Source organism: Virgibacillus sp. FSP13 (assembly GCF_054048505.1).
The window spans coordinates 109,139-154,741 of record NZ_JBSVKG010000008.1 but is presented as its reverse complement, the minus strand read 5'-3'; the positions used below and the strand labels follow the sequence as shown (position 1 = coordinate 154,741).

Annotated in this window: 43 protein-coding genes, 3 pseudogenes and 1 riboswitch (1 of these 47 running past the window's edge); of the genes and pseudogenes, 5 read left to right on the top strand and 41 right to left on the bottom strand. The window is 38.1% G+C overall.

What is annotated here, in order from left to right:
* Nucleotides 1-370: 370 nt before the first annotated feature.
* The 7 genes from ACW2QC_RS09720 to ACW2QC_RS09690 form a co-directional block, all read right to left on the bottom strand.
* A complete protein-coding gene (locus ACW2QC_RS09720; protein WP_457543768.1) occupies nt 371-1,651 on the bottom strand; it encodes a dihydrolipoamide acetyltransferase family protein in 1,281 nt (426 codons plus the stop codon).
* 21 nt (nt 1,652-1,672) lie between these two features.
* Entirely contained in the window at nt 1,673-2,656 is a 984-nt protein-coding gene (locus tag ACW2QC_RS09715) for an alpha-ketoacid dehydrogenase subunit beta (RefSeq protein ID WP_457543767.1), read from the bottom strand.
* A gap of 14 nt (nt 2,657-2,670) precedes the next feature.
* Nucleotides 2,671-3,663 carry a thiamine pyrophosphate-dependent dehydrogenase E1 component subunit alpha gene (locus tag ACW2QC_RS09710; RefSeq protein WP_457543766.1) on the bottom strand — a complete coding sequence of 331 codons (993 nt, stop codon included), beginning with the start codon at nt 3,661-3,663 and terminating at the stop codon, nt 2,671-2,673.
* A gap of 21 nt (nt 3,664-3,684) precedes the next feature.
* Nucleotides 3,685-5,106: a dihydrolipoyl dehydrogenase gene (lpdA, locus tag ACW2QC_RS09705; protein ID WP_457543765.1), complete on the bottom strand. Its 1,422-nt coding sequence runs from the start codon at nt 5,104-5,106 to the stop codon at nt 3,685-3,687.
* Nucleotides 5,090-6,208: a butyrate kinase gene (gene buk / locus ACW2QC_RS09700; RefSeq protein ID WP_457543764.1), complete on the bottom strand. Its 1,119-nt coding sequence runs from the start codon at nt 6,206-6,208 to the stop codon at nt 5,090-5,092. The genes lpdA and buk overlap by 17 nt, the downstream gene beginning before the upstream one ends.
* 15 nt (nt 6,209-6,223) lie before the next feature.
* Nucleotides 6,224-7,318, bottom strand: a complete 1,095-nt coding sequence (gene bcd / locus ACW2QC_RS09695; RefSeq protein ID WP_457543763.1) for a branched-chain amino acid dehydrogenase — start codon at nt 7,316-7,318, stop codon at nt 6,224-6,226.
* A 237-nt stretch (nt 7,319-7,555) separates the two neighbouring features.
* A complete protein-coding gene (locus ACW2QC_RS09690) occupies nt 7,556-9,628 on the bottom strand; it encodes a sigma 54-interacting transcriptional regulator (RefSeq protein WP_457543762.1) in 2,073 nt (690 codons plus the stop codon).
* A gap of 135 nt (nt 9,629-9,763) precedes the next feature.
* Between ACW2QC_RS09690 and ACW2QC_RS09685 the strand changes: the two genes are divergently transcribed.
* Both ACW2QC_RS09685 and ACW2QC_RS09680 read left to right on the top strand, forming a co-directional pair.
* Nucleotides 9,764-10,003 carry a DUF2627 domain-containing protein gene (locus ACW2QC_RS09685; protein ID WP_457543761.1) on the top strand — a complete coding sequence of 80 codons (240 nt, stop codon included), beginning with the start codon at nt 9,764-9,766 and terminating at the stop codon, nt 10,001-10,003.
* 172 nt (nt 10,004-10,175) lie between these two features.
* Nucleotides 10,176-11,546 carry an aspartate kinase gene (locus ACW2QC_RS09680; RefSeq protein ID WP_457543760.1) on the top strand — a complete coding sequence of 457 codons (1,371 nt, stop codon included), beginning with the start codon at nt 10,176-10,178 and terminating at the stop codon, nt 11,544-11,546.
* Between the two features lie 47 nt (nt 11,547-11,593).
* On the opposite strand, the gene spo0A is transcribed toward ACW2QC_RS09680, so the two are convergent.
* The 25 genes from spo0A to ACW2QC_RS09555 form a co-directional block, all read right to left on the bottom strand.
* Nucleotides 11,594-12,373, bottom strand: a complete 780-nt coding sequence (gene spo0A, locus ACW2QC_RS09675) for a sporulation transcription factor Spo0A (protein WP_457543759.1) — start codon at nt 12,371-12,373, stop codon at nt 11,594-11,596.
* A gap of 241 nt (nt 12,374-12,614) precedes the next feature.
* Nucleotides 12,615-13,898 (bottom strand): SpoIVB peptidase, encoded by a 1,284-nt coding sequence (gene spoIVB, locus ACW2QC_RS09670; protein WP_457543758.1) that lies wholly within the window; start codon nt 13,896-13,898, stop codon nt 12,615-12,617.
* 420 nt (nt 13,899-14,318) lie between these two features.
* Nucleotides 14,319-16,070, bottom strand: coding sequence for a DNA repair protein RecN (gene recN, locus ACW2QC_RS09665; protein ID WP_457543757.1), 1,752 nt, complete (start codon nt 16,068-16,070; stop codon nt 14,319-14,321).
* 23 nt (nt 16,071-16,093) lie between these two features.
* Entirely contained in the window at nt 16,094-16,543 is a 450-nt protein-coding gene (gene ahrC, locus ACW2QC_RS09660) for a transcriptional regulator AhrC/ArgR (RefSeq protein ID WP_457543756.1), read from the bottom strand.
* 68 nt (nt 16,544-16,611) lie between these two features.
* Nucleotides 16,612-17,439, bottom strand: a complete 828-nt coding sequence (locus ACW2QC_RS09655; RefSeq protein ID WP_457543755.1) for a TlyA family RNA methyltransferase — start codon at nt 17,437-17,439, stop codon at nt 16,612-16,614.
* A gap of 13 nt (nt 17,440-17,452) precedes the next feature.
* Nucleotides 17,453-18,049, bottom strand: a complete 597-nt coding sequence (locus tag ACW2QC_RS09650; RefSeq protein ID WP_457543754.1) for a hypothetical protein — start codon at nt 18,047-18,049, stop codon at nt 17,453-17,455.
* 762 nt (nt 18,050-18,811) lie between these two features.
* Nucleotides 18,812-19,696 carry a polyprenyl synthetase family protein gene (locus tag ACW2QC_RS09645; RefSeq protein WP_457543753.1) on the bottom strand — a complete coding sequence of 295 codons (885 nt, stop codon included), beginning with the start codon at nt 19,694-19,696 and terminating at the stop codon, nt 18,812-18,814.
* Nucleotides 19,697-19,698: 2 nt separating this feature from the next.
* Nucleotides 19,699-19,932, bottom strand: coding sequence for an exodeoxyribonuclease VII small subunit (locus ACW2QC_RS09640; RefSeq protein WP_457543752.1), 234 nt, complete (start codon nt 19,930-19,932; stop codon nt 19,699-19,701).
* Nucleotides 19,919-21,274, bottom strand: coding sequence for an exodeoxyribonuclease VII large subunit (gene xseA, locus ACW2QC_RS09635; RefSeq protein WP_457543751.1), 1,356 nt, complete (start codon nt 21,272-21,274; stop codon nt 19,919-19,921). Before xseA ends, ACW2QC_RS09640 begins: the two co-directional genes overlap by 14 nt.
* Entirely contained in the window at nt 21,271-22,122 is an 852-nt protein-coding gene (folD, locus tag ACW2QC_RS09630) for a bifunctional methylenetetrahydrofolate dehydrogenase/methenyltetrahydrofolate cyclohydrolase FolD (protein WP_457543750.1), read from the bottom strand. The genes xseA and folD overlap by 4 nt, the downstream gene beginning before the upstream one ends.
* A 15-nt stretch (nt 22,123-22,137) precedes the next feature.
* The gene (gene nusB / locus ACW2QC_RS09625; RefSeq protein WP_457543749.1) at nt 22,138-22,518 is read right to left on the bottom strand and encodes a transcription antitermination factor NusB; all 381 of its coding nucleotides are present in this window, start codon (nt 22,516-22,518) and stop codon (nt 22,138-22,140) included.
* A 299-nt stretch (nt 22,519-22,817) separates the two neighbouring features.
* Nucleotides 22,818-23,216 carry an Asp23/Gls24 family envelope stress response protein gene (locus ACW2QC_RS09620; RefSeq protein ID WP_457543748.1) on the bottom strand — a complete coding sequence of 133 codons (399 nt, stop codon included), beginning with the start codon at nt 23,214-23,216 and terminating at the stop codon, nt 22,818-22,820.
* Between the two features lie 12 nt (nt 23,217-23,228).
* A complete protein-coding gene (accC, locus tag ACW2QC_RS09615; RefSeq protein ID WP_457543747.1) occupies nt 23,229-24,590 on the bottom strand; it encodes an acetyl-CoA carboxylase biotin carboxylase subunit in 1,362 nt (453 codons plus the stop codon).
* A gap of 14 nt (nt 24,591-24,604) precedes the next feature.
* A complete protein-coding gene (accB, locus tag ACW2QC_RS09610) occupies nt 24,605-25,114 on the bottom strand; it encodes an acetyl-CoA carboxylase biotin carboxyl carrier protein (protein WP_457543746.1) in 510 nt (169 codons plus the stop codon).
* Nucleotides 25,115-25,415: 301 nt separating this feature from the next.
* Nucleotides 25,416-25,976, bottom strand: coding sequence for a SpoIIIAH-like family protein (locus ACW2QC_RS09605; protein WP_457543745.1), 561 nt, complete (start codon nt 25,974-25,976; stop codon nt 25,416-25,418).
* A 12-nt stretch (nt 25,977-25,988) separates the two neighbouring features.
* Nucleotides 25,989-26,627 (bottom strand): stage III sporulation protein AG, encoded by a 639-nt coding sequence (gene spoIIIAG, locus ACW2QC_RS09600; RefSeq protein ID WP_457543744.1) that lies wholly within the window; start codon nt 26,625-26,627, stop codon nt 25,989-25,991.
* Nucleotides 26,624-27,250 carry a stage III sporulation protein AF gene (gene spoIIIAF / locus ACW2QC_RS09595; RefSeq protein WP_457543743.1) on the bottom strand — a complete coding sequence of 209 codons (627 nt, stop codon included), beginning with the start codon at nt 27,248-27,250 and terminating at the stop codon, nt 26,624-26,626. Before spoIIIAF ends, spoIIIAG begins: the two co-directional genes overlap by 4 nt.
* A 12-nt stretch (nt 27,251-27,262) precedes the next feature.
* Nucleotides 27,263-28,438, bottom strand: a complete 1,176-nt coding sequence (spoIIIAE, locus tag ACW2QC_RS09590; protein WP_457543742.1) for a stage III sporulation protein AE — start codon at nt 28,436-28,438, stop codon at nt 27,263-27,265.
* Nucleotides 28,439-28,628: 190 nt separating this feature from the next.
* Nucleotides 28,629-29,021 (bottom strand): stage III sporulation protein AD, encoded by a 393-nt coding sequence (gene spoIIIAD, locus ACW2QC_RS09585; protein WP_457543741.1) that lies wholly within the window; start codon nt 29,019-29,021, stop codon nt 28,629-28,631.
* 6 nt (nt 29,022-29,027) lie between these two features.
* Nucleotides 29,028-29,234 carry a stage III sporulation protein AC gene (gene spoIIIAC / locus ACW2QC_RS09580; RefSeq protein ID WP_106497174.1) on the bottom strand — a complete coding sequence of 69 codons (207 nt, stop codon included), beginning with the start codon at nt 29,232-29,234 and terminating at the stop codon, nt 29,028-29,030.
* A gap of 37 nt (nt 29,235-29,271) precedes the next feature.
* Nucleotides 29,272-29,784 (bottom strand): stage III sporulation protein SpoIIIAB, encoded by a 513-nt coding sequence (gene spoIIIAB / locus ACW2QC_RS09575; protein WP_457543740.1) that lies wholly within the window; start codon nt 29,782-29,784, stop codon nt 29,272-29,274.
* Nucleotides 29,729-30,712: a stage III sporulation protein AA gene (spoIIIAA, locus tag ACW2QC_RS09570; protein ID WP_457543739.1), complete on the bottom strand. Its 984-nt coding sequence runs from the start codon at nt 30,710-30,712 to the stop codon at nt 29,729-29,731. Before spoIIIAA ends, spoIIIAB begins: the two co-directional genes overlap by 56 nt.
* Before the next feature lie 160 nt (nt 30,713-30,872).
* Complete coding sequence (gene efp, locus ACW2QC_RS09565; RefSeq protein WP_457543738.1) at nt 30,873-31,430, bottom strand: elongation factor P; 558 nt, start codon at nt 31,428-31,430, stop codon at nt 30,873-30,875.
* A gap of 28 nt (nt 31,431-31,458) precedes the next feature.
* Complete coding sequence (locus tag ACW2QC_RS09560; protein ID WP_457543737.1) at nt 31,459-32,520, bottom strand: M24 family metallopeptidase; 1,062 nt, start codon at nt 32,518-32,520, stop codon at nt 31,459-31,461.
* A 223-nt stretch (nt 32,521-32,743) separates the two neighbouring features.
* Nucleotides 32,744-33,262: a YqhR family membrane protein gene (locus ACW2QC_RS09555; protein WP_457543736.1), complete on the bottom strand. Its 519-nt coding sequence runs from the start codon at nt 33,260-33,262 to the stop codon at nt 32,744-32,746.
* Between the two features lie 506 nt (nt 33,263-33,768).
* On the opposite strand from ACW2QC_RS09555, the gene ACW2QC_RS09550 reads away from it, so the two are divergent.
* Nucleotides 33,769-34,137, top strand: a complete 369-nt coding sequence (locus ACW2QC_RS09550) for an SA1362 family protein (protein ID WP_457543735.1) — start codon at nt 33,769-33,771, stop codon at nt 34,135-34,137.
* 33 nt (nt 34,138-34,170) lie between these two features.
* On the opposite strand, the gene ACW2QC_RS09545 is transcribed toward ACW2QC_RS09550, so the two are convergent.
* The 6 genes and pseudogenes from ACW2QC_RS09545 to ACW2QC_RS09520 form a co-directional block, all read right to left on the bottom strand.
* Complete coding sequence (locus ACW2QC_RS09545) at nt 34,171-35,058, bottom strand: patatin-like phospholipase family protein (protein ID WP_457543734.1); 888 nt, start codon at nt 35,056-35,058, stop codon at nt 34,171-34,173.
* Between the two features lie 110 nt (nt 35,059-35,168).
* Nucleotides 35,169-35,585: a transcriptional regulator MntR gene (mntR, locus tag ACW2QC_RS09540; protein WP_457543733.1), complete on the bottom strand. Its 417-nt coding sequence runs from the start codon at nt 35,583-35,585 to the stop codon at nt 35,169-35,171.
* A gap of 158 nt (nt 35,586-35,743) precedes the next feature.
* Nucleotides 35,744-36,352, bottom strand: a pseudogene (locus ACW2QC_RS09535) (vitamin B12-dependent ribonucleotide reductase); the annotation flags it as partial.
* 69 nt (nt 36,353-36,421) lie between these two features.
* Entirely contained in the window at nt 36,422-37,249 is an 828-nt protein-coding gene (locus ACW2QC_RS09530) for an HNH endonuclease (protein ID WP_457543732.1), read from the bottom strand.
* Nucleotides 37,250-37,476: 227 nt separating this feature from the next.
* Nucleotides 37,477-37,992 (bottom strand): annotated as a pseudogene (locus ACW2QC_RS09525) (vitamin B12-dependent ribonucleotide reductase); the annotation flags it as partial.
* A gap of 251 nt (nt 37,993-38,243) precedes the next feature.
* Nucleotides 38,244-39,680: pseudogene (locus ACW2QC_RS09520) on the bottom strand (vitamin B12-dependent ribonucleotide reductase); the annotation flags it as partial.
* Nucleotides 39,681-40,126: 446 nt separating this feature from the next.
* On the opposite strand from ACW2QC_RS09520, the gene ACW2QC_RS09515 reads away from it, so the two are divergent.
* Nucleotides 40,127-40,495, top strand: coding sequence for a rhodanese-like domain-containing protein (locus ACW2QC_RS09515; RefSeq protein WP_457543731.1), 369 nt, complete (start codon nt 40,127-40,129; stop codon nt 40,493-40,495).
* 66 nt (nt 40,496-40,561) lie between these two features.
* On the opposite strand, the gene gcvPB is transcribed toward ACW2QC_RS09515, so the two are convergent.
* The 3 genes from gcvPB to gcvT are packed head-to-tail and all read right to left on the bottom strand — an operon-like array spanning nt 40,562 to nt 44,481.
* The gene (gene gcvPB / locus ACW2QC_RS09510) at nt 40,562-42,019 is read right to left on the bottom strand and encodes an aminomethyl-transferring glycine dehydrogenase subunit GcvPB (RefSeq protein WP_457543730.1); all 1,458 of its coding nucleotides are present in this window, start codon (nt 42,017-42,019) and stop codon (nt 40,562-40,564) included.
* Entirely contained in the window at nt 42,012-43,361 is a 1,350-nt protein-coding gene (gene gcvPA, locus ACW2QC_RS09505; protein WP_457543729.1) for an aminomethyl-transferring glycine dehydrogenase subunit GcvPA, read from the bottom strand. The genes gcvPB and gcvPA overlap by 8 nt, the downstream gene beginning before the upstream one ends.
* A 13-nt stretch (nt 43,362-43,374) precedes the next feature.
* Nucleotides 43,375-44,481 carry a glycine cleavage system aminomethyltransferase GcvT gene (gene gcvT / locus ACW2QC_RS09500; RefSeq protein ID WP_457543728.1) on the bottom strand — a complete coding sequence of 369 codons (1,107 nt, stop codon included), beginning with the start codon at nt 44,479-44,481 and terminating at the stop codon, nt 43,375-43,377.
* Nucleotides 44,482-44,729: 248 nt separating this feature from the next.
* Nucleotides 44,730-44,824, bottom strand: a riboswitch (glycine riboswitch).
* Nucleotides 44,825-44,993: 169 nt separating this feature from the next.
* On the opposite strand from gcvT, the gene ACW2QC_RS09495 reads away from it, so the two are divergent.
* Nucleotides 44,994-45,603, top strand: partial view of a DEAD/DEAH box helicase gene (locus ACW2QC_RS09495; protein WP_457543727.1) — the 5' portion only. Its footprint extends 1,046 nt past the window's final position; 610 of the gene's 1,656 nt are visible here — the first part of the coding sequence; the start codon lies at nt 44,994-44,996; its stop codon lies beyond the right edge, outside the window.

Here is a 45,603-nt window from a genome sequence, read left to right as displayed (position 1 = left end):
CGTGTATTTCCTCCGCTGGTATTACATTTACTACCATTAGCCGTAGTGGTAAGTGTTCTATAGGTATCCTACCACTTCACTAGTCCGGGTGAGTGAAGGGTGGTGACTCCTGCGGGAACAGCACGTGTCCGAAGACCCCGCAGGAAGTGATTGGAAAAGGAAGGTCGACTAAAACCGTCCTTTGCGGACAACGTCGACATACCCCTCGCCGGGGCAAGGAGGCTGAGGCCGTGCCCGCGGAAAGCATCCACCCGGAGCGATCCCGGACGGCGGGAAATGCGTGTACTTATAGAAAAGAGCCCAGCAGTTACTTCGCATTTTATATCAACTATGAAATTTAAAAGGCTACAAACATTACGACAAAAAGCCTTTAGTAAACATTCGTCGTGTCTTTGTTCATATTCTCTAAAATCTCTTTCACCCTTGCTAGGAATTGACCGCAAACAAGGCCATCCAAGATACGATGATCCAATGATAGCGATAGATTGACCATATCTCTAGCAGCAAACATATCATTAACAATCATTGGCCGCTTTACAATTGATTCAATTTGCAAAATGGCTGCCTGTGGATGATTAATAACCCCCATCGAGTGAATCGAGCCAAACGATCCGGTGTTATTCACTGTAAATGTTCCGCCTTGCATATCATCTGACGTTAATTTACCAGATCTAGCTTTAGCCGCAAGCTCATAAATGCTTTTCGCGATTCCTTTGATACTTTTTTCATCCGCATGCTTAATAACTGGTACAAATAATTCTTGCTCTTTCGCCACTGCAATCGATAAGTTGATATCTTTCTTTTGAATAATCTTATCGCCTGCCCATGCACTGTTTAATTGTGGATATTCTTTTAGGGCCTGTGCAACAGCTTTGACAAAGAAGGCAAAGAATGTAAGACCAAATCCTTCTTTTTGTTTAAATTCATTTTTCACTTGATTACGGTATGTAACAAGATCTGTTACATCCACTTCAACAGTCATCCATGCATGTGGAATTTCCTGCTTCGAGCGCACCATGTTCTGCGCGATCACTTTACGAACTCCGGTAACTGGAATTTCAATATCACCAGCTTGTGGTTGTGGTGCTGGTTGAGTTCTAGGTGTTGAAACTGGTGCAGACTTCGGTTGAACAGGTGCTTGTTCCGCCTTATTTGTAGCAGGCTGTTCTGTTCCTGCTTTTGGTTTCTCACCAGAAGCAATTATTTTTTCCATATCTTTTCTTGTGATACGTCCACCTTTACCCGTCCCATTTACTTGTGTTAAATCAATATCGTTATCTTGAGCCAAACGTAGGACGGCCGGAGAATAACGCTTTTTCATTGGTTGCTCATCGGCTGGTGTGTCAGCCTTTGTTTCTTCCACAGTCTCTGTCTGCTCTGTTTTAGTGGCTGTATCGTCTGCTGCTCCACCTTCTGTCTCGATATAACACATTAGTTCGCCTACTTCAATAGTGTCTCCTTCTTGAGCAACGAGTTCCTTAATTACACCAGTAAACGATGATGGAACTTCCGCATTTACTTTATCCGTCATTACTTCCGCTATTGGGTCATACTTATTTACCTTATCACCCACACCAACTAGCCAGGAGCTAATCGTTCCTTCTGTCACACTTTCGCCTAGTTGTGGCATGTTGATTTTTTCTTTAGCCATAAAGAATCCCTCCTTCTGCTTTTAAAATTCAGCAAGCTCACGCATCGCTTGCTCAACTTTATCTGGATTTAACATAAAGTATTTTTCCATTGTCGGCGCATATGGCATGGCAGGTACATCAGGTCCAGCAAGACGTTTCACTGGTGCATCAAGGTCAAACAGGCAGTTTTCGGCGATAATCGCAGAAACTTCACCAATAATGCTACCCTCTTTATTGTCTTCCGTAATAAGTAATACTTTACCTGTTTTCTTTGCAGCTTCCATAATTGCTTCTTTGTCAAGCGGATAGATCGTACGTAAATCCAGAATATGTGCGTCAATTCCTTCTTCCGCTAATTTTTCAGCAGCTTGCAGGGCAAAATGAACACATAGACCGTACGTAATGATCGTGATATCAGATCCTTCTCGCTTCACATCTGCTTTTCCGATCGGTAATACGTAATCATCTTCAGGAACATCATTTTTCAATAAACGATACGCCCGTTTATGTTCAAAGAAAAGGACAGGATCATTAGAACGAATGGAAGCTTTTAATAAACCTTTTGCATCGTATGGTGTTGATGGCATCACAATTTTCAAACCTGGTTGATTCGCAAATACCGCTTCAACGGATTGTGAATGGTACAATGCACCATGAACACCACCACCGTATGGCGCACGTATTGTAATTGGACAATCCCAATCATTGTTAGAACGATAACGGATGCGAGAAGCTTCGGATATAATCTGGTTGACAGCAGGCATAATAAAATCAGCAAACTGCATCTCCGCAACTGGGCGCATTCCGTACATAGCAGCACCAATACCAACCCCGGCAATTGCTGATTCAGCTAATGGTGTATCAAGTACGCGTGCATCACCGAATTCATCATACAATCCCTTGGTCGCCCCAAACACGCCACCTTTTTTCCCAACGTCTTCCCCAAGTACAAATACTTTCTCATCACGTTGCATTTCTTCCCGTAAAGCTGTTGTCACAGCTTGAATATATGACATTACTGGCATATTTATCTCCCTCCTTACTCTTCATAAACAAATTTCAATGCATCTTCTGGTTCAGCGTACGGAGCATTTTCTGCATAATCTGTTGCTTCGTTTACAAGATCGGCAATTTCTCCATTTATTTTTTCTTCAACAGCTTCCGTTAAAATTCCGGCCTCTTTTAGGTAGGCCGCAAACGTCACAATTGAATCTTTTTTCCGTGCCTCTTCCACTTCTTCGCTTTCCCGATATTGACGATCATCATCATCACTTGAGTGTGCCGTCAATCGATACGAAACAGCTTCAATTAATGTTGGTCCTTCCCCGTTAACTGCACGGTTTCGGGCCTCTTTCACTGCTTCATAGACTGCTAGTGGATCATTCCCATCAACCGTTACACCAGGCATTCCATATGCTACTGCCCGATCAGAAACGTTTTCACTTGCCAATTGGCGCTCGATTGGAACGGAAATAGCATATTTATTATTCTCAACCATAGTGATAACCGGTAATTTGTGGACGCCTGCAAAGTTTAATCCTTCATGGAAGTCACCTTGATTTGATGAGCCCTCTCCTAATGTAACGAGAGAAACGACATCTTTTTTCTCCATTTTTGCCCCAAGCGCGACACCAACTGCATGTGGTAGCTGGGTTGTTACTGGTGATGACCCAGTTAGAATTCTATTTTTCTTTTGGCCAAAGTGTCCAGGCATTTGACGTCCACCTGAGTTTGGATCTTCGCTTTTGGCAAACCCTGACAGCATTAAATCTTTTGTTGTCATTCCAAACGCAAGTACAACACCAAGATCACGATAGTATGGTGCAACATAATCCTGTTCGCGGTTTAACGCAAATGATGCACCTACCTGCGCCGCTTCCTGACCTTGGCAGGAAATGACGAATGGAATTTTACCAGCGCGGTTTAAGAGCCACATTCTTTCATCAATTTTTCTAGCTAATAGCATCGTCTTAAACATGTCTAAAACTTGTTCATCCGTTAAGCCTAATGCTTCATGACGATTTGTTGTCATGTATGAGTCCCTCCTTTAACATTACCCATGAATTTGTTTACCATCTACGGCCAATGCCGCTTCACCCATAACTTCTGATAGTGTTGGATGTGGATGGATACTGTCGGCAATTTCCCATGGTGTTGCATCCAAAACTTTCGCAAGTCCTGCTTCCGAAATCATATCAGTTACATGCGGGCCAATCATATGCACGCCTAGTAAATCATCATTGTTCTTATTAGCAATTATTTTCACAAAACCATCTGATTCACCGTGTACAAGTGCTTTACCAATTGCTTTAAAAGGAAATTTACTCGTTTTTATTTCAAAACCTTGTTCATTTGCTTTTTTTTCCGTTAAACCGACACTGGCAATCTCTGGATTTGAGTAAATACACGTTGGAACATTATTATATTCAAGTGGTTGTGGGTTTTGATCTGCCATATGTTCAACAGCGAGAATCCCCTCGTGTGAAGCAACATGTGCTAGCTGCATCCCGCCAATGACATCCCCAATCGCATAGATGTGCGATTCTTTTGTCTGGAAAAATGAGTTCGTTTGGATAACACCTTTTTCAACCACAATATCTGTGTTTTCTAAGCCGATATTTGTCGTGTTTGCCTGACGTCCAACCGAAACAAGCATTTTTTCTGCTTGGAAACTTTCCTTTTTCCCGTTAATTTCTGCTTCAATGTGGACGCCATTATCAATCGATAACGTATCAGATAAAACTTTAGCGCCTTTTTCAAATGTAATACCTTTCTTCTTTAGGAGCTTTTCTGCCTCTTTTGCAATTGCCTCATCTTCCGTTGGTAAAATTTGTTCTAAGTATTCAATCACTGTCACATTCACACCAAAATCTGCAAGCATGGAAGCCCATTCGATACCAATTACACCACCACCAACAATAATGATTGAGTCTGGTAATTCAGTCATCTGCAACGCTTCATCAGAAGTCATTACATGCTCTCCATCGATCGCAAGTCCTGGTAATGATTTTGGTTGTGATCCTGTTGCGATCAACACATTTTTTGGGACAATCATTGTATTCTCATCACCGTTTTCGTATTCAATCGAGATCGTTCCTGGCATTGGTGAGAAAATACTAGGCCCTAAAATTCGGCCAAACCCTTCATAGACATCAATTTTTCCTTTTTTCATTAATCCTTGTACACCTTGATGCAGGGTACGTACGACATTGTTCTTCCTGTCTTGCACTTTCGCAAAATTCAAGGCAATATCGGCTGTTTCAATCCCATAAGTTGCCGCTTCTTTTGTTTGCCTAAAAACCTCTGCACTGCGGAGTAATGCTTTTGACGGGATACATCCACGGTGTAGGCAAGTTCCACCTAATTGTCCTTTTTCAACAACGGCAACGTTCATGCCAAGCTGGGAAGCGCGAATTGCCGCAACATACCCACCTGTTCCTCCACCAAGAATGACAAGATCATATTCTTTTGCCATAGGCTTCATCCTCCTTTATTTCTATTTTTGGATAACTTTTTGCTTGTTCTTCTTTTCGCAATACACGTAACGTTCCTTCTGCGAGTGCTTGCAATCCATTTTCGCCAGGATAAACAAAAATATCGGCGATCCAATTGACTCGTTCTGAAATTTTCTCAACGAAGGTTTTTCCATATGCAAGACTTCCCGTTAACACAATAGCATCAACCGCCCCTTCCATAACAACACCCATCGATCCAATTTCTTTTGCAACTTGATAGGCCATCGCTTCGTATACTACTAAAGCACGCAGATCCCCATTATCAATACGTTTTTCCACCTCAACTGCATCGTCTGTCTGTAAGTAAGCCATTAGACCGCCATCTCCAACGAGCATATTCATAATTTCATCTTGAGAATAGTTTCCGGAAAAGCACAAGGAAACCAAATCACCGGTAGGGATAGTGCCAGCACGTTCCGGTGAAAATGGTCCATCTCCATGCAATCCATTGTTTACATCAATTACTTTTCCGTATCGATGGGCCCCTACAGTAATCCCATCACCCAGATGTCCGACAATCAGATTCATTTGTTCATATGATTTCCCTAAATCAGTTGCACAACGTCTGGCCATTGCTTTCTGGTTTAATGCATGAAAAATACTCTTTCTCGGCACCTCTGGTAACCCAGAGAAACGAGCAATAGTCGCCAATTCATCAACTACAACAGGATCCACAATGTAGGACGGTATGTTTAAACCGATTGCGATTTCATATGCGATAATACCGCCCAAGTTTGAGGCGTGCTCCCCATAACGGCCATTTTTCAAATCGTGAAGCATTGCGGTATTTATCGCATATGTCCCACCTTCAATCGGTTGAAGTAATCCACCCCTGCCACAAACAGCACTTAATTTCGAAATATTAATCCCTTCATGGTCCAAGTTTTCGAGAATAATCTTTTTCCGAAATGCATATTGTTCCATTACCCGACTATATGATGACAATTCATCCGGACTGTGATGGATTGTACTATCAAAAATACATACTTCATTGTTAAATACGCCAATCGTAGTTGTTGTCGATCCTGGATTCAAAACTAATATGCGAAACGATTGCTGCATATTGGTTGACCTCCATTACCGTCTGCTTAATGTATGATGACCGTTTAACAAAAATTGACTGCGTGATTTACTTACCGATGCAATACGTTCTTCTGCCATGCGATCAGCAGCAACATACGTAGGAATGTTATCACGTTTAGAGATTTCGAATACCTTCATTAAACTATCGTAAATTGTTTCTACTTTTCTCATCGCCCGATCTTGGTTGTATCCATTAAGTTCGTCAGCCACATTAATGACTCCACCTGAATTAATTACATAATCTGGTGCATAGACAATTCCTTTTTCATGAATAATATCACCATGTTCAGATGTCTTTAATTGGTTGTTAGCTGAACCAGCGATAACTTTCGCTTTTAATTGTGGAATGGTTTCATCATTAACCGTTGCACCAAGCGCGCATGGAGCATAAATGTCACAATCGACTCCATAAATGTCCTCAGGATCTACTGCTTTGGCACCAAATGCTTCGACTGCCCGATTAACCGCATCCTTATTGATGTCAGTAACAATCAAGTTTGCTCCCTCTTTATGAAGGTAATCACAGACAGTAAACGCTACATTTCCTACCCCCTGTACGGCAACCGTTTTCCCTTCAAGCGAATCAGAACCAAACGCCTCCATGGCTGCTGCTTTCATGCCTTTATAAACACCGTAAGCCGTAACTGGAGATGGGTTTCCAGATGAACCGAACTCTGGTGAGATACCAGTAACAAAATCAGTTTCCATGTGAATCGTATCCATATCCTCAACAGAAGTCCCAACATCCTCTGCAGTAATATATCGGCCATTTAAACTTTGGATATAACGACCAAACGCACGGAACATTTCTGGATTTTTATCTTTTTTCGGGTCACCAATAATAACCGTTTTCCCACCACCAAGATTCAATCCAGCTGCAGCGTTTTTATATGTCATCCCTTTTGCCAAACGAAGAGCATCTTCAATCGCTTCCTCTTCTGAATTATATGTCCACATTCTTGTTCCGCCTAATGCAGGTCCAAGTGTCGTATCATGAATAGCAATAATTGCTTTTAAGCCTGAATTTTTATCTTGACAAAAAACTAATTGCTCATAATCGTATTGTTCCATGTTTGTAAATATTTCCATTTATACTTCCTCCTAAAATGTTTTAACCCTTCATCAATTCGAGTGGGTAGATTGTCGTCTTCTTGATGCAGGAGTCACGAAGGGTTTGCCCCTTCTACATGTTCTGTTTATGGTATAAATAACTAGACGTTCTCCCATTAAATTACACCCACCCTACTTAATGCAAAAATCGTGCCAAGTCTATAATTACTGAAAGCGCTTTACTTCAGCGGTTTATTGCTATGCAATTCTTTGCGCTTATGAAAGATCTTGCGTGCTATTTTTTTCAATCTGATATTTATCCATCTTGTAATAAAGATTGCGAATGGATACCTGGAGCTCTTTCGCTGTTTTTGTTTTGTTGTAGTTATTTCGTTTATAAGCATCAGCGATAACTTCTTTTTCATACTGCTCCAATGCTTGCTGCAATGTTAGCCCTGCTTGGTTACCTGTAGCATGATTATCTTGGTTTGCTTGGGTTGTTGTCAGCCTTGGTATATGCTCTATTTGGATGACTTCTTCATTCATATCCATATAAATCATTGCTCGTCCAATTACATTCTCCAATTCCCGAACATTTCCAGGCCAATGATAGGTTGCTAACTTTTTTAGTGCTGCCTCAGAAATCGTTCGGACATTTCTACCATAATCCTGATTTGTTTTATCAATAATACGATCTATTAAAGGTGGCAAATCCGTGATTCTTTCACGCAAAGACGGAATGTAAATCGGTAATCGATTCAACCGATAATAAAGGTCTTCCCGAAAGGATTTTTTCATGATTGCCTTTTCCAGGTTGCTATTTGTCGCGGTAATGATCCGCACGTTAATGGTGATCGGGTCTGTGCCACCAACACGCACAATTTCATTTTCCTGCAGTACCCGAAGCAATTTGGCTTGCATATTCAGAGAAAGTTCACCAATTTCATCGAGGAAAATACTACCCATATTAGCTTCTTCAAATATCCCTCTTTTTCCACCACGTTTAGCACCTGAAAACGCGCCTTCTTCATACCCAAACAGTTCACTTTCAAGAATGGATTCTGCTATAGCCGCACAATTAACACGGATAAATTTATTATGCTTCCTGTCACTCTCATTATGAATCGCGTGGGCAAATAATTCCTTGCCCGTCCCAGATTCGCCTCTTAATAGCACGGTTGCAGGCGTTCTCGCACCTACTTTCGCTTGTTCCAACGCTAATTTCATTTCCGAGGATGTACCAATGATATCATCAAACGTATATTTCGCTTCCAAATTACGAATAATCTGCCTAGCCCGCTTTAGTTCACTTGTTAGTGTTTTGATTTCGGAAACATCGTGCAGAACACCGACACTCCCCTTTATTTTGCCTTCTACGATAACCGGCGCGACATTAACTAAAACATCTCGTTTTGCAGGGCCAACTTTCATCCGTACGCCTCGGACAGGGCGACGTGTTTTCAATACTTTCATATGCATGCTTTCGCCCTCGGAAATATCCACTGTGGCTGGTTTACCAACTACTTCAGCTTCTTTTAGTCCAGTTATGCGTGAATAAGCTGGATTAATCATAATCCCTTTTCCATCCTCATCAACGACACTAATTGCCTCATCGGATGATTGAATGATTGCTTCAAGCATTGTTTTTATTTCCATTAGGTCCGTATTTTTCTCTGCCAAATCCAGCACTTCGGTAATGTCTTTAAAAACAGCAAAAGCCCCAATCAATTCATTTTCCGCATTTATCATTGGTATTCTCGTTGTAATTACACGCTTACCGTTTTCCAACATTAACCGCTGATTCACTTCTTTCCGGCGGTTGCTGAGCACCTGTGGCAATCTACTCTGTGCGATCACATCAGTAATTAACTGTCCTTCAAAACTACCTTTGGAAACATCCATAATGCGCTCGGTACTATTATTAACGAATCGAACAATGCCTTGGTTATCCACCACAATCATACCATCACGAATATTATCTAGAATTAATTCCTGGTTTCGCATTTGCAATTTTATTTGGTTTAGCAAGGTTTCTTTTTCTTCCATTAATTCTGCTATTATGTACGCGATTGTACCAGGAATAACAACTGTTTTTCCGCTACTTGCTGTCAATAATTCATCAAGCACCTGCTCATTTCCAGTTGCTTCTATGACAATATCGATATTCTGATGGATCCACTCTCTCCAATTTTGACCGGTAGGAATTTGGTACTGTTCAGCAAGAGTTAATCCGCTTGCTTCTTTGTTTTTATCAATGACAGCAACCATTTCCATCCGTTGTGTAGCAGATAAAAGTTTTAATAATGCACTAGCACCCTTACCCGCGCCAACTATGAGCACCCGTTTCATTATACCCCACCTTGCAATTTTTTGCATGTATTTATCATATTATATTCTGCACGTTTTAGCAAATCCTATTATTATTCCTATTTTACGATGCATTTGATATACTAAAGTTATGATTATTAATAAAGGGGAACAGGTATGATTCGTATTATTGCCGTCATGATTTTAGTCATTCCCGGACTAATCGCAGCATATGGCATAAAACTCATGCGGGATTCACTATTTAATGAACTTAATTTTATTTTTCTTCACACAGGCTTGCAATTTTTTATTGGCTTAGTCTTTTTTGTTGGTGGATTAGCTTTTATTGGTGGATTTATTGTTCACCGCGATCGAAAGCGCCAAGCATCAAAGAAAAATAAACGCAAAGGATGCTGAAATATAAATTCTGGCATCCTTTTTTATTTCGCCAAGCCAGATCCACCACTAACAGATGTTCTCACATTTCTTAGCTTTGCAAAAAATCTGCCTCCCTTTGTTCACAAATCAGCTGTAGTATGATACTATTTGTAACATTATTAGAAAACTTTAAAACAATGGGGAGATGTTTATGAAAGTAGCAAAGTTCGGTGGAAGTTCAGTCGCTAGTGCTGAACAGATTGAAAAAGTAGCAACGGTCATCCGTAATGATCCGGACCGAAAATTCATCGTGGTATCTGCTCCAGGAAAGCGCAATAAAGATGATTTTAAAATTACCGACATGTTAATTGAAATAATGAACCACTATGAAAAAGACCAACCCTATGATGAACCGATTTCAATTATCATAAAACGCTTTTCAGAAATGGTTAACAAACTGAGACTTTCAACAACAATTGTAAAAGAAATGGAACAAACGATCCACAAGACACTGGAAAGCAATGTGCCAACTACCCTTAAAATGGACACGATTAAATCATTAGGGGAAGTTTTTTCAGCAAAAGCGTTAAGTAATTATTTAGCATCATTGGGCCTTGAAGCTACTTATCTTGATCCAAAAGAAGCTGGAATTTTGGTAAGTGATGAACCTGGAAATGCACAAGTATTGCCAGAGAGTTTTTCGAAACTTTATACATTGCGAGAAAGTGATGGAATTTTTGTCATCCCGGGATTTTTCGGTTATACGGAAAATGACAAATTAGTAACCTTTTCAAGAGGTGGATCCGACATTACAGGTTCCATTGTAGCCGCTGGTGTGAAAGCATCCTTATATGAGAATTTCACAGATGTTGACTCTGTTTATGCAGTTAATCCAGCAATTGTCCACCAACCAAAACAAATTTCAACAATCACTTATAAAGAAATGCGGGAATTATCTTATGCCGGATTTTCTGTTTTTCATGATGAAGCATTGATTCCTGCTTTTAAAGAAAAAATACCCGTATGCATAAAAAACACAAACAATCCTGACGCACCCGGGACAATGGTCGTTGCAGAAAAAAAACCAAATGAACAATGTGTTGTTGGTATAGCAGGTGATGCTGGATTCTGCAGCTTATACGTCAGCAAATACCTTATGAACCGTGAATTAGGATTCGGGAGAAAATTATTGCAGCTATTTGAGGATGAACATATTTCGTTTGAGCATGCACCTTCTGGCATTGACGATATGTCAGTCGTTATCCGGCAAAGCGAATTAACAAAAGAAAAAGAAAAAATTATTATAAAACGTTTGCAAGACGAATTACATGTAGACACCATTAAAATACACCGTAATTTGGCTATGGTTATGGTTGTTGGTGAAGGAATGATAAGTACAATCGGGGTAGCCCAAAAAGCTACAAAGGCCATTACCGATGCGAGTGTTAATATGGTCATGATCAACCAAGGGTCATCAGAAGTTTCCATGATGTTTGGAATTCAAGAAGAGGACTTAACCCGTGCCGTTCAATCGTTGTATACAGCATTTTTTCAAGAAGAAAAATCAAAAGTGTTGATTTAAAAAAAGGTCAGACTCCTTAATGAGGGGCTGACCTTTTTTTATTCCTATTAACTAGCCTTATGTTCCAACCGTAGACGGTCAGCAACCATTGCAATAAACTCACTGTTCGTAGGCTTTGCTTTGGAAATACTCACCGTGTAGCCGAACAAGGCCGAAATGGAATCAATATTACCACGGCTCCAGGCCACTTCAATGGCATGACGAATTGCTCGCTCCACCCGAGAGGCTGTTGTATTATATTTTTTAGCAATATCTGGATACAATACTTTAGTAATCGATCCTAACAACTCAATATCATTATAAACCATTGTAATTGCCTCGCGTAAGTACATATATCCTTTAATATGTGCTGGAACACCTATCTCGTGAATTATGTTTGTAATGCTTGCCTCCAAATCTTTTTTCTTCCGCTCTTTTTTGTTTACCTTTTTTGTTTTCGTATGTGTAATCATATTTCCCTGTACTTGACGGATTTGTTCAGCTAAGTTATCTAAGTCGAATGGTTTTAAGATGAAATAAGAAGCACCTAAGTCCACAGCTTTCTTCATAACCTCTTCTTGACCGAAAGCTGTCAGCATAATCACATGTGGATCTTTACCTCTTTCCATACCTTTTAGTGAATTAAGTACCGCAAGCCCATCAACATGTGGCATTATGATGTCTAATATCAAAACATCTGGTTCGATGTCCTCCAATAACTCCAAACAATCCCGACCATCAAAAGCCGTACCAATTATTTCAATATCCGGCTGGTTATCGAAATACTCTTCCATTAATTGAATAAGTTCTCTGTTGTCGTCAACTAAACAAACTGATATTTTTTCCACTAAACCGTTCCTCCTTTAATCATTCGAGCTTCCACGTAATGTATTCGACATAAGTAGTAAATATCCTTTTTTTATAAAAAAAACTTTAATTTTTTTTGCAAAAACTCGTTTAAGCTTTATTTTACTTCGTTTTTTGATAAAAACCGACATTGATTTTGTTTGTTTGTCGAAAAATATTTTCTGAAACAAATAAACTGCCCAAAAGTGTATTTTCTACACTTTCGGGCAGATATTTTGACGACTAACTTGCCTTTTCTTCTTCTGATTCATAAATATTAATTCCGGCCTCTTGTAACATCCATTCAATATGGACTCCATAACCGGATGTTGGATCATTAACAAACACATGTGTTACTGCTCCAATTACTTTTCCATCTTGAATAATCGGACTGCCACTCATACCCTGGACAATTCCACCGGTCTTTTCTAACAATTCTTTATCGGTAATTTGGACAATCATCCCTTTTGTCGCTGGGTACTTTTGTGGAACACTACTCACGATTTCAACGTCAAATTCCTCCACTTCCTCACCATCAATTACTGTCAAAATTTTGGCTGGTCCTTCTTTCACCTGATGGGATAAAGCAATTGGCATTGGTTTATCATATTCATCATTTGTAATCGGTTCATTTAATTTCCCAAAAATACCGAACGGGCTATTCTTCGTGATTGTACCTAACTTGTCATCCTTAACAGAAAACTCAGCTTGTTTTTCACCCGGAGTACCATTATTACCTTTCTCAATCGAAGTTACATTAGAACCAACAATCGATCCATTATGAATTTCTACTGGTTTTTGCGTATCCATATCCGATATTACATGTCCTAATGCACCATATTTTTTTGATTTAGGTTCATAAAACGTCATTGTTCCTATCCCGGCTGCTGAATCCCTTATATATAAGCCAATTCTGTATTCATTCGATTTTTCATCTTTTACCGGGTTAAGCGTCGTTTCGATCGTTTCTTTCCCTCTTTTAATCGTGACATTCAATGGATCATGACTTTCACCGGCTTTTTCAACATATGGTTTTACATCAGCCATTTCTTTAATTGGCTTTCCATTAATTTTCAGGATCACATCGCCAACTTTTATATCTGCTTTCTCACCTGGAGACTTGGAACCATCTTCACCTTTAACAAGATGATGGCCAACAACGAGGACACCTAAAGTGTGAAGCTGTACCCCTATCGACTGTCCACCTGGTACTACTTTAATGTCATCCAGAACCGAGACATCGACTTTTTTAATGGGAAGACCCGCTACGTCATATACTAACTGGCTATTCCCAGGCTCTTTGGCATAAAATTCAGTAGAGTCTATCGCTTGCACAGTTTCATTAGTTGAATCAATTTCAACATTATCTCCTAAGGCTGGAACTTCTATAAGAGATTGATTATCAAAGGTTACAATATCATTGGGAATGGAAAGGTATTGCTTAACAGGTGTAAAAAACGGAACTGCAAGCACTGTTAAAAACAGCAGCACACCAACCAATATGCGAATTTTGTTTGTGTTTTTCAATCAATTCACTCTCCTCGTTCCAAACCCATACCATTTTTATATCTGTACTTCTAATTTGACCGAACGCGCTTCGTTTTAAACTAGTGAAAGATAAGAAAATATGTGTATCATTTCCTTTTAAAAATAAAAGCGTTTACGTATATACACGCTGCTTGTAAGGAAAAATATACATAAAGTGCAAGCGCCCCTTTAGAAACGTATGGACTGGACCCGACCCGTAGGAGATAAAGGAAACACGGTAAGCCGTAAGCGACACTTATCATACGAAGGGGGAGGGAAGTCCACTAGTCGCTGGGCGCTGGAGCTGGACATGGCCTACTCTGGGACTGCGATTACTCGTCCCATCGAAAACCCTTGCCATGAACTTAATTACGCCTAAATTTTTATACTTTCCTAGCTTTAAATAAAAAGCCAGATACTCTATTTTCTGGCTTTTTCAAAAAAATTATCCGTTTTATTTTCTTTGTAGATTGCAGCTAATGTGAGCATTTCTTTTGCATGTTCTTTTGCGGTATCAGTTAATTTCGTTCCAGTAATCATTCGACTTAATTCCTCAATGGTTTGCTTACTGTCCAATTCAGAAATGGTTGTTGACGTTCGGTTACTCTTTTCTTGTTTTTCGATTAATTTGTGTGTATCTGCCATAGCCGCAACTTGCGGTAAATGGGTAATACATAAAACCTGTGATTCTGTAGATATATGGTAAATCTTCTCTCCTATCGCTTGTGCAACCCTGCCACTTACACCTGTATCAACTTCATCAAAAATCACACTTGTCACACCTTGGTGCTTCGCAAAAATTTTCTTAAGGGCAAGCATGATTCTCGATAATTCTCCACCAGATGCTACTTTATTCAATTCTTTTAAAGGTTCTCCGGGATTTGTGGAAATAAGAAAATAAACATAATCAAACCCATTTTTATGTAATTTAATGACAGACTCTTTCGTGGTTTGATCGTTTTCTTTTTTTGTTTCAAACTTGATGAAAAATGTCGCTTTTTCTAAATATAGCCCCTTTAATTCATGATGAATGGCCTTTGTTAATGATTTAGCAGCTTTTTCACGAATATCATGTAATTGCTTGGCCTCTAAATAAGTGTCTTGTTCTGTTTCTTTTATCTGCTCAGCTAATTTTGATAAATGGGAATCTTTATTCATTAATTGTTCCAATTCTTCTCCAATTCTCCCCATATAATCAATGATATCGTTAACGGTTGTCCCATATTTTTTCTTTAATCGATTAATTTCATTTAGTCTCGCTTCAATTTCATTTAACCGCTGGGGATCATATTGTAATGTTTCACTATAATTCCGCAATTCAAATGTCAATTCTTCAATGATGTAATAATGATTAGACAGTTCTTCTGCTTTTTCAGCAATAAAGTTATCATATGAACGGTTGTCCTGTAATGCCTGACTTGCTATGCTTAACCATTCAATTCCTTTTTGTTCGCCATATAATGCATTGTATGCGTCCTGAACACCTTTATAAATGCGTTCAAAGTTCGCCAATTTATCCCGTTCTTTTTCCAGTTCCTCATCTTCGTTCGGTGTAAGTGCAGCTTGTTCGAGTTCATTCATTTGAAATTGTAATAAATCCTGGCGATGCGCAATTTCTTGTTCATTTTCACTTAATTTTTGATAACGTTTTTTTAGTGTCTGAAGTTTGTCAAACAGACGTGAGTATTCGTCCTTGGATTTTATAATTGCCTTCTGATCGTATAAATCAAGCAGGTCAATATGATTTATCGGGTCCATCAAAGCCTGTGTCTCGTGTTGACTATGAACATCAATAAGTGTTTTACCAAACTCTTTTAGAATCGCTAACGTGACCAATTTTCCATTTACTCGGCAAATACTTTTCCCATTTGCTGTAATGGTACGATGTAAGACTACCATTTCATCTTGAATATCAATTCCATATTCTTGACCAACTTTATAAATTGGATGATGTTTATAGTCAATACTAAAAAGCCCTTCAATTCCTGCTTTCTTTGTACCATGTCGAACAAATTCAACAGAACCACGTCCACCAGCCAGCAATTGAATTGCATCAATGATAATGGATTTTCCTGCACCTGTTTCTCCTGTCAATACCGTGAGACCGTCATTAAAGGTTATCGATAATTTATCTATAATAGCAAAATCATGAATGGATAATTCGGTAAGCACGTATTTCACCCCACTTTTTTATGTTATAACATACTTAAAAACCGATTTTTAATGGCCTCCGATTCTGATTCTGTCCGACATATAATTAGGCATGTATCATCACCACATATCGTGCCCATTATTTCTTCCCAGTCCAGATTATCAATCAAAACACCAACGGCATGTGCATTCCCTGGAAGTGTTTTTAGGATAATAAAATGACTTGCATGATCAATTTTAACAAAAGCATCCATAATTAAGCGCTTTAATTTGTCTAAGGGATTGAATCGTTGATCAGCTGGAAGGCTATATTTATACGCACCTGTACCTGTTGGAACCTTCACAAGATGAAGTTCCTTGATGTCACGAGAAACGGTTGCTTGCGTCACATTGAATCCCAAACTTTTTAACTCATCGACTAGTTCATCTTGCGTCTCCATCTCATTTTCCGTAATTAATTCACGTATTTTTATGTGACGTTGAATCTTACTCATACTATTCCCCCATAAAAAATAAAAGTTAAACTCTTTAAAAATAGAAAAGGACTACACATATTGCAGTCCTACGGTTTATTTACCTCAGTAAAATTGCGATGTGCTTCATCTACTACTTGACCTAATTCGACATCTGTTACAGTAATTCCTGCTTTTTCATGTTGCCAGCCAAAATGTGCTAGAAATTCTATATTCCCATCGCCACCCGTAATTGGGGAATAGGTCACATCAAATAATTGATACCCTTCAGATACGGCATACGAAATAATACGTGATAGCACAGCAAGATGTACTTTTTTATCACGGACAATTCCTTTTTTCCCAACTTGGTCACGGCCCGCCTCAAACTGTGGTTTAATCAATGCAATAACATCACTATTTTCCGCTAATAACTGGTTTAAAACTGGCAAAATTAGTTTTAAGGAAATAAATGATACATCAATTGTAGCAAAATTAGGTGTTCCATTATGCAACATGTCAGGTGTGACGTAACGGAAATTCGTCCTTTCCATCACAATGACTCGTTCATCACTTCTCAGTTTCCAAGCCAATTGATTATATCCAACATCAATGGCATAACTTAATGTTGCACCATTTTGTAATGCACAATCAGTAAAACCCCCTGTAGAAGATCCTACATCGACCATTATTTTATTCTTCACCGAAAGAGAAAAATGTTTCAGTGCTTTTTCCAATTTTAAACCACCCCGGCCAACATAGGGGATCAATTTTCCTTTTACAGTCAATGGAATTATCTCGTCCACCTTCATCCCAGGCTTATCAAGACGTTGTTGCTCAGAAAATACTAAACCAGCCATGATGACACGTTTAGCCTTTTCTCTTGTTTCGATTAATTTTCTTTCTACCAATAAAACATCTAACCTAACTTTAGCCATATAATATAGTCCTTTATTTTGACATTTTTGTTTTATTTGTTTTCGGTAAAACACGAATTTTCAACTTGTTTTCCACAATTGAAATTGCTTTTCCCGCAAAAAACACAATATTCGTTGAAGCGTTAATTGCAAAGTATTTACCAAGTGCTTTCCCCCCAACTGTCAAAGCAGCGACAAGACTTGTTAATAATACCTGCAACGTAATTTGTGTTGGTGATCCTTCACTATTACCGGTTAATTTGGCAATTTGGAGTACAACAATTGCTGATGCCGTACCACTAACAATTCCGGAAATATCACCAATCACATCATTACAGAAACTAGCAAATTTATCTGCATTGCGAATAATCGCAACTGATTCTTTTGCACCGTTTACCTTTTCCGCTGCCATCGCATGAAATGGTTTTTCATCTGCTGACGTTGAAGCTATGCCAAGCATATCGAAAACTACACCGATTAAGACGATGAGTAAGACAATAACTAAGCCAATGACCCACATCACGTCACTTAAGACGGATTGTGAGATAACTGCAAAAATAGCCGCTAACACAAACGTGATAACGGCGATGGTTAAACTAAATTTAATGGAGCTTTTTATATGTGATTTCATTCTCTACCTCAATTTTCTAATCTTTTATATAGTAACTTATATCGCTTAAAATAGTTCTCTTAGTAGCCCCATTTCATAGGGTGCAGTCCACAAACGCCTTTGAAGTATGTAAGCACGGAATGGTCGTATAAAAGGTAAAAACTGTGGCTTAGGTCCAGTAGGTTTTCCCAGATAGCTACCCTGTGTTGCCATAGAGGCGGTTCCCCATTAAAGCCATCTTAGCCTTGTCACCAAAAGCTAGACTGGATTACCACTTAGTCCACACTATAATCCCTTTTATACGTCCATTAGAACAGTCTAGGAGATTTCCTCAGCAGCCTTTAACCGTTCCCTAGCCTCTTTTGCAGTCCTGATTTCATGGAGAAAATAATAGTCAAACAAGTGGCCACCTCGTTTGCTATTTTAAGGTCCAATCCTCTCAGTACCACTCAAGGCAGGCTACGCTGCTTGTAAGTTGTCCCTTACCTTACAATTGCAGGTTCATACCCCATTCCATAGTGATTACTAGGCTTAGCAATCACTACAGATATGGGCCTCCGCGGTAATAGGGTCAACGCCCACATGCCTTTGTGGATCGCCCTAAAACCTTAACTCCCAGCACTGACCCAAGGCTGGGCGCCTCAAGCCAACACAAGGAACTTCATCGATGTGCCCTTTGGCGGATTTTTAGGCCCGCCTTCAGGAGCGGAGGGCTGACTAGAATACTGCACCATTCCGTTCATAATCTAAGTATAACATAATATGCGAAAAAATTCTAATTGATTAGTTATCCCGTTTACTAAAATAATCTGTTAACCCCATCAGATAGGACTTATCAGCCATTGCCTGTTGTAAAGCCGTTTTTGCTTTTTCTACATATTGTTCTTTTTGCTTGATGGCACCATCTACCCCTAATAATTTCGGATAAGTGCTTTTATGATTACCTTCATCACTTCCAACTGGTTTCCCTAACTTTTCCGGGTCTCCAGTCACGTCTAATATGTCATCTTGAACTTGGAAAATTAATCCTAAATAATCGGCAAACACACGCAGATGTTCTAATTGTTTTGTTGAGGCACCACCGATATAAGCGCCAGCAGTAATCGCAAATTTAATTAATTCTCCTGTCTTACGTGCATGAATTTCTTCTAATTGTTCTAATGAAACGGCATGGTTCTCTGCTTCCATGTCTAAAATCTGTCCGGCAACCATCCCTTTTGGTCCACTAGCTTGGGCCAGCATTTTAAGAAGAACTACCTTTTGTTGATCCGTTAACAACGGATCATCCGAAATGATTTCAAAACTATACGTTAATAAAGCATCTCCAGCTAGAATAGCAGTTGCTTCATCAAAAATACGATGGTTTGTCGGTTTACCCCTACGGTAATCGTCATTGTCCATCGCAGGTAAATCATCATGAATGAGCGAATACGTATGAATCATTTCCAGGGCCGCTGCCGTAGATAGTACAAACTTTTTATCATTACTATAGGTTTCAAAACTCGCGATTAAAAGAATTGGTCTAAGCCTTTTTCCACCTGCTTCCGTGGAATATAACATCGATTCTTTTAGTTGGTTGGGGATTGACATTTTATTAAGATGATAAACTAGCTCATCATAAATTAGTTGTTTATTTACATCGATATAATTCTCAAGCTGTTGTTGCACGTTTATTCTTCCCCCTGGATTTCAAAGGGCTCTGTTTCACCCTGTTCGTTCATTATTTGTGTCATTTTTGCTTGTACTTGTTTCAATTTATCATTGCATAATTTGGATAATTTCATACCTTCTTGATAGTACGAAATGGCTTTTTCTAAAGGTACATCGCCCTCTTCAAGCCGCTCGACGATTTTTTCCAGCTCTAGCATTGCCTCCTCGAAGGAAGTCTCTTCATGTGTTTCCATTGGTCTCCTCCTTTACTTCTAACACATCACACGCTAATGTCCCGTCTGATAATCGAACAGTGATCGTGTCATGCTTCTCTACTTTTTCGGTAGAATTTATAATTTCGCCATTATGAGAATAGGGGATCGCATAACCTCGTTTCATCGTTTCCAATGGGTTCAATAGAGCTAATTTATCAATTGTTGTTGTGAACTGAACCGATTTTTTCTCGATAATTTGTTTCATAAAATACGTATTTTGCTTTTCGAAATGGTTTAATTCCTTTTCCAATTGATTAACCCGGCTCTGTGGATGTTGATTGATGAACCGCTTTTCAATATTTTTCAGGGAGTCATTTTTTGATTGGATAAATTGGTTAAACGCTTTTTCTAGTCGTTCTACTTGCTTGTCCAGTTCCTGTTCCTTTTGAATAACAAGTTGTTCCGGATAACGGAAAGCGTAGGATTCTTTCATCCGCTTTAACTGAAGCTGCGAATTATTCATCGTTATTGTTAAGGCTTTTGTTAAGGAACGAGTCAGACCAGAAACTTTTTCTTTCAATTCAATTTGTGAAGGCACCGCCAATTCTGCTGCTCCCGTTGGTGTAGGTGCTCGCAAATCCGCAATAAAATCACTAATGGTTATATCTGTTTCATGACCAACGGCAGAAATAATTGGGATCTTTGACTGGAAAATAGCGTGTGCAACCATTTCTTCATTGAAACTCCACAATTCCTCAATTGACCCTCCGCCACGACCAACAATTAACACATCAAAATCTGCTTTTTCATTTGCAAATTCAATTGCTCGTTTAATGGAAGCTGCAGCATTTTGACCTTGAACCAGTACTGGAATAATAGTAGTAGTAACAATTGGGTAGCGTCGCTTTATTGTTGTAATAATATCGCGAACAGCAGCCCCTGTTGGCGAAGTAATAACACCAATATGTTTTGGATATGTTGGAATTTTCTTTTTGATGGTCTCATCAAAAAAGCCTTGTTTATGTAATTTCTCTTTTAATTGTTCAAAAGCTAAATATAATGAGCCGATTCCGTCGGGCTCCATTTGTTGAATATACAGTTGGTATTGGCCATATGGTTCAAAAACGCCAATTTCGCCCCTTATTAATACATTCATGCCATTTTCCGGTTTGAATTTTATCCGTCTGTTGTTACCTGCAAACATGACTGCTTGTATCCGGGTATTCTCGTCTTTAATTGTCAGATACATATGGCCACGGCTATGGTGTTTAAAGTTTGATATTTCACCTTTTAGCCAAATATTTTTCAGATGTGGATCCGTGTCAAATTTACGCTTAATGTACTTTGTCAGTGCAGTAACCGTTAAATATTTATCGTTCAATTTTCTAGTCCTTTTGCCGCTTTAATCGTATTTTTTAAAAGCATGGTAATTGTCATTGGCCCTACCCCTTTAGGAACCGGCGTTATATAAGAGGCTTTTTCCTTAGCCTGTTCAAAATCAACATCACCTGTCAATGTTCCATCTTCCACACGGTTCACACCAACGTCAATAACGACTGCGCCTTCTTTAATGTCATCAGCATGAATTGCATTTGCTTTTCCAACAGCAACAATCAAAATATCAGCACTTCTAGTATAGCTTTGCAAATCATGTGTTCTGGAATGACAATAGGTAACTGTTGCATTTTCATTCAACAACAATTGGCCGACTGGTTTGCCAACGATATTGCTTCGTCCGATGATCACTGCATGACGACCCTCGATTTGAATGTCCCTTGATTTTAACATTGTTATTATACCAAATGGTGTACATGGCAAAAATGTATCCTTACCTGCCATCATTCTGCCAACATTTATTGGATGAAAACCATCGACATCTTTTTTGGGATCGATTGCTTCAATTACGGACTGTTCCTTGATATGTTCTGGTAATGGCAGCTGCACCAAAATACCATGTACGGCATGATCATGATTTAATTTATCAATTAATTGCAGAAGTTCCCCTTCAGTTGTGGAAGTAGGCAATTCAATGATTTCTGATGATATACCTGTTTCTTTTGAAGCTTTTTTCTTCCCGTTTACATATGATTTTGATGCTGGATCATCGCCTACCAAAACCACGGTTAAATGTGGGGTGAGTCCCTTTTCTTGTAACTGTGAAACCTCTTCTTTCATAGCTAGTTTAAGTTCAGCTGCTAATTCTTTACCGTTAATTACTTCTGCAGACATAGCTTTCATCCCCTCTTAGGCTACGATTTTTGATAAAACCCCATTAACAAATTTACCGGACTTTTCATCTCCGTATCTATTTGCTAATTCTACAGCTTCATTGATGGAAACATTAGTCGGAATATCTTCCAAATAACGTATTTCATAGGTAGCAATTCGTAAAATTGTCTTTTCTACTGTAGCAATACGTTCCATCGACCACTTTTCTAAATGATCTGAAATCGTGTTGTCGATCGTTGTTTGGTTTTTGGCAACTCCTTGTACAAGGCTATCTAAAAATGCATCGACATGGTCGGTTTCTAGATGTTCTGTCGTTGCTGTTACTGGATCAAACTCGTTCAAATCCAGTTGAAATAGAATTTGGAAGGCATTTTCTCTCGCTGTATGACGTTTCATCAATCATTACTCCTTTTAATATATCTCTACAAATAATAACATGATTGCTTTTGCATTGCTAGAAGAACAATAGCTTTTAGAGGTTGTTCAAAAAGTCCGGTAAAAATGACACATCGAATTTCTTCGTTGGCTTGTTTCTCCGCTGCTCATGTATCTAAATGCATACATTCCGCTGCTCGAAACTACGCCGCCTCGAACTTCTCGGTCCTTTTTATCCTCCTTTTGAACACTCTCTTTTAGCAAACAGTCCAAAAATAAATCAAGGCTGATAGGTTCAACTCCTATCAGCCTTGGTTTATTTATTCGTCTTTATTTTCTATATTTTCCTGTTCTTCCATTTGAATACCAACGACATGAACATTTATTTCCGCAATTTCTAATGCTGTCATATTTTTTAACGTTTGCCTAATATTTGTTTGTAGTTTTTGAGCGATTTCTGGAATTGAAACACCAAAGTTTAACACAACGTAGAGGTCAATTAAGATTCCCGTGTCTGTTAATTCTACTTTGACACCTTTACTGTGTGATTTCTTGCCAAAACGCTCTACGACACCTGTTGCAAAACTACCACGCATGGATGAAATTCCCTCTACTTCAGATGCGGCAATCCCCGTTATGACCTCGATTACTTCTGGTGCAATTTCTACTGTACCTAGACTTGCATCATCACTTACATCCAACAATGGTTGTTCACTCATGTGTGATCACTCCTATTTGTTTTCAATTTCTTCGATCGGATTCTCTTCAAGAAATTTCGTGTTAAAGTCGCCTTTAACAAAAACATCATGATCCATAATGATCCGGTGAAACGGAATGGTTGAGTGAATTCCTTCAATTACGTATTCATCCAATGATCGTTTCATACGATTGATTGCTTCCTCGCGCGTTGGCCCGTAAGCAATCAATTTAGCAATCATGGAATCGTAGTATGGTGGGATGGAATAGCCTGGATATGCGGCAGAATCAACTCGAACACCAAATCCACCCGGTGGTAAATACAAATTGATTTTTCCCGGTGACGGCATAAAGTTTTTAAACGGATTCTCCGCATTGATCCTACATTCAATCGCCCAACCATTAAATTCAATATCGTCCTGTTTAAATGATAATTTTTCATTGTTTGCGATTTTGATTTGTTCTTTTATTAAGTCGATCTCTGTTACCATTTCCGTAACTGGATGTTCCACTTGGATTCGTGTATTCATTTCCATGAAATAGAATGCATTTGTTGTTCGATCAAAAATAAATTCAATTGTTCCAGCCCCAACATAGTCAACTGCTTTTGCTGCCTTAACTGCGGCCTCGCCCATTTTCGCGCGAATTTCCGGTGTTAGTGCTGGTGAAGGCGACTCTTCAATTAATTTTTGCATTCTTCGTTGGATCGTACAGTCTCTCTCCCCTAAGTGTATAACATTTCCATGCTGATCTGCTAAAATTTGAATTTCTACATGGCGAAAATCTTCAATAAATTTCTCGATGTAAACACCAGGGTTGCCAAATGCAGTTTCAGCTTCTTTTTGAGTAATCCGAATTCCTTTTATTAAATCTTCCTGATCCTTGGCAACACGGATTCCTTTTCCGCCACCACCTGCAGTTGCTTTAATAATAACGGGATAGCCGATTCCTTTGGCAACTTCCATTGCTTCTTCTTCTGTTTCAATGACACCTTCAGATCCCGGGACAATCGGAACATTTGCTTCTTTCATCTTTTCTCTTGCAACATCTTTTATGCCCATTTTTTGAATTGCTTCAGGGGTAGGACCAACAAACGTCACATGACATGCTTTACAGATCTCTGCAAAATCAGCATTTTCCGCTAAAAACCCATATCCAGGGTGAATTGCATCAACCTTTGTTAGGGTGGCAACACTCATGATGTTAGTGAAATTAAGGTAGCTGTCTTTACTTAATGTCGGGCCGATACAATATGCCTCATCTGCCAGTTGGACGTGTAATGAATCTTTATCAGCTTCAGAATATACAGCAACTGTTTCAATATCCAGTTCTTTACATGCGCGTATGATCCGAACAGCAATTTCCCCTCTGTTAGCAATTAACAGTTTTTTAATCATATGTTTTCGTCCCCTTATTTAGTCTTCACTCTAAATAGTGGTTGACCATACTCTACTAGTTGGCCATCTTCCACTAAAATTTCCACGATTTCTCCGTTCGCTTCTGCTTCAATTTCATTAAATAATTTCATTGCTTCCACAATACAAACAACGGTATCTTTTTGCACCTTGCTCCCTTTCTGTACATACGGATCTGCTTCAGGAGAAGGGGACATATAAAGTGTCCCTACCATTGGTGACTCAATCTCATAGTCGTAATCAACGGTTGCTTGCGTTGGAGCTTCCTCAGTTGTTGGTACGTTTGTCTCTTTTACCGGTTCTGCCTCAACCTGTTTTTCTGCTTGTTTACTAACTTCAATTGGTTTTTCGACTGTATTTACTACTTGTTCAACTGGTTGAACGGCTACATTTCCAGTCGCTTTTTTCATTGAAACAGTTGCGCCATCTGCTTCATAACTGAATTCATCAATTGATGATTGGTCAATTAGTTTAATTATTTCGCGAATTTCCTGTACTTTTAACATTTCTGGCACCCCTTCATGTTTTACAAAAATTAATAACAGGTACTAATAACTCCCCTTAACATTTTATATAAAAATTTGTATTACATCAACCGAAAACTGGAAAAGTTGTAACTATGTAAAACGTTTTCAATATAATTATATCAATAATAGCATTAATTTGCGAACAGTAGAATTGAAAAAAATAAAACTCCTATCAAATAAGATAAGAGTTTAAATCTTTTTTGCTAATTCAGGCAAGTATTAACTTTGCCTTCTCATTTGTCCTTGAGCTGGACGGTTCGCATCCAGCTCTAGCACCCATTTACCCCTCAGCTGGCTGATAATTGACATCAACTTGAATTTCACCAAATTCATCACGAACCATTTGCATAATGTTAACTGCTTCTTGTTTTGGTAGCTCGTCAACCTTAACATTAACATGAACGATATGCTCATCATTTTTATCAAATCGGACTAACACATCTTGATAGTCTGCAGTTGCTAGGATGGATTCCTCTAAAATTGTTTCCTTTTTCGCACGTTGCTCTAATACTTCGATATCCTCATAAGCTTGATTTTTTTCCTCTGTACTAGCTGTACTGGACGCTACAACATCTTCTAGTCGAGAAATTTGTTTACTGCGGTCATCCTGTACTTCCAATCTGATATTTGTAAACAACTCGTCCTCGCCAATATTCGTGATCTCATCAACTTTTGCATCTTCCCCTTCAGCCTGCTCAGCTGTTGCTGTTTCGTCAGCTTCTTCCTTTCCATTCTCCAAAAAGGCAACTTCTTCAGAATCAGGTGACGTCATGTAATAAACACTTAGAACAATCATCAAACTTAACATAGTTAAAAGCCAAACGGTCTGTTTTTTTAGCATGTTACATCCTCCTTAATTTTTTGGCATTACAGAAACTTTATGTGTTGGAACATCAAGTACTCTTGCGACAGCTTCGATCACCCATTTTTTTACCGTTGCATGGTCTACACCTTTTGCAACTACAAAGACTCCTCGTACTTCCGGTTTTTTTGTTTGAATTAGTAGTGGAACCTCTTTATCTCCTTGTCTCACTAAAACAACTTGTGTTTCTTTGGTGTCATCCTCTATTTCCCTTGTCCCACCACTTTTATCTGATTCATCTGTCGTTTGCTGACCGGTGATTAAATTTTTTTCGTATACTTTCACTTTTGTAGAGTCAAGGTTGACCATTACTTCCACATCGGATACACCCTGAATTTTAGCTAACATTGCTTGCAGATCTTTTTCATAACTCGTTTCTATTTCTCCAACATCTGTGGTAGTGGTGTCGTCTTTCTTGGATAGTGTATGTTCTGCTTCCTGGTCAGTTGGATTGATAGGGACTATTTCCTCTTGCGCTTCATTAGATGGGGAAGAAAGCGCATTACTTAAAATGACTAAGAGTAACCCAAGTAAACCAAGAACGATTAAATATTTGATTTTTCTTGACGGATTTCTAATTTTACTGTCAAGCTTTTTCTCGCTAAAAAAGTTTTTTATTTTTTCTTTCAAGGTGACCCTCCTTCCCATACAAGCGTTAATTTCTCCGCATTAATCTCCCATTCATCCTCTAATAACTTTTTAACCTCCTGCACATCTTGTTCATCTTCATTCATTACTGGGTCTTTGGTATCAATCTCAATATTTTCAACTATACTCACTGCTCCCTCCTCGTTTTCTATTTGACCAAGATATACAATGACTTCCTCTAGATCCTCATAATCGTATGGTGGGTCTGCTTCTTGAAAAAATTGAAATTTGATGTCCTGAATTTCTGCTTGATAGTTTTCTGCTAGTGATGGTTTTGCTAGATCTTTTAATTGGACAGCCATTTCTTCTAAAATATATGCACGTTGTGTGGCTTGTATTTCACTTTTTTGCATTTCAATAGAATTTTCCATTGATTCTGTATCGCTTTTTCCTTCTGTAAGTTGCGAAAATGACGTTTCTAATGCCTGTTCAACATTCATATCAAATAGAAAAAAAACTGGTTTTAAAAAAATTAAAATTAAGATAAGACCGACAACCAACTTAATATATTTTTTCATCGCAGTAGCCGGAATAATCAGATCAATGATCATTGCTACAATTAAAAAAACGACTATTTGCGTTACCCATTGTATGAGTACATCCACGGTAAACCACCCCTAGCGCAGCAGTAAGGTAATATTGCTGGCTGCTACTAATATGACAATTGCCAAGAAAAACATAAGCGTAACGGCTAACAACGATGCTAAAATGTAAAAAATATGTTTACTGATTACGTTTAAACTGGTAATAACTGGTCCATCACCAATAGGCTGTAGAACGGCAGCAGCGATTTTATAAATAAGTGCAATCGCAAAAATTTTCATAGCTGGAAATAACGCCAGAAAAACGATAATAATCAATCCGACGATTCCAACAGCATTTTTTAATAGTAAGGAAGCACTCAAAATGGTGTCAGCTGCATCCGTAAACGTTCTCCCAACGATCGGAATAAAATTTCCAGTAATAAACTTCGCTGTTTTCATTGCTACCCCGTCCTGGATGGCACTCGCAGCTCCTTGGACAGACATAACACTAATAAAAATCGTTAAAAACACACCAAGAACGCCCAGTGCCACTGATTTAAATAGATTTGCCAAATGGGTCACTTTATAATTATCGTTTAAACTACTAATAACCATTAATAATGCTGATAGAAATAAAAGTGGCAAAATAAACTTTGACACGAGTACACCGCTTACATAGATGAGAAATACAATAATCGGATGAAAAAATGAAACGGATATAACATTACCGAACGTGGCCATCAGCCCTAAAACAAGAGGTAATAACGCAATCAGAAAATTACTCATCGATTCAATCGCATCTTTTGTGTAAGAAAATGCTAAATAAAAGCTGTTTAGCGCTAAATAAAGTAAAACGAGATACACGACAAAATAAGCGATTTTACTCACAGCATTCTGTTCAAAAGCAGTATGCATCGTCTGCAGCATGACAGAAAATAACGTAAGCATTAATAGCAAGCCCAACAGTTTCCCATTTAAAATAATTTCATAAAATAAATATTTCAATATACCTGAAAGGATATCTTTTATTGAAAAAGATCCATTATCTTTAATAAACTCATACAAACTTGTTTTTTCTAATTCTGGTATATAACCACTATAATTACTGACAAGTCCGTCCCAATATTGTTGAATGCCTTCTAATGAAATTTCATCAAGTACAGCGGATTCCAACTTACTAGGATCAGGAGAAGCAAAAACGGTTGAATGACCCTCGGTAAATAGCAAAAGAAAAAATAAGACAACAAGAATTCGTTTAGCTCGCTTCATTCATCAACATATGCTCCTTTTTTAGAGGTTGTTCAAAAAATCACCAAATGATAAGCGGCGAATCTCTTCGTTGGCTCGTCTTTACGGTCCTCATGTAGATTTTGCCTACATTCCGGTCCTCAAGACTACGCCGCCTCGACCTTCTTGCTTCTAATTTGGCAACTTTTTGAACACCGCTTTTAATAATTAATTAGTTGGTTGGTAAGAAATTCACGATTGCCTCAATGACAGCGGTTATGATCGGAATTGCTAGCAGGATAATAAAAATTTTTCCGGCAAGTTCGATCTTTGCTGCAACAGATCCCAATCCTGCGTCTTTTGTAAGATTTGCCCCAAGTTCCGCAATGTAGGCAATACCAATGATTTTTAAGATCGTTTCCATGTACATTCCATCTATATTTGCTTTTTCACCCAACGTTTCAAGCAATTGAAAAACGGCACCAATTTGTTGGATGATCGCTAAGAAAATAATAATTCCCGTAATCAAAATAAGGAAAAAGGCGAATGATGTGTTTACATCCTTTAACACGATATATAAAATACTCGCAACAATTCCGAGTACAACAATTTGTATGATATCCATGTACGATTACCCCTGGAACAGGAATACAGACTTAATTTGCTGAAATAAATCTGCAAGGCCATTGACCACGATAATTAGGACAAGAATAAAACCGACTACTGTTGCCAAATGGGCGATATCCTCTTTCCCCATTTGTTTCATAATCGTATGTATGATTGCGACAATTATCCCTATCCCTGCAATTTGAAATAATATGGTTGCATCAGTCAGCATGGAAGTACCCCTTTCCTTACCTTTAGGAAATCTCCGTTTAAATTAGTAATAGTACAATGAACAATCCACATAAAATTCCCAAGCTTTTCGCCATTTTACTATATTTATATTTGTTATCTCTGGCTTCAGCTAACTCACGATCAAGATGGCTGATGGTTAACTGAATTTGTTTTTGTTGTTGTGTAAAGTCGTGCTGCCCTAGTGTTTGACCAAATTGATAAATAATCTCTTTCTCGATATCTCCTAAACTTGATTCCTGCATTAATCGATTTACATTTTGCTCCCATAGGCTTGTCAGCTCGACACCATTTTTTTGCATCCCGTTACTTAATGATTGGAAAAATGATTTCATTGGATTCGGTACTTGTTTGGCAATGGTTGTAAAAGCATCCTGCAATGGTAATTGACTATACAATATTTCCGCTTCTAATATTTGCAGTGCGTTTTTTAACTGTCTAATATGTTTCGGACGATTGTCTAATCGTTTACTAACCTCAAACCCGATCCATGTTGTTGTGCCGATTAAAAGCAGTGCCCCAATCCACTTCATGAGGAGTCACCCCCGAGTATTTTTTAGAAAATATATTATGCTCGTGCTGATCATAAATAGCACTTATCTGACCAGGGGTTTTCTGTTTATTCAAAACAACAATCCGGTCGAATACTTGATTGTGAAATAAAACGTTCAATGATGGTCTTTTTTTCAATTCGGATAATGTTTGTCCATGAATCGTACAAATCACAACAACACCAGCGTGAATAGCTTCCATCAATGCTTGTACATCTTGTTTACTGCCAATTTCATCTACCACAAGAACATCAGGTGACATCGATCGAATCATCATCATCATGCCTTCTGCTTTAGGACAAGCATCCATAACATCTGCCCGAAACCCCAAATTGTGCTGTGGTACACCTTTCAACGAGGCACCGATTTCCGAACGCTCATCGATTACGGCTACTTTTTTTGCCGGAGTATTTCGCCAGCCTGACGCGATAAACCGTGTTAAATCACGAATAATTGTCGTCTTTCCAGTTTGTGGCGCACCAACGATCAACGTGTTCGCATAATTTTGCCAATGTAAATAAGGTAAAATCGCAGTAGCAGCACCAATTTTTTCCTTGGCAATTCGTATATTCATAAATGCAATATGTTGAATTGCTTTTACAGCGCCATTAATTGTATTGACTTTACCGGCAAGTCCAATCCGGTGACCACCCTCTATCGTGACATACCCTTCCCGTAATTCATCTTCCAGTCGATATAAAGAGAACTGACTGATTTGATTAAGAACATGCATTCCATCTTTTTGACTTGGTTTAATTCCAGTTATCCATTCTGTTTGATGATCAAATACAAGCTCGATTGGTTTATTTAATCGAAAACGTATTTCTTGTAGTACTTCCCATCGATTTCCTACCTTTGCTTGTACATGTTTTTTAATTAATTCGGGAAATAAGCGCAAAATTTCTTCCATAGCATGTCCTCACCTTGCAATAGCTTTATTATCAATAGTATGTTGGACGGGAAAAATTATGACTAGCTTTACTTTGAAAGAGGAAATTGTGAAGTAGGTACTAAATATAAAAAGGAGAGCCCAATAATGGACCCTCCTTTAACTAATATTTCTTATTACGTTACGCGCGTGAAACGTATTTTCCATCTGAAGTATTAACCACTAATACATCACCAGTGTTTACGAAAAATGGAACTTGTACAATGTGACCAGTTTCAAGTGTAGCTGGTTTAGAACCACCACTAGCCGTATCGCCTTTAATTCCCGGTTCTGTTTCGGTAACCTCTAATTCCACATTATTTGGCAACTCTACACCAAGAATTTCACCTTCATACGTAATGACCGAGACTTCCATATTCTCTTTCATAAATTTTAATTGCTCTTCAATTTGACTCGACTGCAATTCAATTTGTTCATATGTGTTTGTGTCCATAAATGCATGTGTATCGCCGGAAGCATATAAATATTGCATTTTTCTATTTTCAATATGTGCTTTATTTACTTTTTCACCGCCACGGAATGTTTTCTCTTGAATGTTGCCGCTTCGCAGATTACGTAATTTGGATCGAACAAATGCAGCACCTTTACCTGGCTTAACGTGTTGAAATTCCAACACCTGCCAAATGCCATTATCTACTTCTATTGTTAATCCTGTCTTAAAATCGTTAACTGAAATCATGTTGAAAATCCTCCCTAAAAAAACACGCTTATAATTGAATCAATTTTTTCTCAGCAAGAGTCAAACGCTCATTGCCTGTTTCTGTTACAACAAGATCATCCTCAATCCTGCAACCACCAACGTTTGGTACATAAATACCGGGCTCAACAGTAACAACCATACCCGCTTGTAGCTTTGTGCTGGAGCGATGGGATAGTCCAGGTCCTTCATGAACTTCCATTCCAACACCATGTCCTGTTGAATGGCCGAAATAATCCCCATACCCTTTTTCTGTAATGTAATCCCGTACGATGGCATCTGCTTCTTTCCCGGTAATACCAGGTTTGACACCTTCAACACCCTTTAATTGTGCTGTTAATACAGTCTCATAGATTGTTTTTAGCTCATCACTAATTTCTCCAACTGCAACGGTTCTCGTTGTATCTGAACAATACCCTTGATATAAAGCACCATAATCCAATGTAACAAGTTCTCCGCTTTGAATTTCTTTATCCGATGCGACACCATGTGGCAATGCCCCACGATAACCAGACGCAACAATCGTATCAAAACTAGATGACGTTGCACCTTGTCGACGCATAAAGAATTCCAATTCGTTGGAGATGTCCATTTCTTTTACACCTGGTTTGATGTAGTTTTGAATATGGACAAATGCATCATCCACGATTTTAGCGGCCTGTTTTAATGTAGTCAGTTCACTTTCCGACTTAATGAGACGTAATTTTTCAACGATATCACTAACTGGAATCAATTCCTGGTCAATCGTCTTTTTATATAACTCATACGTTGCAAATGTTACATGATCTTTTTCAAAACCAACCCGTTTAACGTTAAGCTGTTTTAATTGATCACTTATTTCCTTGATAATAAGTTGCTTGTGTTCAACTATTTTAAAATCTTTTGCCTGTTCCGTTGCCTGTTCTATGTAGCGAAAATCTGTGATAAAAAGCGCATCATTCTGTGTTACAATTGTTACTCCAGCAGTACCAGTAAATCCTGTAATGTAACGCCGGTTAATTGGACTAGTAACCAATAATGCATCCAACTTGTTTGCTTCAAGTTCTTCTCTTAGTCTCGTTAGTTTCTCCATTTTCTCCATCCCTTTCTATTTGTTATAAAACATCGAGATAGCCAATCAATCAATTGTCTAACCCAATACCAAACGGGTCCAAGTTGTTACATCGGATACAACACTTCTTTTCATCTAAGTGCTTATTACTTAGGTTCATTCCTTCATTTTTAGAAGAAATAACCTTTTTAGTTTATCATAAACAGAACTATTTGGATAACTTTTTCAATTTTTTTGCTTGTTCCTAACTTTCAAGTTGTTCTTTAACAATCGTATCATGATAATCGTAAGAAATCGAATAACCGATAAACGTACCATACAAGACAAACAAGCATAATGTAGACACAATTGTATTCATATCGAGATCACTTACCGGTGGAACATTATCGAAAATGGGATGGAAAACATAGAATATAATGACCCAGAGAACAACACCAAATCCTGCAGCTAGCCAAATAGAATTTATTTTCTTTAACAATCCATAATAGACAAGTGCCGCAAAAACGGACAATACCCCAGTCAATAAAATTGAGATAACATCCCCAAGCCATCCATCTGTCCATCCTTTAACGAGCCAAGACCTGAGTACGAATGATTTTGCTGCCACCTCGGAAAAATTAAAATAATACATAACTACCCCAAGAATACTCCAGATTACCCCACCAACGAATCCGGTAATTAATGATCTTGATAGCAACAACATTGATTTATCACGGTTATTCTGGCCTGATTTGTCTTCATCTTGATGCTTTGTTTCTGCCACATCTACCACCTCCACCCTTATTATCACCAATTGTTAAAAAAGCAATCATACAAATTAGTGGTATAGCACAAAATATTGGCTAGAAGTAACTTTATTTAGTAAAATGAATGCGATTTGACTTTGCATCGGTAAGTTTTTAAAATCACTGTTTATTAAAGATATTCTGTTTTTTTACACAATAAAAATAAATATAAACTGCGACATAGAAAGTGAAATCCAAGTTCTCATCACCATTAGAGCTAGGGAAAACGTTATGAAATTTAATTTTCACTATGTCACATTTTATATCAACTAAGAAATTTAAGAAGCAACAAACATTACGAGAACAGCCTTTAAAAAAAGAAAATAGTATTGCATATTTTAAGTAAAACAGGACAGAATTTAATAGTAACAAAGTTGTAAAAAAAGATTTGCAAAACAATGCTATAAAACGTACTATTCGTGGTATACAATATAGTAAAGAGCATTTATTATGTGCCCATTGATGGGAAAGGAGGACAATTCTTGTGAATCGTAATAAATTTTCTATTCTGATCTATATCATCATAGGTCTGGCAGTGATTGGTTTAGTTTCTCAGCTTTTCACAAATACGACAAGTTTTATAACTAGTATTTTCACGATGATTGGTTTCGGTTTGGCAGTATTTGCGGTAATCTATTTTGTTTTTCTCAGAAACAGGGCTCCTTCCAGTGATATGAAAAAATACAAACAAGCAGTAAAACAATCGAAATCAAAATATAAAGATACCAAAAAGCAACCACAGACCAAACATACGCAACCATTGCAAATGAAGAAGAAAACACATAAACGCGCCTCCCATCTACGTGTTATAGATGGCAATAAGCACAAACGGAAAAACCGAGCAACTTTCTAATTGTCGCTCGGTTTTTTATATCATGTGCATCTTTTATCTGGGCCAATTCTGTAAAAATTGTTCAGCTTGTTTCTTTCCACTCTCTATTAAATTCGTTTTTGTCTGATCCGTGATTGAAAAATTCGTTGACTCGATATTTTCAACTGGGATGAAAATAATATTGTTTTTTTGTGATTTGGAAATATATCTGGAATCATGTGCCTGTTTCATCGTAGAGAAAAGAGCATGGAACATATCGAAGGCATTTTTAATTTTACGTGGTTGATAATCTTTAATACTAGCGCTTAGTTTCACTCCCAATACCGGACGTTTAGCAGCATCTCCATTATCGAAAATCCATAAAGGAAAATTACTTAATAACCCTCCATCAACGATGATGCTTTTATCTTTCGTTTTCCCAGGCAATTTTTTTGGCATGAAAAAGTAAGGGAATCCTGCACTCATTCGGATTGCCTTTGCCACAGGAAAATACTTCGGATCAATTCCATAAACACGTTCTAAATCATCCGGTATCACAACAAGTTTACCAAGCGACAAATCACTAACTACTACTTTTAAATACCCTTCCTTTAAATCGCTAAATGTATAGACGTTTTTTGCGGCAAGGTGTTCATAAAGCCAGTTTTCCAATTTATCTCCTTTATAAAGCCCCATTTGAAAATATAAAAATAACCATTTGCTAAATGGAATATAGTTACTAATTTTTGGTTGGTCGAGAAACTTTTTCAAATCTAATTCATCCATTAATTGTTCAATTTCTGCTAAACGATATCTTGCGGCCAAGAATCCCGCAACAATTGCACCAGCCGATGTCCCTGCAACACGCTCTAAATCATGTTTATATTCCTCAATAGACGTAAGTGCACCTAAAAATGCATATGCCTTCACCCCACCACCAGAAAAAACAACATCAATTTTCATCAGTTCGCTCCTTATGTGGTCTTTATACATTTTTAAGCGAATCCTTTGAAATTAGAACACTTTTTCACAAAACAAAATCCATCCTATTAAACAGGATGGATTTCATATAACTATTCCACTTCACTATGTGTTTCTCGCAATTTATCTACTCGGGCTTTGTCTGCTTTAAAGTATTGGACCAAATCACCTATCCGATCAATCGAGTTCCAGCTTAAATGATGTTCAATTCCTTCTACATCTTCATAAATATTTTCATGTTCTACACCGATGATCTCAAGAAATTGTTCCAACAATTCATGACGGAAAACTAATCGCTCTCCAATTTTTTTGCCCTTTGATGTTAATACAAAACCGCGATATTTCTCATAGTTTAAGTACTCATCTTTATCCAATTTTTGAACCATTTTTGTAACGGAAGACGGATGTACCTGCAATGCTTCAGCAATATCAGATACACGAGCATAGCCCTTTGATTCGATTAAATTATAAATTTGTTCTATGTAATCCTCCATACTTGGAGTTGGCATAAAAATCTCCTCATTTCAAAGAATAATTTTTTAGTTGATGCAACATTGTTTCTATATAAAAGCATACAGGAAAACAGGATGTGAAACAAGTCATTACGTTTTACCCACAACAAAAAGAAGAACCAATCAATTATGATTAGTCCTTCTTTTTTTCTTCCTTACAATCCACATTTCAACTGGGCACCACAGCTTGTACACGTATTACAGCCGCCGATATCTTCTACACTACCTTCCCGGCAAACTGGACATGTATCACCGACTTCTGATCCAATCGTTACATTTGTTTTATCTAATTCCTGAATCGTGTCCATTAGCACTACGCGTGGTTTGTTTGTTGGCTCTTCCACTGCTTCTGCTTCATTGTCAAATGAATTTTCTTCAGCTTTTAATGTTAATACTTGTGTGTCACGGCTACCATCTACATAAACCGTCCCACCTTTTGCACCACCATTGTATAACCTGCGATAAACACTTTCAACTTGGTCAACGGAATATCCTTTTGGTGCATTTACAGTTTTCGAAATTGAACTATCAACCCAACGTTGAATAACACATTGTGTATCCGCATGTGCTTCTGGTGCTAATTCCATTGCAGTAACAAACCAATTAGGTAAATTATCTGGATCTTGATCCGGATTTCTATCTAAAAATTCTTGTACGATATCTGCTTTTACTTCAATAAATTTACCAAGTCTTCCACTTCTAAAATAAGAAAAGGAAAAATATGGTTCTAATCCAGTGCTAACGCCGACCATCGTGCCTGTGCTCATTTTTGTTACTCTCTAATTGATAGAGGGCGGGATTATTAGTACCCGCTCCCCATGTCGCCATGGGGATCAGACTATATCATCAACCACGTTATTTTTGTGTCTATTGCGGTGGCATGGGTGTTCGCATAAACACACCAAATTTGATAATCTATTTGCTTCTTCCCAGTCTCCCTTAAACTCTCTGAAAGGAATGATATGATGAACGGATAGTTCCTTTCCATATTCCTTTTCAGTTAATCCACAATCTTGACAAGTGAAATTATCTCTTATTCTGGCTTTCTTTCTTTGAGATCGCCAGTTAGGTCCATAATAATCTATATCTCCACCTTGCCAAGCTAAGTTATTTTTCCCCGAAAAAGCTCCAGATTTTGAATAGTATTCAGCCATACATACACTATCACAAAAATTCCATTTCTTAACTATGGAAGGCTTTCGCTCTATATTCCGCGAACAGTTAGTGCATTGAATAGTAACACGCTTTCTATATTGCACCTTTCCTCTTTCACCATTTGCTTTACCTAAACATGATCTAGAGCAATACTTTGCAGTTTCTTTTCTAGATTCAATTACCTCGAATTCCTCACCACAAATTATACAGGTTTTTGTAACTTGTCGTTTTAAATGTTGATTTATCTTTTCACCATTAGCTCTTAGAAAAGTTGCTCGACATTCCTTGTTACAATAATTGTTTTTACTTAGTGATGATGGTTTTCTCTGTAATTCTTTTCCACAGCTGGAACAAGCTATAGTTATTTTTTTGCTTAAATGTTTAAAAGCAATTGGATTTTTTGATTGATACTCACCTTTACATTTTCGGGAACAAAATTTTTTCCTTTCATAGTGACTGGGTCTAACCTTTATCATTATTCCGCAATTTAAACACTGTTTTTGCAATACGTCACCTCATTTTATTTTTTATAAATCTAAGGTGCATATTTCAGGTTGCTCGGCATGTAGTCGTTGAGGGGTCAGCCACGACTTCCCTGCGGATTGGCTCCACCTTTCGCTTTTTACTCTATCTTAATGTGCTGGCAAGGCACGAGTACGAAAGGATACTGAGTGTTTCCCGCATATAGCCAAGTTTACGCTACATCTTTGCAGATATAGGGGGCAATAATTTTACCCGTAGGCGCGACTGTTAAGAGATGGGAATTACGAATACCATATTTAATAATACCTTCTCTTATATCTTCTGGCATTTGCTTCATATACCCTGTATTAATAAACGCTCGCCGTAATGATTTTGTTTCAATTTCGGAATCACCTATTAAGAACGGAAAGCTCCCTTTCTCCTTCGCTAATTCAATCGAAGTCCGATATGCAGTTGTAGCAATTGTTTCAAATATTTTATCGACTAGTTTATTTCCATTTTCAGAACCGTACGCTGTGTCACAATATATCAATAGGTCATGAAGTCCCATGACACCTAGTCCTACACGTCGTTCACCAAGTGCTTGTTTCCGATTCTCTTCCAGGAAGTATGGTGTTGCATCGATCACATTGTCCTGCATCCTAACACCAATTTGAACGGTTTGTTTCAACTTCTTAAAGTCAACTGTTTTCGTATCTTTGTTTGCAAATTGAGCAAGGTTTACTGCTGCTAAATTACAAACAGAATATGGTGCAAGAGGTTGTTCCAATTTTGTTATCCTACCGGCTTTTTATCCAATAGTTCTTACAGTTCATTTCCTGTAAGTTCAGCATACATTTTCATTACAAGTGTAATGTTGCGGTCTCGTGCTTGGATTATAGTCTGCTTTCACAGGATCACCAAGTATGCGTTGCCCCTGACTAGCCTTTTACAACTAGCCTTTGGTTCGGATTAGCATCTCAGCCTTCCCGCTTTATCCCGCAATTTTTTACGTGAGGCAAACTATGCTACTTTACCACACGGATTTGTCGCAACTACCTGATCCCCGTACGCCTTGGCATTTGTCATGTCATTGGCATTATCGATGAAGAATATTCCCGGCTCAGCTGAATACGTTGCACAAATATTTATCAAATTCCATAGTTCTTTAGCTTTTATACGACGGTATACCCGAATAGGATAGCCCATTTCTTCCCATTTACGGACATCTCCGACTTCATGCCAATTCTCGTTGTATTCTTTCATTTGTTCCGTTGTATAATTTTCTACATCTGGAAAACGAAGCTCATACCATCCATCATTCTCAACGGCTTCCATAAAATCTTTTGTCAAACATACAGAGATATTTGCCCCTGTTAAAAACTCTGAATTATGGACGGAATAAGTGCCGCTAGTTTGCAATTTCTCTTCCGCTTCCCTAATTGCCGCTTGGGTGAATCCACCTAAACCTGGCATCGATTTATAATTTACTATTCCTTGATACAAGTCAATTTCCGTTTCTGTCAATGGTGTAAAGTTTAGCTTTTCCTGTGCCAGTTGCTTAATTTGTTCATCTTCTGTGTTTTCTATTAAGTAACGTAAGATTCTTGGATTCTGCATTTTAGAAATAATAAATTCAATAATATCAGGGTGGGAATCAACTAACATTATCATTTGTGCTCCTCTTCGACTTCCTCCCTGTTCTACCAAATGTGTCAGCTTAGCAATATCATCCAACCACGATACGGATCCAGATGACTTACCATTAACCCCTTTTGCTAATGTGTTACGCGGGCGCAATGTTGATCCATTCGTCCCAACTCCGCCGCCTCTCGACATGATCTCCATCACTTGTTTTCTGTGATCGGATATTCCTTCGCGCGAGTCTTGAATATACGGCATAACGTAACAATTAAAAAAGGTCACATCTGTTTCAGAACCGGCGCCATACAACACTCTACCAGCAGGAATAAAGTTCAAATTCGCTAATTCCTGATTAAACTTCGTAAATGATTCCTGCCGTTTTTCTTCTGTTGTTTCCACATTTGCAAGACCTGTTGCATTTCTTCTAGCAATTTGTTCGTAATAGACTTCCAATGGCTTATCAATCACATCCAATGAACGTTTCACTATTCCAGTTTCAACTTCAGATTCATTGTCAAGCACATGGACGAATTCAGGGTCCACTTGAATCGTTGCCTGATTATGAATCCAATCGATTTCATTAATAAACCCTAATCCGCGTGCAGGAAATTTCGGATCCGCTTTTACTGTTAAAACAACAAAGTCCCCTGCTTTTAACGTCTTCTTCTCCGTGTCTTTAAATGAGTAGCGGTCAAGCATAACCAGCCGCGATACTCCTTTATGTGTTAGCTTCATGTCGTCTGTAATTGGGTGTACTTGTGAGAATAACGCAATATCTTGATTTAGGTTTTTAATATCGATTTTCTTTCTATCTTCAACAGCAATCGACATTTCATCACTCCTTTTTATTCACTAGAATACTAATCTTACCATACCATATCCAATAAAAAAATAACAACATATTGAGACATAATTTAAAAACAAACACTATATATTGTGATATGAGCAAAAAACAGCCTATTTGTCAATAATAGAAAAAAACCAAATTTGCTTGATTTAAGGAGTAATCAAAAGGAAACAATTCATTATAATGGTTAAATCATTTTTTTCGTAGTTTGCATTCCAAGACTAAATGGTATATATGAAAAATATCGACAAAAAAGATACTATATTTGTTCTGTTTTTACACAAAATAAATCATGCAATTAAATTGGCAAAATAGCTATACACACAATTCTTAAATTTATACGTAAAATTGAAAAATAAACCCTTTGAAAAAATAAGCAATCAACCATATAATAGAATAGGAAGTATAAGAGATAAACGGGGGACAAATAATGGAAATCATCATCATTGCACTTGTTATTATTATCGGATTTGGTTTATTCCGCTACTTTAGACAACGTGCTTATTTAAAAATCTTAACTGAAGATCAATTTCGCGAGGGTTATCGAAAAGCCCAACTAATCGACGTTAGAGAGCCTCAGGAATTTAAAAAAGGGCATATTCTTGGCGCTAGAAATATACCACTAACTCAAATGAAACAACGTCTTGTTGAATTGAGAAAGGACAAGCCTGTCTATCTCTATTGTCAAAGTGGATCAAGATCAGCACGTGCTGCCCAGTTGCTGCAAAAGAAAGGGTATCAGGATCTTAACCAGCTTAAAGGCGGATTTAAAAAATGGACAGGAAAGGTTAAAATATAAGAAAACTACCTTATATTTTTCTTAATAAAAAGTTGCCCGAAGCATTAATAGCTCCGAGCAGCTTTTTTATTTAGAGTAACGCAAGATTGGTTTCCGTGCAGCGGTGGTTTCATCCATCCGCTTCACAATTGTTGTATGTGGTGCTTCCTGAACTTTTTCAGGATCATTTTTTGTCTCATCAGAAATCGCGAGCATCGTGTCAATAAAACCATCCAAGGTCTCTTTTGATTCTGTTTCTGTCGGCTCTACCATCATTGCCTCTTCCACATTTAATGGGAAATAAATGGTTGGTGGATGATAATCATAGTCAAGCAGACGTTTCGCGATATCCAGTGTACGAACACCTAGTTTTTTCTGTTTTTTTCCTGATAAAACAAATTCATGCTTACAATGTTGCGGATATGGTAAAACGTATTCTGCTTCTAATTTACGCATCATGTAGTTTGCGTTTAATACAGCATATTCACTAACTTTTTTCAATCCTTCTCCACCCATTGTCCGGATATAGGTATAGGCACGAAGGTTAATTCCGAAATTACCGTAATAAGGCTTAACTCGACCGATTGATTGTGGGCGATCATAATCAAATACATACCCATCATCTTGTTTGACAAGCAACGGCTTTGGCAAAAATGGTGTTAATTCTTCTGTTACACCAACTGGACCTGACCCAGGACCACCGCCACCATGAGGACCTGTAAAGGTTTTGTGTAAGTTTAAGTGCACGACATCAAACCCCATATCACCTGGGCGTGCATACCCCATAATCGCGTTTAAATTAGCGCCATCATAATACAATTTTCCACCTGCACCATGCACAATTTCCGCCATCTCTACTATTTCTGTTTCAAATAGCCCCAATGTATTTGGGTTTGTTAACATTAATGCAGCTGTGTCATCGCCAACGACACGCTTTAAATCCTCTAAATCTACTAAGCCTTTTTCATTTGATTTAACTGTAACCGCATCAAACCCCGCAACCGACGCAGAAGCTGGATTTGTTCCGTGTGCAGAATCAGGAACAATTACTTTTGTACGATTCATATCCCCATTTGCTTCATGAAAAGCACGAATCATCATCAACCCGGTCCACTCTCCTTGTGCCCCCGCGGCTGGTTGAAGAGATACTTCATTCATACCAGTAATTTCTTTTAACGATGTTTGTAAGTCATACATCATTTCCATAGCACCTTGAACACTGCTAGGGTCTTGAAGGGGATGAATATGACTAAATCCGGCTAGCCGTGCAACATCTTCATTAATTTTGGGATTATATTTCATCGTACAAGAACCTAATGGATAAAAACCGGAATCTACACCATAGTTACGACGTGATAGTCCTGTATAATGACGCATAATTTCCAATTCGCTTACTTCGGGTAACGCAGGAGCCGTTTCTCGAATAAAAACAGCATCCAATTCCTTCTCTAAATCTGATTCTGGAACATCTAATTCTGGTAAACTATAACTTGTTCTACCTTCTTTACTACGTTCAAAAATTAATGGAAAATCATAATCAGCCATGGATATCCCCCAATTCTTTTACAAAAGTATCAATTTCTTCTTTTGTACGAATTTCAGTTACAGCTAGCAGCATATGCCCTTCTAATTCTGGATAATCTTGTGCTAAATCATAGCCACCAATAAATCCTTTTTCTAAAAGTTCTGCATTATAATCAGACACAGAACCTCGAAGATTTACTACTAGCTCATTAAAAAAGGCCCCAGCTGTTATCACTTCTATCCCTGCTTGAGTTAATTTCTGCTTCATGTAACGTGCTTTTTGCATATTTAGCATCGCCATTTTCTTAATGCCATGTTTCCCGATTGAGCTCATCGCAACAGAGCTTGCTAGCGCATTCAATGCTTGATTAGAACAAATGTTAGACGTCGCCTTATCACGTCTAATATGCTGTTCACGCGCCTGCAAAGTTAGGACAAACCCCCGTTTACCATCTTCATCGGTAGTTTGACCAACCAAACGGCCAGGGACTTTACGCATCAATTTCTGTGTTGTGGCAAAATACCCACAATGTGGTCCACCGAATTGTGCTGGAATTCCAAATACCTGTGTATCCCCAACAACAATATCAGCACCAAATGAACCAGGAGGCGTTAAATAACCCAGTGCCAATGGATTACTTGATACAATGAACATTGTTTTCTTTTGCTGCTCCATTAACTTATTCACTTCATGTAACGGCTCAATTTGACCGAAAAAGTTTGGATATTGCATCACAACACTTGCCGTATTTTCATCTAGTTCGTCAGCCAATTGCTTTAAATTAGTCCGGCCATTTTCCTGATCAATCTCAACAATTTCCAAGTTAGGGCCTTTTGCATATGTTGCAATAACCGCTCTTGACTCAGGATGTACTGCTTTTGAAACGAGAATTTTTTTCTTTTTTGTTGTAGCCGCACTTAAATTCACAGCCTCTGCAAGTGCCGTTCCACCGTCATACATGGATGAATTTGCTACAGGCATTCCGGTAAGCTCACTAATCATCGTTTGGAATTCAAATATTGCCTGCAATTCGCCTTGGGAAATTTCTGGTTGGTACGGTGTGTATGCCGTATAAAACTCTGACCGGGAAATAACATGATCCACTACTGACGGAATGAAATGATCATAAACGCCTGCTCCAAGAAAAGAACAATATTCTGTTAAATTAGCATTCTTATTTGCGAGATTTACAAGTTCTTTTTTTAATTGCACTTCACTTGTCGGTTTTTTGAGATTTAGTTCTCCCTGAAAACGAACTTCAGATGGAATATCAGCGAATAAATCATCTGTCGTTTCTACGCCTACCGCCTGCAACATTTCTTGTTTATCTGTCTTTGTCATTGGTAAATAACGAAATTCCATGCTGTACCCTCCCCTATTTTGAACGTTTGTAAAATGGTGTCTCTACAACAACTGCTTTTAACTGTCGTTTTCGGACTTGCACAACAACCTCTGTACCAACTTGGGCAAACTCTGATTGCACTAGAGCTAACCCAACGTTTTTTTGTAAAGTTGGTGACTGTGTTCCAGATGTTATGAAACCAATTTCCTCATCACCAGCGAACACTTGATAACCGTGACGAGGAATTCCTTTATCAATCATTTCGATTCCAATGAGCTTCCTTGATAGACCAGCTTCTTTTTGCTTTAACAACGCAGCTTTTCCAATAAAATCAGCAGCTTTTTTTAATTTAACTGCAAATGACATACCTGCCTCGAGTGGTGAAATATCTTTGGATAACTCTTGGCCATATAAAGCTAAATTTGCCTCAAAACGTAATGTGTCTCTTGCACCAAGTCCAATAGGCTCAAGTCCCTTATCCTTACCTGCTTCCAATAAAAGCTGCCATAATGCCCGGCCATTCTCTACATTAATATAGATCTCAAATCCATCTTCACCGGTATACCCTGTTCGGGAAACAATCGCGCCAGCTGAAATAGTTGAAAAATAAACTGGATTTTCAAAACGAAAAAACTTAATATCGCTTAAGTCGGTATCGGTTAATGTCTGCAATATTTCCTCAGCAAATGGTCCTTGTAGCGCTAACTGAACATAATTTTCAGACACATTAGAAATTATCGCACCCTCTGAATTGTTTTTCACAAGCCAGTCATAATCTTTATCCGTATTCGCTGCATTAACAACGAGCAAATAATGGTTTTCATCAATCATGTAGACAATCAAATCGTCAACTGTTCCGCCATCCTCATAGCACATGAACGTATATTGAGCGCGTTTTGGTTCCAGTTTCGCCACATCGTTGGTCATAATCCTTTGTAAAAAAGGTAAACTTTCTTCACCTTTTACGACAATCTCACCCATATGCGAAACATCAAATAACCCTGCTTTCGTTCTTGTTGTATGATGTTCTTGTTTGATGCCTGTATACTGTACCGGTAAGTCCCATCCACCAAAATCAACTGTTTTTGCCCCATGTTTTTCATATTCTGGATATATAGGGGTACGTTTTAACTCGCTCACATTGATCCACTCCTTCTAAAAAATGGCATAAAAAAATAGAGATTTCACTGCTCGAAGCTGTTCAATCATTACCAAATAATAAGTCGCAACCTATCATTCTTATTAGTAACGTTCTGAACACGCATTGATACGCAGGAAATCTCTGTCCATCAACCTGAAAGTTGCGCACCCACGGAATTTAGATTCCCATTCCATAGGTGCTTGCTTCGTTGGTGGTCTACAAAAATCGTAAACACTCTCCAGAGTAGCGTCCTACAAGAGTCTTTTTGCCTGAGAGATTCACATTCGTTTGCTCCTTCGGCGTTACACAAAATTTATGCGTAAACTCTCCCCTTGTAATCATTCGCTTTATGAAAAAGAATGTAATTGGTTATACTATGTATCAACAAACAAGAAATATCTATTTTATTCCGCTTAAGTATACCATAAAACATGCTACAAAAATAGCTAAAGTAACAAAACATTAAATTCTTTTTCAATTTAATCAAAACTCGGGGAAAAGGAAGCTGGTTATGACGAAAATTAACATACAAAAAGATACTGCATTTATCGATGAATTTCAGGAAAATCTTGATAAAGAAGGCCAGTTCTCACATTGGGAATTATTCCAAATGGCCTATCAAGCAGAAAAAACAACGATGACACCATCATTCAACGGACTACGTTCTTTAGACTATCTACCACATGTGAATTTTTTGTCACATCAAATTACATGTGCAGAGCAGGTCGTTGAAGAAATGAACGGCCGCGCAATCCTAGCAGATGAGGTTGGATTAGGTAAGACAATTGAGGCTGGCTTAATTTTAAAAGAATATATGATCCGCGGTTTAGTAAAAAAAGCACTAATCTTAGTTCCGGCATCACTAGTAAACCAATGGGCAAGAGAACTAAATGAAAAGTTTTATATACCTGCAATAACCCATCGAAAAAATTATGCCTGGGAGCAAGGGAACATCATCATTTCTTCCATTGATACAGCAAAACGTTCCCCCCACAGGGAAAAGATTTTAGAACTGGATTATGATTTTATTTTAATCGATGAGGCACATAAACTGAAAAATCATAAAACGAAAAACTATGAATTTGTCCGGATGTTAAAAAAGAAATATTGTTTACTCCTAA

Coding starts and splice junctions, on each gene's coding strand:
- ahrC (WP_457543756.1), bottom strand. CDS start 16,543: ATGAGTAAGATTCAACGTCACATAAAAATACGTGAATTAATTACGGAA.
- ACW2QC_RS09710 (WP_457543766.1), bottom strand. CDS start 3,663: ATGACAACAAATCGTCATGAAGCATTAGGCTTAACGGATGAACAAGTT.
- efp (WP_457543738.1), bottom strand. CDS start 31,430: ATGATTTCAGTTAACGATTTTAAGACAGGATTAACAATAGAAGTAGAT.
- ACW2QC_RS09640 (WP_457543752.1), bottom strand. CDS start 19,932: ATGGAAACACATGAAGAGACTTCCTTCGAGGAGGCAATGCTAGAGCTG.
- ACW2QC_RS09655 (WP_457543755.1), bottom strand. CDS start 17,439: ATGGCTAAAGTTAGGTTAGATGTTTTATTGGTAGAAAGAAAATTAATC.
- ACW2QC_RS09685 (WP_457543761.1), top strand. CDS start 9,764: ATGATTCGTATTATTGCCGTCATGATTTTAGTCATTCCCGGACTAATC.
- lpdA (WP_457543765.1), bottom strand. CDS start 5,106: ATGGCAAAAGAATATGATCTTGTCATTCTTGGTGGAGGAACAGGTGGG.
- ACW2QC_RS09720 (WP_457543768.1), bottom strand. CDS start 1,651: ATGGCTAAAGAAAAAATCAACATGCCACAACTAGGCGAAAGTGTGACA.
- gcvPA (WP_457543729.1), bottom strand. CDS start 43,361: ATGGAATTTCGTTATTTACCAATGACAAAGACAGATAAACAAGAAATG.
- accC (WP_457543747.1), bottom strand. CDS start 24,590: ATGATTAAAAAACTGTTAATTGCTAACAGAGGGGAAATTGCTGTTCGG.
- ACW2QC_RS09620 (WP_457543748.1), bottom strand. CDS start 23,216: ATGAGTGAACAACCATTGTTGGATGTAAGTGATGATGCAAGTCTAGGT.
- bcd (WP_457543763.1), bottom strand. CDS start 7,318: ATGGAAATATTTACAAACATGGAACAATACGATTATGAGCAATTAGTT.
- spoIIIAB (WP_457543740.1), bottom strand. CDS start 29,784: ATGAAGTGGATTGGGGCACTGCTTTTAATCGGCACAACAACATGGATC.
- spoIIIAC (WP_106497174.1), bottom strand. CDS start 29,234: ATGCTGACTGATGCAACCATATTATTTCAAATTGCAGGGATAGGGATA.
- accB (WP_457543746.1), bottom strand. CDS start 25,114: ATGTTAAAAGTACAGGAAATTCGCGAAATAATTAAACTAATTGACCAA.
- ACW2QC_RS09680 (WP_457543760.1), top strand. CDS start 10,176: ATGAAAGTAGCAAAGTTCGGTGGAAGTTCAGTCGCTAGTGCTGAACAG.
- spoIIIAD (WP_457543741.1), bottom strand. CDS start 29,021: ATGGATATCATACAAATTGTTGTACTCGGAATTGTTGCGAGTATTTTA.
- folD (WP_457543750.1), bottom strand. CDS start 22,122: ATGTCTGCAGAAGTAATTAACGGTAAAGAATTAGCAGCTGAACTTAAA.
- ACW2QC_RS09715 (WP_457543767.1), bottom strand. CDS start 2,656: ATGCCAGTAATGTCATATATTCAAGCTGTGACAACAGCTTTACGGGAA.
- spoIIIAA (WP_457543739.1), bottom strand. CDS start 30,712: ATGGAAGAAATTTTGCGCTTATTTCCCGAATTAATTAAAAAACATGTA.
- ACW2QC_RS09650 (WP_457543754.1), bottom strand. CDS start 18,049: ATGAAATCACATATAAAAAGCTCCATTAAATTTAGTTTAACCATCGCC.
- nusB (WP_457543749.1), bottom strand. CDS start 22,518: ATGAAACGTCATACAGCGAGAGAAAATGCCTTCCAAATTCTATTTCAA.
- mntR (WP_457543733.1), bottom strand. CDS start 35,585: ATGCCAACTCCAAGTATGGAGGATTACATAGAACAAATTTATAATTTA.
- ACW2QC_RS09690 (WP_457543762.1), bottom strand. CDS start 9,628: ATGAAACGGGTGCTCATAGTTGGCGCGGGTAAGGGTGCTAGTGCATTA.
- spoIIIAE (WP_457543742.1), bottom strand. CDS start 28,438: ATGAAGCGAGCTAAACGAATTCTTGTTGTCTTATTTTTTCTTTTGCTA.
- ACW2QC_RS09605 (WP_457543745.1), bottom strand. CDS start 25,976: ATGCTAAAAAAACAGACCGTTTGGCTTTTAACTATGTTAAGTTTGATG.
- ACW2QC_RS09545 (WP_457543734.1), bottom strand. CDS start 35,058: ATGAAAATTGATGTTGTTTTTTCTGGTGGTGGGGTGAAGGCATATGCA.
- ACW2QC_RS09515 (WP_457543731.1), top strand. CDS start 40,127: ATGGAAATCATCATCATTGCACTTGTTATTATTATCGGATTTGGTTTA.
- gcvPB (WP_457543730.1), bottom strand. CDS start 42,019: ATGGCTGATTATGATTTTCCATTAATTTTTGAACGTAGTAAAGAAGGT.
- buk (WP_457543764.1), bottom strand. CDS start 6,208: ATGCAGCAATCGTTTCGCATATTAGTTTTGAATCCAGGATCGACAACA.
- ACW2QC_RS09560 (WP_457543737.1), bottom strand. CDS start 32,520: ATGGAGAAACTAACGAGACTAAGAGAAGAACTTGAAGCAAACAAGTTG.